The sequence below is a fragment of the Arthrobacter sp. PL16 genome, from assembly GCF_035985055.1.
GTDB classification, from domain to species: domain Bacteria; phylum Actinomycetota; class Actinomycetes; order Actinomycetales; family Micrococcaceae; genus Arthrobacter_D; species Arthrobacter_D cheniae.
On record NZ_JAXCIC010000006.1, the window covers coordinates 56,646 to 114,316 of the forward strand.

General features: G+C 64.8%; 49 protein-coding genes (2 of these 49 cut by a window edge). 19 read left to right on the forward strand and 30 right to left on the reverse strand.

Annotated features, from left to right (window positions below; all coding sequences use genetic code 11):
- The 4 genes in view from RCH21_RS12765 to RCH21_RS12780 are tightly spaced (each overlapping or abutting the next) and all read left to right on the forward strand, a layout consistent with a single transcriptional unit that may run on beyond the window.
- Positions 1-343, forward strand: partial view of an extracellular solute-binding protein gene (locus RCH21_RS12765; protein ID WP_235830757.1) — the 3' end only. The gene continues 662 nt to the left of window position 1, outside the view; the window shows 343 of its 1,005 coding nt (coding positions 663-1,005); the start codon falls outside the window, past its left edge; its stop codon occupies positions 341-343.
- A complete protein-coding gene (locus tag RCH21_RS12770; protein WP_326964696.1) occupies positions 340-2,040 on the forward strand; it encodes an ABC transporter permease in 1,701 nt (566 codons plus the stop codon). Before RCH21_RS12765 ends, RCH21_RS12770 begins: the two co-directional genes overlap by 4 nt.
- Entirely contained in the window at positions 2,037-3,179 is a 1,143-nt protein-coding gene (locus RCH21_RS12775; RefSeq protein ID WP_326964697.1) for an ABC transporter ATP-binding protein, read from the forward strand. Before RCH21_RS12770 ends, RCH21_RS12775 begins: the two co-directional genes overlap by 4 nt.
- Positions 3,176-5,701 carry an AMP-binding protein gene (locus RCH21_RS12780; RefSeq protein WP_326964698.1) on the forward strand — a complete coding sequence of 842 codons (2,526 nt, stop codon included), beginning with the start codon at positions 3,176-3,178 and terminating at the stop codon, positions 5,699-5,701. Before RCH21_RS12775 ends, RCH21_RS12780 begins: the two co-directional genes overlap by 4 nt.
- 103 nt (positions 5,702-5,804) lie before the next feature.
- Here RCH21_RS12780 and RCH21_RS12785 read toward each other — a convergent pair whose 3' ends face one another.
- On the reverse strand, positions 5,805-8,285 hold the full coding sequence (locus RCH21_RS12785; RefSeq protein WP_326964699.1) for a beta-glucosidase family protein: 2,481 nt from the start codon (positions 8,283-8,285) through the stop codon (positions 5,805-5,807).
- Positions 8,286-9,539, reverse strand: coding sequence for an MFS transporter (locus tag RCH21_RS12790; RefSeq protein WP_326964700.1), 1,254 nt, complete (start codon positions 9,537-9,539; stop codon positions 8,286-8,288).
- A gap of 112 nt (positions 9,540-9,651) precedes the next feature.
- Here RCH21_RS12790 and RCH21_RS12795 point away from each other — a divergent pair, with 112 nt between their 5' ends.
- Positions 9,652-10,239: a TetR/AcrR family transcriptional regulator gene (locus RCH21_RS12795; RefSeq protein WP_326964701.1), complete on the forward strand. Its 588-nt coding sequence runs from the start codon at positions 9,652-9,654 to the stop codon at positions 10,237-10,239.
- Between the two features lie 114 nt (positions 10,240-10,353).
- On the opposite strand, the gene gdhA is transcribed toward RCH21_RS12795, so the two are convergent.
- Positions 10,354-11,694, reverse strand: a complete 1,341-nt coding sequence (gene gdhA, locus RCH21_RS12800) for an NADP-specific glutamate dehydrogenase (protein WP_326964702.1) — start codon at positions 11,692-11,694, stop codon at positions 10,354-10,356.
- Positions 11,695-11,964: 270 nt separating this feature from the next.
- Here gdhA and RCH21_RS12805 point away from each other — a divergent pair, with 270 nt between their 5' ends.
- Positions 11,965-12,648 carry a DUF2306 domain-containing protein gene (locus RCH21_RS12805; RefSeq protein WP_326964703.1) on the forward strand — a complete coding sequence of 228 codons (684 nt, stop codon included), beginning with the start codon at positions 11,965-11,967 and terminating at the stop codon, positions 12,646-12,648.
- A 34-nt stretch (positions 12,649-12,682) separates the two neighbouring features.
- On the opposite strand, the gene RCH21_RS12810 is transcribed toward RCH21_RS12805, so the two are convergent.
- The 4 genes from RCH21_RS12810 to RCH21_RS12825 form a co-directional block, all read right to left on the reverse strand.
- Positions 12,683-14,011 (reverse strand): ADP-ribosylglycohydrolase family protein, encoded by a 1,329-nt coding sequence (locus tag RCH21_RS12810; protein WP_326964704.1) that lies wholly within the window; start codon positions 14,009-14,011, stop codon positions 12,683-12,685.
- A gap of 22 nt (positions 14,012-14,033) precedes the next feature.
- The gene (locus tag RCH21_RS12815; RefSeq protein ID WP_326964705.1) at positions 14,034-14,825 is read right to left on the reverse strand and encodes a ZIP family metal transporter; all 792 of its coding nucleotides are present in this window, start codon (positions 14,823-14,825) and stop codon (positions 14,034-14,036) included.
- A gap of 138 nt (positions 14,826-14,963) precedes the next feature.
- The gene (locus RCH21_RS12820) at positions 14,964-15,500 is read right to left on the reverse strand and encodes a cupin domain-containing protein (protein WP_326964706.1); all 537 of its coding nucleotides are present in this window, start codon (positions 15,498-15,500) and stop codon (positions 14,964-14,966) included.
- A 142-nt stretch (positions 15,501-15,642) separates the two neighbouring features.
- Positions 15,643-16,236, reverse strand: coding sequence for a 3'-5' exonuclease (locus RCH21_RS12825; protein WP_326964707.1), 594 nt, complete (start codon positions 16,234-16,236; stop codon positions 15,643-15,645).
- Positions 16,237-16,356: 120 nt separating this feature from the next.
- On the opposite strand from RCH21_RS12825, the gene RCH21_RS12830 reads away from it, so the two are divergent.
- Positions 16,357-17,466 carry a phosphotransferase gene (locus tag RCH21_RS12830; protein WP_326964708.1) on the forward strand — a complete coding sequence of 370 codons (1,110 nt, stop codon included), beginning with the start codon at positions 16,357-16,359 and terminating at the stop codon, positions 17,464-17,466.
- Positions 17,467-17,522: 56 nt separating this feature from the next.
- On the opposite strand, the gene RCH21_RS12835 is transcribed toward RCH21_RS12830, so the two are convergent.
- The 5 genes from RCH21_RS12835 to RCH21_RS12855 are packed head-to-tail and all read right to left on the reverse strand — an operon-like array spanning position 17,523 to position 23,009.
- Positions 17,523-18,932, reverse strand: coding sequence for an amidase (locus RCH21_RS12835; protein ID WP_326964709.1), 1,410 nt, complete (start codon positions 18,930-18,932; stop codon positions 17,523-17,525).
- The gene (locus RCH21_RS12840; RefSeq protein ID WP_326964710.1) at positions 18,929-20,164 is read right to left on the reverse strand and encodes an amidohydrolase; all 1,236 of its coding nucleotides are present in this window, start codon (positions 20,162-20,164) and stop codon (positions 18,929-18,931) included. The genes RCH21_RS12835 and RCH21_RS12840 overlap by 4 nt, the downstream gene beginning before the upstream one ends.
- 31 nt (positions 20,165-20,195) lie before the next feature.
- Positions 20,196-20,924 (reverse strand): hypothetical protein, encoded by a 729-nt coding sequence (locus RCH21_RS12845; protein ID WP_120149626.1) that lies wholly within the window; start codon positions 20,922-20,924, stop codon positions 20,196-20,198.
- 27 nt (positions 20,925-20,951) lie between these two features.
- Positions 20,952-21,707 (reverse strand): DUF5058 family protein, encoded by a 756-nt coding sequence (locus RCH21_RS12850; protein ID WP_326964711.1) that lies wholly within the window; start codon positions 21,705-21,707, stop codon positions 20,952-20,954.
- A 36-nt stretch (positions 21,708-21,743) separates the two neighbouring features.
- Positions 21,744-23,009 carry a M20 family metallo-hydrolase gene (locus tag RCH21_RS12855; protein WP_326964712.1) on the reverse strand — a complete coding sequence of 422 codons (1,266 nt, stop codon included), beginning with the start codon at positions 23,007-23,009 and terminating at the stop codon, positions 21,744-21,746.
- Between the two features lie 208 nt (positions 23,010-23,217).
- Between RCH21_RS12855 and RCH21_RS12860 the strand changes: the two genes are divergently transcribed.
- Both RCH21_RS12860 and RCH21_RS12865 read left to right on the forward strand, forming a co-directional pair.
- Positions 23,218-24,246, forward strand: a complete 1,029-nt coding sequence (locus tag RCH21_RS12860; RefSeq protein WP_326964713.1) for a LacI family DNA-binding transcriptional regulator — start codon at positions 23,218-23,220, stop codon at positions 24,244-24,246.
- A 129-nt stretch (positions 24,247-24,375) separates the two neighbouring features.
- On the forward strand, positions 24,376-25,503 hold the full coding sequence (locus RCH21_RS12865) for a hypothetical protein (protein WP_326964714.1): 1,128 nt from the start codon (positions 24,376-24,378) through the stop codon (positions 25,501-25,503).
- 43 nt (positions 25,504-25,546) lie between these two features.
- Here RCH21_RS12865 and RCH21_RS12870 read toward each other — a convergent pair whose 3' ends face one another.
- From RCH21_RS12870 to RCH21_RS12880, 3 genes are all read right to left on the reverse strand, one after another.
- Positions 25,547-27,049: an amidohydrolase gene (locus RCH21_RS12870; protein ID WP_326964715.1), complete on the reverse strand. Its 1,503-nt coding sequence runs from the start codon at positions 27,047-27,049 to the stop codon at positions 25,547-25,549.
- A complete protein-coding gene (locus RCH21_RS12875) occupies positions 27,046-27,660 on the reverse strand; it encodes an FMN-binding negative transcriptional regulator (protein WP_326964716.1) in 615 nt (204 codons plus the stop codon). Before RCH21_RS12875 ends, RCH21_RS12870 begins: the two co-directional genes overlap by 4 nt.
- Positions 27,661-27,771: 111 nt before the next feature.
- Entirely contained in the window at positions 27,772-29,118 is a 1,347-nt protein-coding gene (locus tag RCH21_RS12880; RefSeq protein WP_326964717.1) for a GmrSD restriction endonuclease domain-containing protein, read from the reverse strand.
- Positions 29,119-29,647: 529 nt separating this feature from the next.
- Here RCH21_RS12880 and RCH21_RS12885 point away from each other — a divergent pair.
- Entirely contained in the window at positions 29,648-30,871 is a 1,224-nt protein-coding gene (locus RCH21_RS12885; protein WP_326964718.1) for a thermonuclease family protein, read from the forward strand.
- Positions 30,872-31,129: 258 nt separating this feature from the next.
- Positions 31,130-31,846, forward strand: coding sequence for a hypothetical protein (locus RCH21_RS12890; RefSeq protein ID WP_326964719.1), 717 nt, complete (start codon positions 31,130-31,132; stop codon positions 31,844-31,846).
- A 187-nt stretch (positions 31,847-32,033) separates the two neighbouring features.
- Here RCH21_RS12890 and RCH21_RS12895 read toward each other — a convergent pair whose 3' ends face one another.
- Both RCH21_RS12895 and RCH21_RS12900 read right to left on the reverse strand, forming a co-directional pair.
- The gene (locus tag RCH21_RS12895; protein ID WP_326964720.1) at positions 32,034-32,615 is read right to left on the reverse strand and encodes a hypothetical protein; all 582 of its coding nucleotides are present in this window, start codon (positions 32,613-32,615) and stop codon (positions 32,034-32,036) included.
- 359 nt (positions 32,616-32,974) lie between these two features.
- Positions 32,975-33,109, reverse strand: a complete 135-nt coding sequence (locus tag RCH21_RS12900; protein WP_326964721.1) for a hypothetical protein — start codon at positions 33,107-33,109, stop codon at positions 32,975-32,977.
- Here RCH21_RS12900 and RCH21_RS12905 point away from each other — a divergent pair.
- Complete coding sequence (locus RCH21_RS12905; RefSeq protein ID WP_326964722.1) at positions 33,108-33,749, forward strand: hemerythrin domain-containing protein; 642 nt, start codon at positions 33,108-33,110, stop codon at positions 33,747-33,749. The genes RCH21_RS12900 and RCH21_RS12905 overlap by 2 nt on opposite strands.
- A gap of 250 nt (positions 33,750-33,999) precedes the next feature.
- Positions 34,000-34,674: a phosphoribosyltransferase gene (locus RCH21_RS12910; protein ID WP_326964723.1), complete on the forward strand. Its 675-nt coding sequence runs from the start codon at positions 34,000-34,002 to the stop codon at positions 34,672-34,674.
- A 72-nt stretch (positions 34,675-34,746) separates the two neighbouring features.
- Here the strand turns inward: RCH21_RS12910 and RCH21_RS12915 are convergent, their stop codons facing one another.
- The 6 genes from RCH21_RS12915 to RCH21_RS12940 all read right to left on the reverse strand — a co-directional run bounded on the left by RCH21_RS12915 (position 34,747) and on the right by RCH21_RS12940 (position 39,633).
- Positions 34,747-35,322 carry a hypothetical protein gene (locus RCH21_RS12915; protein ID WP_326964724.1) on the reverse strand — a complete coding sequence of 192 codons (576 nt, stop codon included), beginning with the start codon at positions 35,320-35,322 and terminating at the stop codon, positions 34,747-34,749.
- A 192-nt stretch (positions 35,323-35,514) separates the two neighbouring features.
- Positions 35,515-36,510 carry a dihydroxyacetone kinase subunit DhaK gene (gene dhaK / locus RCH21_RS12920; protein ID WP_326964725.1) on the reverse strand — a complete coding sequence of 332 codons (996 nt, stop codon included), beginning with the start codon at positions 36,508-36,510 and terminating at the stop codon, positions 35,515-35,517.
- Positions 36,511-36,563: 53 nt separating this feature from the next.
- Complete coding sequence (gene dhaL, locus RCH21_RS12925) at positions 36,564-37,196, reverse strand: dihydroxyacetone kinase subunit DhaL (protein WP_326964726.1); 633 nt, start codon at positions 37,194-37,196, stop codon at positions 36,564-36,566.
- Positions 37,193-37,999: an HAD-IA family hydrolase gene (locus RCH21_RS12930; RefSeq protein WP_326964727.1), complete on the reverse strand. Its 807-nt coding sequence runs from the start codon at positions 37,997-37,999 to the stop codon at positions 37,193-37,195. The genes dhaL and RCH21_RS12930 overlap by 4 nt, the downstream gene beginning before the upstream one ends.
- 2 nt (positions 38,000-38,001) lie before the next feature.
- Positions 38,002-38,865, reverse strand: a complete 864-nt coding sequence (locus RCH21_RS12935; RefSeq protein ID WP_326964728.1) for a class II fructose-bisphosphate aldolase — start codon at positions 38,863-38,865, stop codon at positions 38,002-38,004.
- A gap of 267 nt (positions 38,866-39,132) precedes the next feature.
- Positions 39,133-39,633, reverse strand: coding sequence for an SRPBCC family protein (locus RCH21_RS12940; protein WP_326964729.1), 501 nt, complete (start codon positions 39,631-39,633; stop codon positions 39,133-39,135).
- Positions 39,634-39,736: 103 nt separating this feature from the next.
- On the opposite strand from RCH21_RS12940, the gene RCH21_RS12945 reads away from it, so the two are divergent.
- On the forward strand, positions 39,737-40,528 hold the full coding sequence (locus RCH21_RS12945; protein ID WP_326964730.1) for an alpha/beta fold hydrolase: 792 nt from the start codon (positions 39,737-39,739) through the stop codon (positions 40,526-40,528).
- 95 nt (positions 40,529-40,623) lie between these two features.
- On the opposite strand, the gene RCH21_RS12950 is transcribed toward RCH21_RS12945, so the two are convergent.
- From RCH21_RS12950 to RCH21_RS12965, 4 genes are all read right to left on the reverse strand, one after another.
- Positions 40,624-42,456, reverse strand: coding sequence for a hybrid sensor histidine kinase/response regulator transcription factor (locus RCH21_RS12950; RefSeq protein WP_326964731.1), 1,833 nt, complete (start codon positions 42,454-42,456; stop codon positions 40,624-40,626).
- Positions 42,457-42,982: 526 nt separating this feature from the next.
- Positions 42,983-45,088, reverse strand: coding sequence for a GmrSD restriction endonuclease domain-containing protein (locus tag RCH21_RS12955; RefSeq protein ID WP_326964732.1), 2,106 nt, complete (start codon positions 45,086-45,088; stop codon positions 42,983-42,985).
- A gap of 325 nt (positions 45,089-45,413) precedes the next feature.
- A complete protein-coding gene (locus tag RCH21_RS12960; protein ID WP_326964733.1) occupies positions 45,414-45,953 on the reverse strand; it encodes a Y-family DNA polymerase in 540 nt (179 codons plus the stop codon).
- Positions 45,954-45,984: 31 nt separating this feature from the next.
- Positions 45,985-46,365: a LexA family protein gene (locus RCH21_RS12965; RefSeq protein WP_326964853.1), complete on the reverse strand. Its 381-nt coding sequence runs from the start codon at positions 46,363-46,365 to the stop codon at positions 45,985-45,987.
- A 320-nt stretch (positions 46,366-46,685) separates the two neighbouring features.
- On the opposite strand from RCH21_RS12965, the gene RCH21_RS12970 reads away from it, so the two are divergent.
- Both RCH21_RS12970 and RCH21_RS12975 read left to right on the forward strand, forming a co-directional pair.
- Positions 46,686-47,696 carry a hypothetical protein gene (locus RCH21_RS12970; RefSeq protein WP_326964734.1) on the forward strand — a complete coding sequence of 337 codons (1,011 nt, stop codon included), beginning with the start codon at positions 46,686-46,688 and terminating at the stop codon, positions 47,694-47,696.
- Positions 47,689-49,146 carry a hypothetical protein gene (locus RCH21_RS12975; protein WP_326964735.1) on the forward strand — a complete coding sequence of 486 codons (1,458 nt, stop codon included), beginning with the start codon at positions 47,689-47,691 and terminating at the stop codon, positions 49,144-49,146. Before RCH21_RS12970 ends, RCH21_RS12975 begins: the two co-directional genes overlap by 8 nt.
- A gap of 250 nt (positions 49,147-49,396) precedes the next feature.
- Here RCH21_RS12975 and RCH21_RS12980 read toward each other — a convergent pair whose 3' ends face one another.
- Complete coding sequence (locus RCH21_RS12980; RefSeq protein WP_326964854.1) at positions 49,397-52,510, reverse strand: DUF3427 domain-containing protein; 3,114 nt, start codon at positions 52,508-52,510, stop codon at positions 49,397-49,399.
- 958 nt (positions 52,511-53,468) lie between these two features.
- Between RCH21_RS12980 and RCH21_RS12985 the strand changes: the two genes are divergently transcribed.
- Genes RCH21_RS12985 through RCH21_RS12995 form a run of 3 tightly spaced genes read left to right on the forward strand, consistent with a single transcriptional unit; the run spans position 53,469 to position 55,505 of the window.
- Positions 53,469-54,068, forward strand: coding sequence for a hypothetical protein (locus tag RCH21_RS12985; RefSeq protein WP_326964736.1), 600 nt, complete (start codon positions 53,469-53,471; stop codon positions 54,066-54,068).
- 25 nt (positions 54,069-54,093) lie between these two features.
- Positions 54,094-55,275 (forward strand): helix-turn-helix domain-containing protein, encoded by a 1,182-nt coding sequence (locus RCH21_RS12990; protein WP_326964737.1) that lies wholly within the window; start codon positions 54,094-54,096, stop codon positions 55,273-55,275.
- A gap of 5 nt (positions 55,276-55,280) precedes the next feature.
- Positions 55,281-55,505, forward strand: coding sequence for a DUF2188 domain-containing protein (locus RCH21_RS12995; protein ID WP_326964738.1), 225 nt, complete (start codon positions 55,281-55,283; stop codon positions 55,503-55,505).
- Between the two features lie 468 nt (positions 55,506-55,973).
- Here the strand turns inward: RCH21_RS12995 and RCH21_RS13000 are convergent, their stop codons facing one another.
- On the reverse strand, positions 55,974-56,612 hold the full coding sequence (locus tag RCH21_RS13000; RefSeq protein WP_326964739.1) for a hypothetical protein: 639 nt from the start codon (positions 56,610-56,612) through the stop codon (positions 55,974-55,976).
- 231 nt (positions 56,613-56,843) lie between these two features.
- Positions 56,844-57,671: the 3' portion of a competence protein CoiA gene (locus RCH21_RS13005; protein WP_326964740.1), read on the reverse strand. Its footprint extends 687 nt past the window's final position; the window shows 828 of its 1,515 coding nt (coding positions 688-1,515); its start codon lies beyond the right edge, outside the window; its stop codon occupies positions 56,844-56,846.

Genomic DNA, 57,671 nt, shown 5'->3' on the forward strand with positions numbered 1-57,671 from the left:
CTACTACCTCGCCCGCACCCTCGCGGAGAAGCCCGAGCTCAACGTCGACCTGTTCTGGGCAAGCCAGGAGGGCGCGGGAACGCACGTGAACATCTCGGGCGCCGGCGTCGTGCAGGGGGCGGACAACCCGGAGGACGCACTGGAGCTCATCGAGTGGCTGGCCACCGACGGGCAGAACGCGTTCGTCGACGCCAACCACGAGTACCCGGTCAACCCCGCAGTCGAGCCGGAACCGGTCATCGCCGCCTTCGGCGACTTCAAGCGCATGCCGCTCAACGCCGAGGCCTACGGGACGCTCAACGCCGACGCCGTCGACCTGCTCGCCGAGGCCGGATACAAGTGACGGACACGGCGACACTCGCCGAGCCGCGACCTCCCCGCCGGCGCTACCGGACGTACGGCGTCGGCCGCCCCGCCTGGTCCACGCTGGTCGTCGCCGTCGCCGTCGTCGTCGCCACCCCCGTCCTCGCGGTCATCGTCGACGGGCTGGGCAGCCTCGGCAGCACCACCCCGCCACGGGACCTGGTGCCCATGATCCTCACCACCCTCGCCCTGATGTTGGGAGTCGGCGCCGGGTCACTCCTCGTCGGCGGAGGCCTGGCCTGGCTCGTGACCGCCTACCGGTTCCCGCTGCGGAACCTGCTGGTGTGGCTACTCGTCCTGCCACTGGCAATGCCGGCATACGTCCTCGGGTTCATCTTCCTGTCCGTCTTCGACGTCGCCGGGCCCGTCCAGTCCCTCCTGCGGACCGTCCTCGGCACGGACGTGTGGGTGCCAGAGGTCCGGTCGCTGCCCGCCGCGATCCTCGTGATGACGTTGTCCCTGTACCCGTACGTCTACCTCATGGCGCGCTCGGCGCTGATCGAGCAGTCCTCCGGGACGTACGACGCCGCCCGCACCCTGGGCGCCAACCGCGGACAGGCCCTCCGTCGCGTGGTGCTGCCGCTCGCCCGGCCGTCCCTCGCCGCAGGACTGGCCCTCGTCATGATGGAGACGCTCACCGACTTCGCCACCGTCCAGTACTTCAACGTGCAGACCGTCTCGGTAGGCGTCTACCTCGTCTGGAAGGGCACCTTCGACTTCCACGCCGCGACCCAGCTCGCCGTCCTCGTCCTGCTGTTCGCCGTGGCCGTGCTGGCCGCCGAGCGGGCCCTGCGCGGCCGGGCGCGCTACCACCAACAGGGCGGGAACCGCCAGGGGTTCCAGCCGGAACAGCTGCGGGGGGCACGCGCCTGGTCCGCGACGGCCCTCTGCGTGGCGGCGCTGTCCGCCGGGTTCCTCATCCCCGTCGCGCAACTGCTGATCTGGGCGGTCGGACAGATCGTAACGGATTCCTCCTTCCTCGCAGATCCCCGCTTCGCCGAGTACCTGGCCAACAGCCTGCTGGTGGCGGCGATCACCGCCGTCGCGTGCGTCGCCGTCTCGCTGGGCGTCGGCCACGCCATCCGCATGGGCGGGGGCCGTGTCGTCTCCTTCGCAGCCCAGCTGACGACGTTCGGGTACGCAGTGCCCGGCGCCGTGATCGGCATCGGGGTCCTGCTGTCCTTCGCATCACTCGACACGGCACTGGAGAGCGTCGGGGTCCGTGGGGGTACCGGGCTGATCATTACCGGGTCCGTGGCAGGCATCCTCTACGCCTACGTGATCCGGTTCCTCGCCCCGGCCTACCAGTCGGTCAGCGCGAGCCTCGAGAAGATCGCCCCGACCGTCACGTCCTCCGCGCTCAGCCTCGGAGCCGGACCCCGGCGCATCCTCGGCCGGGTCCATCTCCCGCTCGCGCGCCCCGGCGTCGCCGTCGCCCTCATGCTGGTCGTGATCGACGCCGTGAAGGAACTGCCGATCGTGCTGCTCCTGCGGCCCTTCGGCTTCACCACGGCGTCGGTCTGGGTGTACGAACTCGCGCGGGAGAACTTCTGGGAGAAGGCGTCCCTCCCGGCCCTGGTCATCGTGGCAGTCGCCATCATCCCCGTCTTCGTACTCGTCCGCCAGACCCGGCGGCGCGAAGTACACAGGAGCTCTTCCGGAAAGGCAGGACAGTGACGGCACAGATGGAGGGCGCGCCGCCCACCGGCTCCGCCACGGCCTGCGCCCCGCCCGCGCTCACCCTCGAGGGGGTGACGAAGGGCTACGGCTCCGCCCGCGGCGTCGAGTCGCTCGAGCTCGCCATCCCCGCCGGTGAGCTCGTGACGCTGATCGGCCCCTCCGGGTGCGGCAAGTCGACGACCCTGCGGCTCGTCGCGGGCCTGGAACGGCCCGACGCCGGGCGGATCACCGTCGCCGGGGACGTCGTCGCGGACCGGACACGCTTCGTGAACCCGGAGAACCGCCGCGTGGGGCTCGTGTTCCAGGACCACGCGCTCTTCCCCCACCTGAACGTCGCCCGGAACGTGGAGTTCGGGCTCGACCGGCTGCCACGCAGCGAACGCCGGAAGCGCGTCGGTGACCTCCTGGACCTCGTCCAGCTGGCCCACCTCGCGGAGCGCTACCCGCACGAGCTCTCCGGCGGCGAGCAGCAGCGCGTGGCCCTCGCCCGCGCGCTGGCGCCGCGCCCCGCCGTCGTCCTCCTCGACGAGCCGTTCTCCAGCCTCGACGAGTCCCTGCGCGGCCAGGTGCGCCGCGACACCGTGGCGACCCTGCGCGAGACCGGCACCACCGGCGTTCTCGTCACGCATGACCAGACCGAGGCGCTGTCGGTCGGGACCCGCGTGGTCGTCATGCACGACGGCGTGATCGAACAGGCCGATATCCCCGAAAAGGTCTTCGAGCAGCCCGCCACGCGCTTCGTCGCCTCGTTCATGGGCGACGCCGACTTCCTGCCCGCGCATGTGCACCGCGCACTGCTGACGTGCGAGATCGGCGTCGTCTCCACGGTCCCGGGCTGGGCGGACAGCGATGTGGACGTCGACGTCGTCCTCCGTCCCCACGAGGTGGCGCTGACCCCGGCCACCCACGCCACGGCCCGCGTCTCGGCCCTGGAGTACCACGGCGCGTTCGTCCTGCACCACGTGACGCTCGCCTCGGGGCGGACGCTGCGGTCCTGGCAGCCCCACGACGTGCGCTACCCCGTCGGCACGCCGGTCACGGTGACCGTCGCCGCCGGCACCCACCCCACGCTCCTCGTCGGCGACCGGGCCGTCACCACGCCGCCCCGCAATGCTCCGAGGCCGGTGACCCCGTGAGCCTGGACCCCGATCTCTCCGAGGCGACGTTCACCGACCTTATCCGCTACGGGGACCGGCCCGCGATCCTCACCGCCGGCGGCGTGCTCTCGTACCGCGAGCTCGCGGCGCGGGTCGATGACGTCGTGGTGCGCCTCGGCGCGGAGCGGCGTCTCGTGCTGCTCGCCGCACGCAATGACGTCGAGACCCTCGTGGCCTACCTCGCCGCGATCTCGGCCGGGCATCCGCTGCTGCTGGTGCCGGCGGACAAGCCCGCCGCAGTGGACTCCCTCGTCGCCGCCTACGAGCCCGACGTGGTGATGGAGACCGTCGACGGCTCCCTCCACCTCGACGAGCGGTGGCCCGGCACACGCCACGAGCTCCATCCCGACCTCGCACTGCTGCTGAGCACGTCCGGCTCCACCGGCTCACCGAAACTGGTGCGGCTGTCCCGAAGGAACCTCGAGGAGAACGCCCGGTCCATCGCGCAGTACCTGGGCATCGGCCCCGATGACCGAGCCGCCACCACGCTGCCCTTCAGCTACTGCTACGGCCTCTCGGTCATCAACAGTCACCTGATGCAGGGAGCCGGCCTCGTGCTCACGGACCTGTCCGTCGTCGACCCCTGTTTTTGGGAGGTATTCCGCGAGCGCAGCGCCACCTCCTTCGCCGCCGTCCCCTACAGCTTCGACCTGCTCGACCGCGTGGGGTTCGCGGAGATGGACCTGCCGAACCTGCGCTACGTCACCCAGGCTGGTGGGCGGCTCGCGCCCGAGAAGGTCAGGTCCTGGGCGGAGACGGGGCAGCGCCGCGGTTGGGACCTGTTCGTCATGTACGGGGCCACGGAAGCCACCGCGCGCATGGCCTATCTGCCGCCGGACCTGGCGGCCGAGTATCCGGGCACCATCGGCGTCCCGGTACCCTGCGGCTCGTTCCGGATCGACCCCGTGGACGGCCTTCCCCACGGGGAGCTGGTCTACACCGGACCGAACGTGATGCTGGGCTACGCCGAGAGCCTCGAGGACCTCGCGCTCGGGCGCACGATCGACGAGCTCCGCACCGGCGACCTCGCCCGCCGGAACGCGAACGGCCTCTACGAGGTCGTGGGCCGCAAGAGCCGTTTCGTCAAGATCGCCGGACTGCGGGTAGACCTCGGGCAGGTCGAACAAATCCTCTCCGGCATGGGTGTCGCCGCTGCCGCCACCGGGTCCGACGACGACGGTCTGGTCATCGCGGTCGAGGGCGAGCACGACACCGCTCTCCTGACGAAGGTCCTCGTTTCCGATCTCGGCCTGCCCCGGGCCTCCGTCCGGCTGCACGCTGTCGAGCGCCTGCCCCGGTTGTCCACGGGCAAGATCGACTACCCGGCCGTCCGCGGCCTGGCTGCCCCGAGGCCCGCCGACCCCGCCGATCACGGTCCCGCTCGGGAAGGTCCCGCCGACGTGCCGCGCATCTTCGCCGAGTGCCTGGATCGCCCCGACGTGAAAGCCTCGGACACGTTCGTCACGCTCGACGGCGATTCGCTCTCCTACGTGGCCCTGTCCGTCAGGCTGGAGGCGGCCCTGGGCCGGCTTCCCAGCGGCTGGCATCTCCGAACGGTAGGTGAACTGTCGCGCCGTGGGAAGCCACGGCATCGACGGCTCGTGTCCTTCCTCGAGCCGTCGATCGTGCTGCGGGCGGTAGCGACCATCTGCATCGTGGCGGCCCACGTCGAGCTCTTCACCTTCCACACCGCGCACCTGCTGTTCGTCGTCGCCGGCTTCAACTTCGCGCGGTTCCAACTCACCGGGACCCGGTCCGAGCGGCTGCGGCGGCATGCGAGGAGCCTCACGAAGATCGTTGTTCCGTCGGTCGCTTTCATCGCCGTGGCCTATCTCCTCACCGACGACTACAGCATTGCCAACATCTTCCTGCTCAACGGCATGGTGGGCCCCCAGGAGGTCACGAGTGAGTGGCATTTCTGGTTCGTGGAAATGCTCGTCTACGTTCTCATTGCCGTCACTGCGCTACTGGCCGTTCCCTGGCTGGACCGCCTCGAGCGTCGCGCACCCTTCGCCTTCGCCCTGGGCCTCGTGGCCATCACACTGCTCAGCCGGTACGACATCGTCGATCCCGGTCTGCCGAAACCACTCCCCGTATTCTGGCTCTTCGCCCTGGGATGGGCCGTGGCGAGGGCGGACGGCACCGTTGGGCGCCTGCTGGTATCGGCCCTCGCCGTACTGACCGTGCCGGGCTTCTTCGACCATACGCTCCGCGAGGCGACCATCGTGGTGGGACTCCTGCTGATCACCTGGGTGCCGGCGCTCCCCGTTCCCTCGGTCCTGCGCCGCGTCACGGGGTGGCTGGCGGCAGCGTCCCTGTATATCTACCTCACCCATTGGCTCGTCTACCCCGTCCTGCTTCCCATCAGTCCGGTTCTCGCGGTGGTCGGGTGCCTGCCCGTCGGGGTGGGTTACTGGGCCCTGTGCCGGTGGCTCCCCATCGCGTTCGCGCGCTGGAGGCGGCGTAGGGAAGCGGTCGTACCGGAGCCCGTCGACGCCTGAGATAGCCCGTCAGGGCGAAACTGCGCGAGTTGGAGCGGACTCACCCCGACGCAAGGAAGGCCCCCGACGACGTGTCGGGGGCCTTCCTCGTCCTGCTAGCGGGCTAGCTGACCTCTACCGTGAGCTCCTGGAAGTCGTCCTCCGCGTGGCGTCCGACGAGCACCTGGAACTGCCCGGCCTCGTACTGCCAGCCGTCCTCGTAGTGCGCGAAGGCGCGGGCGGGGACACTGATGTCGACGGTGCCGGTTGCACCCGGCTCGAGTGTCACCGAGCCGAAACCGGCCAGCCACCGCACGGGCCGTTCCACGGCGGAGTCTGTGCGGGCAACGTACACCTGCACCACCTCGCGGCCGGACCGGGAGCCGGCATTCGTCACGGGGACGCGCACGGTGAGGCCCTCCCCCGCGGCAACGGATGCGTCCGCCAAAGCCGTGCCCAGCTCGAAGGTGGTGTACCCGAGGCCGAAGCCGAAGGGGTAGGCCGGGGTCGCGCCCCCGGCTGCCGCCTGCCTCAGCCACGCGCGGTAGCCGATGTGGATGCCCTCCTCGTAGTGCACCTTCCCGTCCACCGGGGTCGTGTTCAGCACGGGGACGTCCTCGAGTGCTGCCGGCCATGAGGTCGGCAGGCGTCCACCCGGCTCCTCTGCTCCCAGCAGTACGTCGGCGATCGCCGCTCCGAATTCCTGGCCGCCGAACCATCCCAGCAGGATGGCGTCGACGTCATCGCGCCACGGCATCAGGACGGGTGAACCGGAGTTCACGACGACGACGGTGCGCGGGTTCACGGCCGCGACCGCGGCGACGAGGCGGTCCTGGTGCCCGGGCAGGTTCAGGTCCTTCCGGTCGAAGCCCTCGGACTCGATTGCGGCACTGGTACCCACGACGACGACAGCGACGTCGGCTTCCCGCGCGGCCTCGACGGCTGCGGCGATCTCGGCGTCCGCGTCCTCCACGACGGCTTCCTCGCCGAGGAGGATGGCGGAGAACGGGATGACCTGGCTCGCGGGGAGCGTGAAGATCGCTTCCACGGGGATGCGCTGACCCGCGGTCGCGGAAACGGGGAACGTCTTCTGCGGCGGGGAGAACAGCGCTGCACCGAGGACGTCGTGCTCGTCGACGAGCTCCCCGTCGAACACGAGATTCCCGTCGAGCACCAGGCTGACCTGTCCCACGGTGCCGACGCCGAGGTGGTGCACGCCGTCGTCGGGAGCGGTCCACTCGGTCTGGATGCGGATGCGCGAGGTGCCCTCCGGGATGCCCACACCGAACCAGATGAGGTGCGAGGCGAGGCGGTCCTCGCCGGAGAGCTCGGCGCCGGTGGCGTCGAAGAAGGAGACGCGGAGTCCGGGTACGCCGGATACCGGGTTGGAGAGCGAGGCGCGGGGGAATTCCTGCAGCCCGTCCGCTACCTTCGCACCGCGCGAGTAGGTGACGTCGACGTCGTCGGGCAGTGCCTCCCGCAGGCCCTCGAGCGGCGAGACGATCCGCAGCGGCATGACTGTGGCGCTGCCGCCGCCCTGCGTGCGGGCTTCGGAGGCGTTGTGCCCGATGACGGCGACGCGCTCGAGGGACGATGCGTCGAGGGGAAGCACGTTACCTTCATTCCGCACGAGCACGGAGCCGCAAATGGCGGCCTCGCGGGCGAAAGCGCGTCCGTCGATGTCGGCGGGCCTGTCCGTGACTGCCGGCTCGAAGCCGTCGAGGACGCCCACTCTCGCGGCGAGGCGGAGGATGCGGGTGACCTTCTCGAGGATGGCTTCACGGGAGACGTCGCCCGCTTCGACGGCGGCGGCGAGCTTCGGTCCCCAGGCGCCTACGGGACCCGGCATCTCGAGGTCCTGGTGGGCCTTCGCCGCCTCGACGGAGCGGACGCCCGTCCAGTCGGAGACGACGACGCCGTCGAAGCCCCACTCGGTGGACAGCGGCGTCTCGAGGAGTTCGTTCTCGCTCGCCGTCGTGCCGTTGATCGAGTTGTAGGAGCTCATGACGAGCCAGGCCTTCGCCTCGGTGACGGCCTGCTCGAACGCCGCGAGGTACAGCTCGCGCAGGGGGCGCTCGGCGACCACGGAGTCGGCCGTGAAGCGGTCCGTCTCGGCGTCGTTGGCGATGAAGTGCTTCGGGGTGGCACCGATGCCCATGGACTGCACGCCGGTGACGTACCCCGCGGCGAGCTGCGCGGTGAGGACCGGATCCTCGCTCATGCATTCGAAGTGGCGGCCGCCGAGCGGTGAGCGGTGCAGGTTGATGGTGGGGCCGAGCACCACGTGGACGCCCTTCCGATGCGCTTCCTGCCCGAGCACCTGGCCGTAGCGGCGCGCGAGGTCGACGGACCAGGCGGCGGACAGGGAGGACGACGACGGCAGGCTGATGGAGTCGTGGCGTTCGTCGAAATCCTCGCCGCGCACACCGGCAGGACCGTCGCTCAGGACGATGCGGCGGAGGCCGATCTCGGGGATCTCGACGGTGCTCCACACATCGGCGCCGGTCAGCAGGCTCACCTGCTGCTCGAGAGTCAGGCTTTCGGCGAGCTCGCGGATGCGGGGGTCGACGGCGACGGCGGAGGGAGAGCTTGCTGTGATGGTCATTTACTGAACTCCTTTGATGCGGGTGACGAGCGCGGCGCCGATGAGGCCGACCACCGCTCCTCCGAGGAACAGGCCGGGGTAGCCCGCGAGGGCGATGACCGGCGCGGCGATGGCGGGCACGAGGGATTGCGGCAAAGCCTGGGCGATGTTGAAGACGCCGAAGGTCTTGGCGTTCTCGGACTGGTCGGCGGGCAGCAGGTCGGTGATGAGCGCGACGTCGACCGCTGTGAAGCAGCCGAGGCCGATGCCGGCGATGGCCTGGCCGAGGAGGACCTGGCTGAAGTCGCTGCTGGTGGCGATGATGATGAGCCCGGCCATGATGACGACGGCGGAGAGGATCACGAGATTTTTGCGGCGCCCGATGCGGTCGCTGATCCAGCCACCGAGGAAGCTGGTTGCCACGGTGCCGGCCGCGCTGACGAGGGTCAGCTGGAAGACCAGGGTGGCGATGTTCTCCTGCGCGACGCCGAGGTGGTCACCGAGGAAGTAGGGCATGTACAACAGCCCACAGCAGTACGCCACGTACACCAGGAACTTGGTGAACCAGGCCCAACCGAGACCGGGGTGCTCGACCGGGTTGAAGTAGAACGATCCGAGGAAGTCCTTGATCGTGTAGCGATCCTTCGGCTTCTCGGCCAGCACGCGGTCCTTGAAGGTGAAGGCGAAGGCCAGGGCGATCGCGACGCCGACGGCGCCGGGGACGACGGCCATCAGGAAGGCGGTGTCGAACAGCTGGGCGAAGAAGGCCGCTGCGACGAGGCCGATGGGTAGCGTCATGCCAACCAGTCCGGAGAGCTTGCCGCGCTGGTCGGGCGCAGCCTGGTCCGGGAGAGCGGCGACGAGGGCAGCGAGAGCGGCGTTGAAGGAGAGCTGGGCGATGATCCAGCCGATCAGGACGCCCGGGACACCGGTCGCCGAACCGAGGATGAACAGGCCTACGAGTCCGAGGAGGGACCCGCCGATGATCCAGGGCTTCCGCATGCCGAACCGTGAGGTGGTGCGGTCGCTGAGGCGGCCGAAGACCGGGTTGGCCAGCAGTGCGATGAGGGCGCCGACGCCGGCCACCAGGCTGTAGGCGGCGGCCCGGGTGTCAGGGGTGGTGAGTTCTGCGATCTTGATGGCCAGGACCACGAGTGCGGGGGCGAGGACCGCCATCCATAGGCCGGCGCTGGCGATCGGGAGTCCGATCATGAATGCCCGGCTCGCGCGTTGCGTGGACTGTTCGTCCTGGACAAAGGTTGGAAGGTTGGCCACGTTGCCTCCTTGTAAGGGCCCATCGTTGGGATTGCATCGAGAGTACACGCTAAAACTGAGTCGTACTAGGTTTTAGCCATGAATGGACCTGGGCTCCTCCTAGACTGGGCATGTGACTACCGGAAAATTACGGGGGCCCTACGCCAAAGGGGAAGAACGACGTCGGACGATCGTTCAGACGGCCACCGATGTGTTCGCGACGGAAGGCTTCGAGGGCGCGGCCCTCAAGCATGTGGCGGAGCTCGTCGGAGTACGGGAGGCGACGCTGTTCCACTACTTCAGCAGCAAGCAGGAACTGCTGCAGGCCGTCCTGGCCGAGCGTGACGAGCGGGCGCGGGAGCTCATGGGTGAGAGCCTGTTCAGCGTGGATGACCTCCCCGCGGTGGCGGAGCGTAACGAGGGGCAGCCGGGGCTGACGTCGCTCTACGCGGTGGCATCAGCGACGGCGCACGACGCGTCGCACGCTTCGCATCAGTACTTCCGTGAGCGTTACGAGATGCTCGTGCGGGAGATGGCGCGGGATGTCGTCGAACGGCAGCGGTCGGGTGAATACCGCGCCGACATCGACCCGGAGTGGGCGGGACGCCTGCTCATCGGTATTTTCGACGGGATCCAGATCCAGTGGCTGTACGACAAGGGCGTGAGCATGCAGGAGGGGCTCCGGCAGATCATCGCGCTGCTGAAGGCGCCGAGGTCCTGAGGCCTTTTCTCACCGACCGGCGAGGCCGTCAATGACTTCGGTCCTGATGTCCTGCGCCTCAGGTCCTGGCATGTCCTGACCGGCCTCGCATCATGTCGGCCCGGGCACCAGGATTCACACGACTCCGAGGGCGAGCATCGCGTCCGCGACCTTCACGAAGCCGCTGATATTCGCGCCGGCGACATAATTGCCCGGCACTCCGTATTCATCCGCCGTCGCCGCACACCGGTCATGGATGCCCACCATGATTTCCGTGAGGCGCTGTTCGGTGTGCTCGAAGGACCAGGAGTCACGACTGGCGTTCTGCTGCATCTCCAGGGCCGAGGTTGCAACTCCACCGGCGTTGGCGGCCTTACCCGGCCCGAAGAGAACACCGGCCTGCTGGAGTACTTCCACCGCTTCCGGGGTGCAGGGCATGTTTGCCCCTTCCGCGACCGCAAGCACACCGGATCGGACGAGGGATCCGGCGGCGGCTTCGTCGAGTTCATTCTGCGTGGCACAGGGCAGTGCAACCGTTGCCCCCACATCCCAGATCGACCCACCGGCTACGAAATGGGCTCCTGCACCCCGTCGATCCGCGTACTCGGAGATCCGTCCGCGCTCATGCTCCTTCACCTCGCGCAGCAGTTCCACATCGATGCCTGCCTCGTCCACGACATAACCGGAGGAGTCAGAACAGGCCACGACTGTCGCTCCGAAATGCTGTGCCTTGGCGATGGCATGAACAGCGACATTGCCCGCACCGGACACGATCACCCGTTGTCCCTCGAACCCGAGCCCTCGTGTTCGGAGCATCTCGCGGGCGAACAGCACCGCACCGTACCCTGTCGCTTCCGGGCGAACCAGGGACCCGCCCCAGCTGATGCCCTTGCCGGTCAGGACGCCGGATTCATACCTGTTCGTGATTCTCTTGTACTGCCCGAACAGGTACCCGATCTCCCTACCTCCGACACCGATATCCCCGGCGGGGACGTCGGTGTATTCACCGATGTGGCGGTACAGCTCCGTCATGAAGGCCTGGCAGAACCGCATGACCTCGGCGTCGGACTTACCCTTGGGATCGAAATCCGAGCCGCCCTTGCCGCCGCCAATGGGCATTCCGGTGAGCGCGTTCTTGAAGACCTGTTCGAAGCCGAGGAACTTCACGATTCCCAGATACACGGACGGATGGAACCGCAGACCGCCCTTGAAGGGCCCCAACGCGGAATTGAACTCCACCCGGAAACCCCGGTTGATCTGCACGGTCCCGGCATCATCGACCCAGGGAACCCGGAAGATAATCTGCCGCTCGGGTTCGCACAGGCGCTCCAACACCGCGGCGTCGACGAACTCGGGATGTTTCAACAGCACCGGACCCAGTGAATCGAACACTTCGACGACGGCCTGGTGAAACTCCGTCTCACCCGGATTGCGCCGAAACACCTCATCGCGTACAGAGAACAAAGCCGAATCCATCAGAATCTCCGATCTTGGAAATAAAGCCTTTTGCCGCACGAGGAACGGCCGGTCCGCAGGTCTGCCTATCGTGGCGGTAACGCAGTTGGAGAATCAACCCTGGACACGCTCCACTCAGGGTGTGCCTTTTCAGCACCAGCAGGGTAATGCTCTGCATCAGGGATCGTTCGTTCATCGGAGACGGACAGCAGCCTTCACGCGGGTGTCCGGGTCACCCTTGCCCGCGCCGTCGGCATTGACCCCTGAGCTATGGCGTGCCAAGCTCCGCTCGTGACGGAGAAAGTGGCAACGGCGAGTCCGAGGCTCGTCCGTCGTGCATCGATGGCGATCGGCGCGCTGGTCACCGTCGTGCTGGTCTTCGTGGCGATCCGCGTGACGCTCGACTGGCCCAACATCCTTGCGGGCACCAGCCCTGACGACGACTTCGCCGTGCGGTACGTCGCCCACCCGTGGCTGGCCTACCTTCATATTGCGCCCGGTGTGATCTACCTCCTCGGGGCGCCATTGCAACTGTCGCGGCGGTTCCGCACCCGTCATTACGACGTGCATAAAAGGCTCGGGCGGATACTCCTGACCTGTGCGCTCGTCGCCGGGCTGTTCGCGCTCCTCTTCGGCGTGCCGCACGCCTGGGGAGGCGCACCGGAGGCCGCCGCTACGGTGGTCTTCGGCTGCTGGTTCCTGACCTCCCTCGTGCTCGCCTTCCGGGCGATCCGGCGTGATGACGTACCGAAGCACCGCCGCTGGATGATCCGCGCGTTCGCCGTCGGCATCGGCATCGGCACCATCAGGATCTGGGTGGGAATCTTCGAGGGAATCGAACAGGCACTCTCCGGTGGAATGACGCCGGCCACGCCGGATACGGCTTTGTTCGGCGTCGCGTTCTGGCTGGCGTTCACGATGCACGTCGCCCTCGGCGAGTGGTGGTTGCGCCGGACTCCGGTCCTGACCGGATGACAACCTCGAAGCTGTGACCGTCGGCAGGCTGCCTTCAGACGGTGGCGATAGAGGTGTCTCTTGTAGCGAGCGTGACGGTGCGGTCGGCCAGGTCGGAGATCCTGAAGTTGTCGTAGCCGAAGACTGCTGACCGGGTCCGGTTCTGCAGGGGCTTGATGAAGTGTTCCGGCAGTGCTGCGGCGCCCAGCACGGTGCCGACGACGGCGCCTGCTGTAGCTCCGTTCGAGTCGGTGTCCCACCCGCCCTGGACGGTGAGGCCCACCGTGGCGGAATAGTCGCCGTCACCCCAGAGGAGTCCGGCGGCGATGATCGCCGCATTGTTCACCGTGTGGACCCAGCTGTAGTGCCCATAGTGTTGCTGGATCGAGCGGAGCCCTTCCTCCCACGTGACCCCGCCGCGATGCAGGTCCTGCACCCGATGCAGGGCTTCGGCGAGTCGTGAACGCACCGGCACGTAGTGCAGTGATCGCTCGAAGGCTTCGGAGACGGTCGTGGCCGTTGCAGCAGAGGACATCAGGGCCGCCGACCACATCTCGCCGTAGAGCCCGTTCGCCCGGTGGGAAAGGGTCGCATCCATGTACGCAGTCAGGATCGCCCGCTGCGGACGCCCGGGCTGCGTCCAGCCGTGGACGTCACCACGGATCAGGGCACCGATCCACTCGCGGTAGGGGTTGCGGGTGTTCCCGACCGCCCCGATGGGCACGTTGGTGAGGAGGTTGACGTACGCGGCGCGCTCGGCCGTGAAGACGCGCAGGTAGGGCACGTGAGCCAGCCACGTCGCGGCGACGTCGGCCGCCGTCAGGTCCATCCCGTGGTGTTCGAGCATGTGCAGGGCGAGGATGGAGTAGTCGATGTCGTCGTCCCGGTCCGATCCTGCGACCCGCCCGCGCGTGGTGTTCACCCAGTTCTCCACCAGGCGGTAGCCGTCAGGCATCGGGTCCATCGCCGGGACGTAGTCCCGCAAGGGGTAGGAACCGGTCAGTTCGAGGTAGGAGCGGATCCTGTCGCTCGTCCAGTAGTCCCCGTTCTCGATGGGCTTGCCCAGGTTGCAGCCGGCGATCCTCCCCAGCCAGCCCCCCAGGATCCGGTCGTGCAGTCCGGAGCCGGGGGTGAGGGTGCTGGGTGTCTGTTGCCCGGCCGGCATGCTGTCCAGGATGTCGGGCAGCGCGTCGGGTTCCTCATAGTCCCATCGGCCGCTCCGGGGAAGGTTCGCAAGCTCCGCCAGGAGGTTCTCCAGTCCCTGCCGGTCATGCGCGTCGGTATCGGTCAGGCGTGCGGACAGCGATGTGACGTCGTAGCCGGTCTCGCTGAGTTGTCGCAATTCGTCCGTGACCAGGTCGTGGACGTTGAGCGGGTCATACATGGGAAGCCTTTCGCCGCATTTCCTACATCAGGGAAAGGACGAAGGAGAGGACGAAGCCGGCGGCGGTGCTCATGGCTACGGCGGGCCCCCCGTGTTCGTAGGCTTCAGGCATGAGGGTGTCTGCCAGGGATGCGATCACAGCGCCCGCGGCGAAGGCCAATGGTAGCGAGATTGCTTCCGGGTCCGCTCCCGACAGGGGACCCGCGCCGATCACGACGGCGAGGACCAGCAACACCGCACAGACTCCCCAGAGACCGAGGATGCTGCCGGTGCTTCTCCCCTGGGCCCGCATCGACGATGCTCCGACCAGCGCTTCGGGCAGGTTGGAGACGAAAATCGCGGCGAGGAGAGCCAATCCTCCGGTCCCGCCGCCGAGCGCGACGCCCAACGCCAGGTTCTCCGGGACGCCATCGAGAGTTACTGCGGCAAGGAGGGCCAAGCCTGCCGCGCCTCGAGTCGATGCCTTGGACGATGAACGCTCCGTGGCGGCGGCATCTGTGTCGAGCTTGGCACTACCTTCATGTTCATCAGCCGGCGTTGGATCTGATCCAGCTTGGGCCCAACGGTCCAGTAACGCACTGAGGACGGTGAAGACAAGGGCGCCGGCGAGTAGGCCCAGAGCTGCGCGCCAGATACCGCCGCGCTCGAAAGCGTCTTCGAAGAGTTCGAACGCCAGAGCAGTGATGAGGGATCCTGCTGCAAACGACAGGAGAATCGCCAGCACCCGTTTGGGCAGATTGAACCGGACGCCGATCATCGCGCCCAGAACCAGAGCGCTGGAAGCCACCACACCAAAGAGCAGCGACATCGTCATGGAGTCAGTATAGGAACAGGAGGTCCGGTCAAAAAGGGTTTGAGAGGGTCGATCCAAGCAGGAGCACCGACGGCTGCGCCTGACCGAGGAACTCTTGCTCGTGCGGTGTCAGTTCTCCCCCCTGCGGTGGGCGACTGATCAGGCGTCCTGCACGGGCGGAGGCGCGCCCATCTCGAGAGGAGGGGTCAGATCGAAGCGTTCGATCAGGTGCGGTAGGGATTCGAAATCCATCTGGAGCCCGTACCTGGCATTGGCCCCGGCCATCGCCTCGAGGTCTGGTGGGGCTCCTTCCGGGAAGAAGGGCTCGATTTCCTCGAAATACTTCTCGAACCCTGCCGGGGAGATGATCTCGAGGACCCGTGCCTGCTCGTCGCCGGCGTTCCAGAAGGTATGCCACTGGTCCCGGGGCTTGAGGACCAGCTCCCCCGGGCCTGCGTAGGACACCTCATCCCCGAGCAGGAAACCGACCCGGCCCCTGGTGATGATCGTGAATTCGTCCTCCCGGCTGTGCATATGAAGGGGCGCTCCAAGTTCGCGTCCAGCCAACAGGTGCTCCACGACGGACAACCGCTCTCCTGTTGCCGCTGCCTCCAGGAGGGTCCGGGCCGTGAAGGCCTCACCGAATCGAACCATGATGCCGACGTCATCGCCGACCGGTCCGGATCTCGTGCTCATGGAGCGACCCTACGCGCGCTTATTTCCGCAATCAATGGTGGTCCCTGCCCGGCCCGCTCAAGCGGACGAGGTGCATCGCGTTACGTGCTGGCCCCCAATTATTGGTTCATGTTTAGGCGGTGATCACTCCGTCGGCGGAAGCTCAGGTCCGAGTCTTCGTGTAGCGGTGGGCACCGGCCGACGACGTCGGCTGCTTCGACGGCCACAGCAGATCGAGCGAGTGGAGGGCGTGCCTGTGCGCCATGGCGACGACGGCGGACGCACAGATCGCGGCGTCACTCCCGGCGTCGTGGTGGCTGAACGTGCCGAGCCCGAGAGCCCTGGCGACCTGTGGAAGCTTGTTCCCATCGAGGTCGAGGAGGCGACGCGACAGGGCGACCGAGCAGTGGAAGGTGCTGTCAGGAGCTGCGAGCCCTGATTCTGCGCAGGCACCCCGCAGGACGGAGCGGTCGAACGAGGCGTTGTGGGCGACGAACGAATCGCCGCCCGCAAAGTCCATGATGCGGTGCAGGCTCTCGGACCATGAGGACGCTCTGTGGACATCGGCCGGGCGGATGCCGTGGACCGCGACATTGATGGGGCTGAAGGCACCGACGGACGGCGGGGGTTTGATCAGCCAGGACGACGTCTCGGTGACGACCCCGTTCCGCACCTTCGCCAGCCCGACGGCACAGACCGAGCCGCGCTTGCTGTTCGCCGTCTCGAAGTCGATGGCGGTGAAGTTGAGACCGTGCACGCATTCCCCCTGGGGCTTCGGCCGCTCGCTCGACCGGCCTCGGACAGCCTAGCGATGATCGCGCCCGTCCCCGTACGTGGCACGCTTGTCCGCTCTCCTGATTGAGCGGACACTATTGGTGTGCAGGACATCGAGCTCTCCGTGTCCACCGTCGAACTGGTAGCAGCGTCAGCGTTGCACGCTGACCGACCGGTCCGGGTGCTGCAGTATGTGCTCGAACCTTTCGGGGTCCCCTTGTCCAGCATGACCACGGGAGGATTGTGGCGCCTGGCGGGCACAGCCATCGATGACATCGGAACACGACAATTCCACGCTGTGCTGAAAGTGATCCACACCCCGCTGCGATGGGCGGGTATCGACGCTGTTCCGGTGGAGATGAGGGGCTTCGTCGTAGCGCACGTCCCGTGGCGCACGGAGGCCGATGTATATCGGAGTGATCTGGCGAAGTACCTGCCGGCAGGATTGCGCCTCCCTGACATCTACCTGATCGAGGACCTCGATCAGGACAGCGCAGCCATCTGGATGGAGGATGTCCAGCCGGAATCGGCCGGGGGCTGGGACAACGACTGCTACACACGGGTGGCGTACCTGCTGGGTTGCCTGGCAGGAGCCCCGGAAGCTCCGATGGGAGCGGAACGGGATATCGCGGATTTCGTCGTCGGCCCCGGTGAACACGTCTTCATCCCCATGCTCCGCTCAGGAATCCTGCATTCCCATCCCGCGTTCGATCACGCGATCGACCATCATCTCGAGCAGGACATGCTCCTCTTCCTCGATCACATCCCTCTCCTGTTGACCGAGGCGGCGGCACTTCCCAGGACAAGGGCCCATGGCGACGCCTGCCCACAGAACATGCTGCGGGCCGGAGGCGGAACAGTCGCGATCGACTGGGGCAGCTTCGGTACGACCACCGTGGGCTTCGACCTGGGTCAATTACTGGCAGGACGAGCCAATGATGGGCTTCTGGACGGTCCCACCCTGGACATGCTCGCTCCCGCCTGCCTGAGTGCATACCTCGACGGACTGCAGGATGTAGGGAGGCCCATCTCCCCCGCCCTGGTCCGACGGGGGTTCGCGATCTCCATGGCTTTCCAGAGCGGCCTGTCCGCCCTGTTTCCCCGCGAGCTGGACGAACCCGTCACCAGCAACCTGCGTGCCTTGATCCGCGCGCGGGCGTGCATGGCGCGCTTCATCGTCGATGAACTCGCCGCGACCTCACTCCACGCCTAGGGAAAGCGTGAACGGCAGCCGCGTGCCGCCGCGAAGAGGGCGACCAAGCCGACGCCCTACAGCTCCGGAGCCCGCTTCGCCCAGCCCGTCGCCTGCTCGAACGCGAACGCCACCTGCAGTAGCTCGACGTCCTTGCCGTGCGGCATCGCCAGCTGCAACCCGACCGGCAGGCCGTCGTCGCTGAAGCCCGCCGGCACCGACACCGCAGGCAGGCCGGTGGCCGAGATCAGGCAGGCCGAGCGCATCCAGTCCAGGTACGTCTCGAACTCGACGCCGTTGACCGAGGTCGGATACCGCTCCGTGGCGTCGAACGGCAGCACCTGCGCCGTCGGGCTCACAAAGACGTCGTACCTGCCGAAGTAGCGCCGCATGCCCGCATCGAGCCGCGTCCGGGCGAGAGCGGCGTCGACCATGTCCTGCGCCGTGAGCTGAACCCCCTGCTCCACGTTCCACCGGATCTCGGGCTTGATCGCGTCGCCGTGCTTCTCGACGAGTTCACCAAGCCCGAGCACGAAGTCGAAGGCGCGCGTCGTCCCGAAGACCTGGTCCGCGTCGCGGAGATCGGGCGCGGCCTCCTCGACGATCGCGCCGAGGTCCGTGAAGACCTGCAGTTGCCCCTCGAGGACCCGCAGGACCTCGAGGTCCACGGGCACGCCGAGCCCGAAGTCCGGGGACCAGCCGATCCGCAGACCGGCCAGGTCCCGCTGCAGCGAGGCGCCGAACGAGCCCGCTATCGGATAGGCGTACGGCATGGCGGAGTCCGGTCCGGCAATGGCCGTCATACCCAGGGCGATGTCCTCGACGTCGCGCGCCATCAACCCGTTGCGCGCCAGCCACGCCCAGGCGTTGCGCGTGGGGAGGGACGGGACGACGCCGATGGACGGCCGGTAGCCGACCACGTTGCAGAACGACGCGGGGACGCGGAGTGATCCGCCCATGTCGCTGCCGTCACCGAGCGGCTGGATACGAGCGGCGATCGACGCTGCCACTCCCCCGCTGCTGCCGCCGGCACTCCGGCTGGTGTCGTACGGGTTCACCGTCGTCCCGAAGACCTCGTTGAACGTGTGGGATCCGGCAGCGAACTCGGGCACGTTCGTCTTGCCCGTCGTCACGACGCCGGCACTCTTGAGCCGGCTGATGATCAGGTCGTCGAACGTCGGCACGAAGTCCCTGAAGATCGGTGAGCCCTGCGTGGTGCGGAGCCCCTTGGTGTTGTGCGTGTCCTTGTGCGTCATGGGCAGGCCGTGCAGCGGCGGGACGTCCGCGCCGGACATGATCAATTCGTCGGCGGCCTCCGCGAGCGCGGTGGCGCCCTGCCGGTCCTCCGTGATGACGGCATTGATCGGACCGTTGACGGCGTCGATGCGGTCGAAATGCGCTTCGAGTGCTTCGCGCGCGGACACCTCCCGACGGCGGATGGCCCCGGTCAGCTCGACGGCGGAGAGCTCGTGGAGGGCACCGCTCACGCCGTCGTTCCTACCTTCGACAGCAGCGCCGTCATCGCGGCCCTGACGCCGGTGGTGAGGGTGGGCTCGATGGCCGGTGCGAAGTACGGCGAGTGGTTTCCGGCGACGGGACCGTCGCCGTCGAGCAGTTCCTGCGGGTGCCCGCCGAAGAACCAGTAGACGCTCGGAACGCCGATCGCCTCGGCCAGGAGGCCGAAGTCCTCGCTGCCCATGACGGGCGGCGACTCGATGACGGCGTCCTCACCCAGCACGTCGCCGAGCACGGTCATCAGATCCTCTGTGGAGGAGGGGTCGTTGTAGCACTGCGGGAAGCTGGTGATCTCCTCGATGGTCGGCTCCGGGGCACCCGATGCCGCGGCCTCGGCGCTGATGATCCTGCGCAGCGAGCCGAGGACCAGGTCACGGACCTCGGGGTCGAAGGTGCGGACGTTCACCGTGAACTCCGCCGACGCCGGGATGATGTTCTCCTTCAGGCCACCGTGGAAGGTGCCGATGGTGACGACCGCCGACTTCATCGGGTGCACCTGGCGGGACACGATCGTCTGGATGCGGACCACCATGTGGGCACCGAGGACGATGGGGTCGATCGACAGCTCCGGCTGCGATCCGTGTGCCTGCTTGCCGAGCACGGTGACCTTCCAGGAGTCCGCCATCGCCATGGCCGTGCCCTTGCTGATGTTCACGGTGCCGGCAAGGCCGGGCCAGACGTGCTGCCCGTAGATGATCGACGGCTTCGGTGCCTTGTCCCACAGGCCGTCCTCCACCATGGCTTCGGCACCCTCTCCGGTCTCCTCCCCTGGCTGGAAGATGAACACCACGGTCCCGGACCACGCGTCGCGGTTCTCGGTCAGCAGCTGCGCGGCGGTCAGTCCCACGGTCATATGGGTGTCGTGTCCGCAGCCGTGCATCACCGGTACGGCCGTCCCGTCGGCGAGCGCGCCCGTCGTCGTGCTCGCGTAGTCCACCCCCGTGTCCTCGGCGATCGGCAGGCCATCCGTGTCGGCGCGGTAGCCGACCACCGGACCGTCGCCGTTGCGGAGGATGCCGACGACGCCGGTCCCGCCGCACATGAACGTCTCGAGCCCGAGGTGGTTCAGCTTGTCGAGGATGAACGCAGCCGTGTGGGTCTCCTGCATGGAGAGCTCGGGGTGGGCGTGGAGGTGCCGGTACAGCTCGTGCATCGCGGTGGTGTGCGCGTCGGAGAGGTCGAGGACGGCGGTGTCGATGGTCATGGTGTCCTTTCGAACGGTTCGGTATCGGAGCTTAGTTCACGAGGGTGGTGGCGGTCGCGGACGTCTTGCGCGAGCGCAGGAACCAGGCGAGCACCGCGGTGATCAGGACGACGACGCCGGTGGCCGGCTTCGCGAGGGCGGGAACGGCCGGCACCAGCACGAAGAGCACGAGGGCGGCGACGACGACGGCGATCACGGTGACGCGCGGCTGCTTCATGGTGACGACGAGCTGCACCAGGACGGCTCCGATGATCGCGGGGAAGATGTAGAGCCGGGCCACGTCCACGATGTCGGTGGGGATGATGCTGACGAGCCATGTGCCGAGGATCCCGACGAACAGGAGCATCGAGATGACGTGCACCATGGCCGCACCGCAGATGGCCATGAGGGCCGCGAACTCGCCGCGCTTGGTGCCGGCCTTCGCGCCGATGGCGGCCTGTGCCACGAGGGCCGAGGGCAGGAGCTTGTTGGCGATGTTGCCGATCATGAACGCCTGGTACATCGCTGCGGGACCGAGGACCGGGTAGTAGGTGATGGGCTCGACGAACCAAAGGACGAAGAAGGCGGCCGCGACGGCGAGGTAGGCGGTCCAGATCATGCCTGCCGTGATGCCCAGGTCCGTGAAGAAAACCAGGTACAGGGGTGCGGCGAGGGAGAGGATGAGCGCAACTCCCATGGTGAGCTGGCCCCAGCGGGAGGTGGTGCGGTCGAACTCGGCGAGTGATGCGTTGGGTGTGACGGCAGTATCTGCAGCAGACATGGTGGATCCTTTCGGGTGAGGTACTGCCTAGGCGACGGGGGCCATGCCGGAGGTGTGGGCGATGTAGGCGGCGAACAGTCCCACGATGATCGAGATGCCGAGGCCCCACTCCCTCAGCCAGGTGGCCCTGGTCCTGCCCGCGAGGAAGATGCAGACGGCCATGGTCACGGCTGAGACGATGACGGACAGGATGTGGATGGGCGTCTTCCCGAGCTCTGCGATGCCGAGGCTCGCGAAGGCACCGATCAGGGCGGCGGCGGGCACGATCGCCATGAGGGCGGGATTGACCCGTCGCAGCTTGGTGTCTCCCCTTCGCAGGATCGGCGTGAGGATCAGGGTTGCGAGCATCCATCCGGCGCCGGACATGCTCATGGCCATGAAGGCCACGACGAAGACGGCCTGGGTGTAGTCGGCCCCACCGAGGGTGGCGCCCATGGTGCCGGCGGCGAGGCTGGCCGACGCCGATTCCGTGGCGGCGGATCCGACGAGGCCGATGCGCACGAGCACGGCCGGTGTCCCGAAGAGGGTGAGGAGGGCGATGCTCACCAGCACCACCGCCAGCGAGGGGCCGATGGCGGCGATCGCACCGGCCCTGAAGGAGGTCTTGAGTTCCGCCTCGGAGATGTCAGCCGCCGGGCCGGCCTTCCTCGCGGCCTTCATGTAGACGAGGGACTGCACGATGATGGCGGCGAAGACGCCGAGGGCGAGGACCCAGAGGACGGGCATGTTGGCGATCACAAGGATGTCCGCGGACAGTCCTTCGGGAGTCAGTGCTGTTTCCATGGGAACTCCGGTCGGCGGGGTGGGATGGTGCTCGGGTCAGGAGGACGGCCGGGTATCGGTGGCGTCGAGGTTGCGGAGGGTCCCCACGAGCGCGTTCACGCCGGTGGCGATGTCCTCCGTGCTGCTCCATTCCTCGGGGCAGTGGCTCTTGCCGCCCTGGGAGGGGATGAAGATCATGCCCATCGGCGCGAGTGCGGCCATGTGCACGGCGTCATGCGTGGCGCCGCTCGGGATCGGCATCCATGGCAGGCCGAGGGCATCCGCCGCGGCCCCGGCGATGTCCTGGACACCGGAATCCGCACGCACCACCGAGTTGTCGGTGGACCACTCGAATCCGACGTCGACACCGAGCCCACCGGCCTTCGCCGCGATCTCCGCGGTCAGGCGGCCTTTCACGCCCGACAGCCATGCCGGGTCGACACTGCGGACCTCGCTGTACATCCGGACCAGCGACGGCACAACGTTCGGTGACCGCGACTCGGACTCGACCCGTGTGGAGGTGGCCACCCCGTGCGTCGGCGCGCCGCAGCCCTCCGCGCGCACTGCGAGGACCGCCTCCGCCGCGGCGACCATGGCGTCGCGCCGGTCGTCCATCGACGTCGTGCCCGCATGGTCGGCGGCACCCGTGAAGGTGGCGATGAAGCGCTCGATACCGGTGATGGCGGTGACGATGCCGAGGGGCAGTCCCTGCTTCTCCAGCGTCGGACCCTGCTCGATGTGCAGCTCGACGAATGCGTGCAGCGGCTCCTTCGCCCAGGGGACGTCGAGCAGCCTGGCGGGATCCAGCCCGTAGTCGGTGTAGGCCTGGCCGAGGCTGAGGCCGCGGTAGTCGCGCCGGTCGAGGTCTTCCTTCAGCAGCTCCTGTGCGGCGCATCGGCTGCCCAGGCAACTGAGTCCGAAGACGTTCGATTCCTCACCGAGGAAGTCGACGACGAGCAGGTCCCGGCGGAGAGACGTCCCGGACTCCTGAAGCAGCCGGGCAGCTTCGATCGAGCCGAGGACGCCGACGATCCCGTCGAAGCGTCCTCCGCCGTCGACGGTGTCCGTGTGCGATCCCGTGACGAGGGCGGGCGCCGAGGGCTCGCTCCCTTCGAGGCGCCCGATGATGTTTCCGGCGGCGTCGACGTGGACGTCCAGCCCTGCTTCGCGCATCCGGGCAGCCGTCCAGTCCCGCGACGCGCGGTACGGCTCGCTGAACACCTCGCGGGTCCAGCCGAGGCGGTCGCCGTCGTGGAAGGCGGACAGTTGGTCCACTCCCGTGCCGAGCCGGTCGAGGGTCTCCTGCGAGGTGCTTGGTGGCATGGCGTGAGCGTCCTTGTGCAATCGATTGCGCAATCCAGCAGGAGCGGATCCTGCTCCGAAGTATGGTGTACATCACACTACGGTCACCCGGTTTCGTCAATGTTTCAGGACGGTGAACCTTCTGTGAGGCGGAGTCCCAGTGCAAACCTTTGCGCCACCGCCACCGAGAAGCCACAGAATCCCCTTCGGCGGCCCTAGACTCGGGGCCATGAAGGACGAGTCCATCGCGCAGCGGGCACGGGTACGCCCCGTCACCCTGGCCACCGTCGCGCGTCACGCACAGGTGCACGTCTCCACGGCGTCCCGTGCACTGAGTGACAACCCTGCCGGAATCGGTGCCGATACCGTGCGGCGCGTCCGCGAGCTCGCAGCCGTCCTCGGCTACAGGCGCGACGTCGGCGCGGCAGGTCTCCGGACCGGGAGCTCGCGCCTCATCGGGGTCCTGGTCCCCCGTCTCACCGACCTCGTGCTTGCAAACATCTACGAGAGTATCGACGCGGCGGCCGGCGCTGCCGGGTATGGCACCGTGGTGGCCAACACCCTCGATGACCCGGACCACCGACGCGTACGCCTCGATGCGATGCTCTCGCGCAGGATCGACGGCGTCGTCATCGGTGACTCGCACATCGGTGACACGGCCGCCCATGAACTCCGGGCCCGTGGTGTCCCCTACGTGCTCGTGATGCGGAAGCTCGAGGGACACCTCTCTGTCACCACGGACGACTACCGGGGCGGCCAGCTGGCAGCCGAGCACCTGCTGGAACTGGGTCACCACCGCGTCGGCGTCATCGCCGGCGATCAGCTCGCCAGTACGGGCCGCGAGCGCACCCTCGGTTTCCGCAGGGCCTTCGAGTCTGCGGGCTATCCGCTCCCGGACTCCTACGTGGTGGAGTCCGCCTTCAGCACGCCGTCGGGATTGCTTGCCGGCAGCGAGCTGATGCGGCTGCCGGACCCGCCCACGGCCATCTTCGCTGTCCATGACCTCCTCGCCCTGGGCGCCATGGGAGCCATCCGGGACGCCGGGAAGCGGGTCGGGGAGGACGTCGGCCTCATCGGCTACAACGACCTCGACCTCGCGGCCACCCTTCCGGTTCCCCTGACCTCGGTCCGGAGCGACCTCGGGGCCATGGGAAGCCTGAGCGTCGAGGCCCTGCTGGGCCAGTTCAGGGGCGAGACGCCGTCGAGCGTGCTGCTGCCGCCGGAACTCGTCGTGCGCGCGACGACGCAGCACCGGTAGGCGCCATCGGTGCGGCGCACCACAGCCTTCGCGGGCTGTTCACCGTCCGGTCCCGCGGACGCCACCCCCTCGTGACTCCGGCTCGACAGCGTGGAACCGACACCACCGCTGCCCGACCAGGAGCTCCCCGTGAAGACACTCGTCCGCGCCATGTCCGTCGTCCTGTCCGCCGTCCTCATCACCGGGGCTGCGAAACCCGCCGTCGAGGACTTCCCTGCCACGATCGACGGCGGCGCCTGGCCGGCCGGACACGTGCAGGGCATCGCCGTCGACACCGAGAACGAAGTCATCTACTACTCCTTCACCTCGATGCTCGTGAAGACCGACCTCGACGGGACCGTCCTCGGTACCGTCACCGGCTTCACCGGGCACCTCGGTGACCTCGACTTCAACGAGAAGGACGGCCGCGTCTACGGCTCGCTGGAGTACAAGGTTGCCGAGTCCTTCTACATCGCCATCTTCGACGTGGAGCGCATCACCGAAATGGACATGGACGCCGAGACGGACGGCATCGTCACGGCGGTGTACCTCGACGAGGTGGTGCAGGACTTCACCGCGGACATGGACGGCAACGGAGTGTTCGACGGCAACATCGCCGACACCCCGGACCACCGGTACGGCAGCAGCGGGATCGACGGCGTCACCTTCGGCCCCGCATTCGGCCGGAAAAACGGCAAGCAGCTGCTGACGGTCGCCTACGGCGTCTACTCGAACACCGGTCGTGATGACAACGACCATCAGGTCCTCCTGCAGTACGACGTAACGCGCTGGAAGAAGTACGAGCAGCCACTCACCCAGGCCGCAGCGCACACGAGCGGACCCGCCACCACCGACGGCAAGTACTTCGTCTACACCGGCAACACCACCTACGGCGTGCAGAACCTCAACTACGACGCCTTCACCCACACGTGGCTCCTCGGCGTCTACCGGGGTATGAAACAGCAGTTCCCCAACTATTCGCTCTTCGCCATCGACGGCTCGTCCCGTCCCACGCGCGGCCTCCTCGAGGGCCAGCCGAACGGCGAGGAAGGCTTGCTCCTCCCCCTCCTGCAGCAGGGTCTCCACCACGAAACGACCGGCATCCGCGGCTGGAACTTCACCGCCGACGTCGGCCTCGAATCCCTTGGCGGCGGCTATTTCTACATCGCTACGCAGGGGCGGGTCGTCGAGGACGGCGTCACGAAGCAGACCTCTGTGCTGGACCTGTACCGCTGGACCGGTGCGCCGTCGTCGCCCTTCGAGCTTGTCGGCAGATAGGACGGCGGCGGCAGGTAGGACGGCGGGAACGACGACGGCGGGTTCAGTCGAGGGTGAAGTGCGTCCAGCGACCACCGAGCATCGTTGCCGACACGTCGAGGCACCGCAGTTGCTGGTCGCTGGCAACGAGGGGATCCAGCTCGGTGATCACGAGGTCGGCAACGGATCCCGCGCCAAGGGTCGACCGACCGTCGGTAGATGCTGCGAGGGCGATCGACGACAGAACGCGTTGCTCGGCGTGCCATGGTTCCCGCCCGTCGCGAGCCCGGGACACGGCGGCGGCCATCGAGACCCATGGGTCGAGTGGCGCGACCGGCGCATCCGAGCCGAGCGTGATGGTGGCACCTGCGGTCGCCAGACTCGCGAAGGCGAAAGCCCTGTGTGTACGGCCTGGCCAGTAACGGTCCGCGACGTCGCGGTCGTCCATCGCATGCTCCGGTTGAACGCTAGCCGTGATGCCGAGCTGCTTGAAGCGGTCGAAATCGTCTTCATGGACAAGCTGGGCGTGCTCGATGCTGCCGCCGCAACCGACTTCCTCGAACGCGTCGAGCGCGAGCGAGTTCGCCGCATCCCCGATCGCGTGCACCGCGGGCACCAGGCCTGCCGACGACGCGCGGCGGAGGTAGTCGACGAGCTCGTTCCGATCAACAGTCAGAATTCCCTGCCCCTCGTGTTTTCCATCGAGTCCGGGGTACGGGTCATGGCAGAACGCGGTCCGGGTGTTCAGTGAGCCATCGGTGATGATCTTGAAGGGGCCCATCGTGACCAGGCCATCGGTGCCGTCGATGACGTCCCCCGTGCGCAGGCCGCGCGCGATGACGGCGTCGAGATCCTGTGGGTACACGCCGGCCCGCACCCTCAGGCCGCGCGTGCCGCTGGCGACACGGTGCGCCCATCGGTCGATGGAGAGCGTCATCTCGAGGTCGACGATGCCGACGACTCCCCTGGCAGCTGCGGCCTCGACTGCATCTGCCACCCAGCCGTCGAGGGTCCCGTTCGGGACCGCGCTGATCCGGGTGTTGACGTCGAATGCCGCCTGTTCTCGCAGCAGCCCAGTGGGATGGTCTCCGTGACCGTGGTGGGCAAGAGCCCTGGAATTGAGCCACAGCGTGTGGAGGTCCTTGCCGACGAGGACGACGGACACGTCGGCGTCGGCGTCGGCGTCGGCCGCATCGAGCAGTTCCCGCGTCGGCAGGTCGGGCCACAATGCGTCCTGGAAGCCGTAGCCGATCAAGGGCTGCCCGACGGGAGGCGGTGCCAACCGCAGACGCTCACCCACGAGGAATGCCGCACCGGCCGCGGACGTCACCAACGACAGGTCGAGGCGCTGTCGCATGAGAGCCCACTGGCCCATGTGCACATGCGAGTCCCACAGACCTGGTGATACCCACCGTCCACCGACATCCACTACCTCGACCGCGCCCGAACCGCTGGTCTCGCCGAGAGCCGAGATCATTCCGCGCTCGATGAGGATGTCGACCGGATCCCCCGCCGTACCGACCAGTCGGGCGGAGTGGAGCAGGACGTCACTCGTTCCACTCCTCATTTGGGGATACGCCGCATCTCACGGGCGAGGGCAGGATTCGAGTAGTGCTCGCCCTGCTCGAGCTCATCGACGATGCGCTCGATCACTGCGGGAGCCTTGTCCTGGCTGAGCTTCAGCCTCGCGTCGAAGCGCGTCACCGTCAGGCGGATCCCCACGGTTCCCCGGGCGACGCGGCGCGATGACTCGGGGTCCAGGGTCAGTGAACTGGGCTCCGGCATAACGCGTTCGAAGTGGTCGACCAGCTGCCCCAGCACCAGGAAGTTCTCCTCGTCGGACAGGATCTCCGGCGTCGCATACAGGTGGGCCGTGACGTGGTTCCATGTCGGGATGATCTGGTCACTGGGATACCAGCCGGGCGAAATGTAGCCGTGCGGCCCCTGCACGATCAGCAGCACCTCGTGCTCGCCGAGTTCATGCAACTGCTCATCGGGGCGACCGACATGACTGACGATGCTGATGGTGTCATCAGCGGTCTCTTCGAGTATCACCGGGTAGTGGGACGCCACGAGACCGCCGGTGGGTGAGGACACGATGGTTGCCCACGGATTCTCGCGGATGAGTCGCTTGACCTCACCGACGTCGGACAGGACGAAAGAGGGCGTGTGGCGCATGCTCGTCACTCTGCCATGAATGCCAGATCAGCGGCGGCATCTGTCCGAGAACGACGGCGGGGCAGTCACCTATCGTGACTGCCCCGCCGTCGTTCGTTGTGGTGCGTGCGGCTAGCTATCGCAACCGATGCCGTCGCCGTCCCGGTCGAACTTCGGTTGGAAGCCCGGGGACCCTGCGGCGATCGGAGCAGCGCCGGCCGCGCGGACCGCGTCGCAGTTCGCGTAGTAGGGAGCCGGTGCCGGGGCTGGCGCGACGGGTGCCGGTGCCACCGGTGCTGGCGCTACGGGCTCGGGCACGGCCACGGGAGGTGCCACTGGTTCCGGCACAACCGGAGGGGCGACGGGCACGACGACGGGCGCCTCGGTCTCCACGGGTGCCGGCGGCTGGGTGACGGACGGTCCCGTCTGGTTGGTTGGGGCAAGGATGCCGTTGCAGTCCGACAGGATGAGCGCAATGGCATCGTGCTCGGCCTGCGTGACCCACAGGGCGTAGGTCGCCTTGACGGACACCTGCCGCGCCACGTACTCGCAGCGGTAGCCCTTGTTCGGTGGCAGCCAGGTAGCGGCGTCGCCGTCGCCCTTCTGCTGGTTGGTAGGTCCATCGGTGGACTGAAGGTTCAGCGGATCATTCGCGAACGCGACGCGCTGGTCCGGGGTGAGCTGCTGGGCGCCCTTCTGCCAGGCATCGGAGAGGGCGACGACGTGGTCGATCTGCACCGCGGTGCTCGTCGTCTGCCCGCGCAGGAACGCGATGGTCGACGCCGTGTAGGGATCATTCAGCACACCGGACTGGACCTTGCAGGGCACCGAGTTCGTGTACACGATGTCCGTCAGGTCCCGGTTGAGCATGTCATTGCGGGTGTCGCAGCCATTGCGGTCGACGTCGGCCCAGGCCTGGCCGAACAGGTCGCGGTCATAACCGGTCTTCGGCGCCCGGCCCTTGATGGGCAGGGTCTCCAGCAGGGCGAGCGCGGTCGTGTTGGCGGCCGGCTGGTCAGAGGGGGCCCGGGGCGTGCCGGTCACGTCGGCAACAGCGTCGGAATCGAGCGGTGCAACGTCCGACGGCGCTGCGCTGGCGGTGGCGCTGGCAGTGGGTGACGGCGTCGGCTTGGCGGACGGCGTCGCACTGGCGGTGGGCGACGGCGCACTCGTGGTCGGCTCGCTGGTCGGTTCGGCTTGCTCGGTCGCCTCGGCGACGGCTGTGGGGACGGAGTCGTCCACCGGCGCGATCGCACCTCCGACCAAGAGGGCGACGACGGCCGCTCCTGCCGTGATGGCGCCGGCCTTGCGGCCGGCCAGCCGCGCCCAGGAAGGGCGGTTGGTCAGGACCGTGTATAGGCCCGTGAAGAGGGCGAAGAGCGCCGCCATGGCGAGGGCCCCGCTGAGGCCGTTGGTGATGAGACCGATGACGACGAGGAACAGGGCGAGACCGGCGACGATGGCGGTGGTTGTGCGCACCTTCGACTTGGCCGCAGATGAGTTTCGGGCAGGCGGACGGAGTGACGAATTGATTGAGAGCCCCCAGTATTGATGCAATGTCTCGGCGAAGCGTACCCGCGCAGATCACCCATTGCCGAACCGGCGGCGATCACCGTCAATCACCTGCTTTATGACTCCGGGCAACCTCAGCTTTCGCTCAGGATTGGCAGCATCTCTCACCCCTCCCGATACTCCTCATCGGGCCTGGCTAACGAAGTGACTCCATTACCGATGCGACTTGGCGGCATTCTCCAACCTCTGGGCGGGCGATACGCGTCTTGAGGATGACATGTGACCAGCTGTCACCCTTCACTATTGGGCAGGCCTATGTATCGAATCGTGCTAAACCTTTGATGTCATTCGCTTTTGCGTTGACCCTGCTTTAGGCATCGAACATCGGCGTGGTTGATGGCTCGCATCGAGTGTCACTCCGGCTCCGCGGTATCCGTGAAGCTCCGCCATCCGCCATCGCCAGAGCACTCGTATTCGTACCCGTAGAAGAAGACCAATGAATCCTGCTCGTTTCCGCCGCCTTGCACCGGCGACCCTCCTGACCACGGCGATACTCGCCTCGACCCTGACGGCCTGCACAAGTCCGAGCCCGGCGGGCGACCCCGCGCTTGATTACCAGCCGGGCACCGTGGTGCGCGTGATCGACGGCGACACCCTCGTCATCAACTTCGACGGCGAGGACCAAACCGTCCGGCTACTGAATGTGGACACACCTGAAATGAAGCACCCCGACAAACCTGTCGAGTGCCTCGGCCTGGAGGCTACTCAGAAGCTCGAATCATTGACTCCACCCGGGACGAAGGTTGCCCTCGACTTCGACATCGAGCGCACGGACAAGTTCGACCGCGTGTTGGCCGCCGTCTTCATCGAAGACCGGACCCTGGTCAATGCAGAACTCGCACGAGTGGGCCTGGGCGTTCCAATGCTCATCGAGCCGAACAGGAAGTACTACGACGACGTGCAAGCGGCGTACAACGAGGCCACCGCACAGGGAGTGGGACTGCTGGACCCTGCAGCGGGCTGCACCCTCCCTGCGGAGGTGACCGAGGCTGTGGAGACCCTCGCCGCGGCAACCGAGGCTCCCGTCGGTGAGACAGGAGCAGCAGTCGCTGGGACCGCGGCGGGCATCCTCGCAGCCCTGACGACGGCGAAGGCCGCGCGCGAGGCGCTCGAAGCAGGCAAGGACACCGTCCGCGTTCTCGCCGTCGGAATTGATCGAACCGCGGCCATGGTCCGTGACCTCGACGCTCACATCGCGAAAGGTGAGCGGGCACTGGCAGCCGCCAACGCCAAAGCCGCATCTTTGAAGGAAGCCGAAGCCACGGCCCAACGTGAACGGTTGGAAGCAGAAAAGGCAGCCCAGGCTGCAGCGGCTGAAGCAGAAGCAGCCAGGGCGGCAGAAGCCGCACGGGTTGAGGCCGAACGGGTCCGGGCAGAATCCGCGGAGGCAGCTCGTATCGAGACTGAGCGACTGCAGGCAGAAGCCAACGCCCGCGTCGAGGCCGACCGACTGGCCGCCGAGGCTGCGGCAGCCGCAGAGCAGGAACGGATCCGGAACCTCCCACCCGTCCCGGCGCCCTACATACCGCCTGCGGCGCCCTACATACCGCCTGCGGCGCCCTATGTACCGCCCGCTCCCCCGGCGGCGCAGGACCCGTACCCGGGCTACACCGGTCCCCGTTGTTACGCCCCCGGCGGGAAGACCTACCGACCCTGCTGACTTCCAACACTCACACCGTGGGAACTACAGACGCCCGCCGTCGATTAACTTCCTGAACGGCATCGCGCAATCCCTAGGAGGGATGTGCTGCGCCACCACGGGAGGATCAGTCATTGTGAGCGGGATCGCGGTAGTTGCAGGCAGATGTGCGTCCACCCATCGCACTCCGCACCTCGTACCCTTGAGCTCCTGCGACGAGGACTTTTCATGACCGGCCGCATTGCAGTGGACCGTCGCCGCCGTTCGGCTCGTGTGCTTGTGAGCGTAGTTGTCCTCGGCGTGCTCGGTCTGGTGCTGGTGTTCCTGGGTCCGGGTTTCCTCGGAGGTCTGCGCGCCGAGGGCAGCTCACTCCTCGCAGGTCCGGAATGCATTGTTCAGACGTCGGACGGAGAAATTCGCCTGACGCGCGACGAGGCGAAGCTGGCCACGACGGCGGTGGCGCTTCGAGCCCGCGGGGCGGAGGCAAACACCTCCGATATCGATGAAGGCGCACTTCGGGCCCTGGCCGAGGGGCCGCTCGGGGATGCAGGCCCCGTGCTGAGTTGCAGGGGTACAGCGGCAGACGACCTGCAGGAGGAGCAGCTTACGGCGACCGGACTGACACCCCGCGCCGAACAGGTGCGAACGGCGATGACTGCGGTGTTCGGCGACCAGAGCCTCGGTGGCTTCGAGCCCGGCGGAGTCGGCTCAGGACACGGCGGTGACTCGACGCACTACGACGGCCGGGCCATCGACATCTTCTTCCGCCCCGTCACCGAGGAGAACCGGCGCGAGGGCTGGATACTGGCACACTGGCTGGTTGCACATGCCGAGGATCTGGACGTCCAGTACGTTATCTTCGACGATCAGTTTTGGAGCGCGCATATCGCGCGGGGCGGGTGGCACGACTACGAGGCGCCGCCGCCCGCGAACGAGATCCTCCGTCACCTCGATCATGTGCACGTGGACGTGCTTGGAGGAAAAACCGCTAGGTGATGTGACTGAAGTGCAGCAGTAGTAAAACATCTAACTACCGATGTGCCCCTGCACGCAGGCGGCATTCGTCACCGGAAGGCCATCAATGGATGGGTCTACAGACTCCGCGTGACCCGCGATGCAATCAGTCACCGATTGGCTGGGCGGGGTTGGGGGCACATACCCCTCCCCTCACCCACCCTGCGCGTCACCTGCGCGTCACTTCGGGCAGCGTATCCGTACCGGCATCCCCTATAGGGAGCGCCGTAGCACCGATACTCCCTGATGAGATCTGCCGCTTGATCTGCTCCAGCTCCTCCTTGAGCGAATCGACAGTCGCGCGGTACTTTCTGAAGTCCGCCTTCCGGCGCTGCGCGGTATGAAAGCTAAGACCAGCGGCAAGAATGACCAGCGGGAATGACACCAGCAATGCCCATCCAGAAGTAGCAAGGAAGTCCAGCGCGATGGGAAGCGCCTGTTGGAATGAGCGGAAATCATTCACCCCTCCTACTACTCCTTCCAGAGCGGAGTCGAGTGGCACCAGGAACTCCCCCACTAGGGGTGTTTCGGAAAGCGACGGAGCGCTCAGCGGTGCCTCTCCATCCGGGGACCACCGCGAATCGCTGAAGTTACTCAAAACGTAGATCCCGGCCGCTGCGTTGAACGCGGCGAAGAGCAGAACCGCGCCAAGCACGATCCAGTGCAGACTGCGCGGACGCCACAACCCGAGCACCAACGCGATGAGGGCGGCTGCAATCCATGGGAAGGCGCGAAGCACGTCGGGGCTCATGCTGCCTAATAGATCCAAGGAGTACCCCCATAGAGATGGATTGAATGCATGCCAGCAGCCCGAGCTTCGACACACCGCCGTAAGGCTATATCTCCTCATCGGTCGGGCTGGTCAGCGACACCGTGGCCCAGTGGTTCGTCATGGCATGCACGGGCTCGACACCCGCTCAGATACCCGCCACAAGGGATCGACGTGATTCGTCAGAGGAGCCGTGCAGCAGAAGTGGGCCGACCACCCGAAGGCCACCGGCCCCCCGTCGTGCACTGTGCTTCTAAAACGTACGGATCGAAATTTTCGCGGGATCCATGAGCAGCGAGTGCTGCCCAACCATTGTAAGGAGTGGGGGCGAAGCCTAGGCTTCAGCCGGGGAGGAGCTTGGTCTCGACCAATTCCATGAGGGGCAATCCCATGACTGACTTCTTCACCATGAGACCCGGCGAGACTGCAGCTCCAGTGCCATCAGGGCCGATACTCTGCAGCGGGTCGGCAAGCATGCGGCGCGTCCATCGCTTCTTCCTGTGGGCGTACGACGAGGCGCCCGGTCTGGTGATATCCGTCGAGCCAGGCGACGCCGCCCGCGCCGCCTACGTCGGCGAGGTACTGGGGAACTTCGACAAGGTGCTCCATGCGCATCATGAGGGCGAGGATCTCCTCATGTACCCGCTGCTGGCGAAAAGAGCGCCCGCGTGCGCACTGCATGTGGAGCAGATGCTCGAGCACCACAGGCAGGTCACACAACGGCTCGAGAGCATCGGGCCGGTTCGCCTGCGCTGGATGGAGACAGCCGATGCAAGCGTGAGAGCGGACCTTGCTGATCGGTACGAGGACCTCTCGACCGTCCTTGAGGTACATCTGCGCCGTGAGGTCACCGAGGTGATGCCCGTTGTCGACAGGGTCCTCAACCAGAAGGAAGGGAAGGCAATTGGAGAGCACGGCGTGAAGACATTCGACAAGAAGTTCCTGGTCGGATACCTCGGGATGGTGCTGGCCACGAATCCGCCCGGCGAGCGCGAGGAGTTCTTCAAAGAAGTTCCACCGCCGGTTCGCCTCGCCTACCGTCTCGTAGGGCGCAGGCTCTATCGAAAGCAATACGCCACGCTCTTCCCAGGACGCGTCATTCCCGACACGCTGTGAACCACTTTGACGGGGACTCCCGTACTGCGGGAAGCGGAGCAGCGACTTTCCGGCTGCCTGGACCAAGCTCCACCATAGACAGCCGGCCCTTCGGACACACGGGGGACGAAAGCCTCTGAACAGCAGCGTCGGGCCCGGCTGGCAATCGAACCCTTCGCAGGAGCGATCGAGCCGTCATCACCCAGGACAAGGCAGCCGCTCTCCATGTGCAGACGCCGGATAAAAGCACCAACCACCCGAGGAGAACAGCGTGCCGAGCAAAGAGTCCAGAACCTTCGTGGACAGGACCGACGCCGGACGGCAGTTGGGGCAAAGGCTGGCAGGGCTACGGGGTCAGGACGTCGTAGTGCTCGGTCTGCCCCGTGGCGGTGTTCCGGTTGCCTTCGAGGTGGCGAATGCCCTTGATGCGCCACTGGATGTGATCGTGGTGCGGAAGCTGGGGGTTCCGTTCCGGCCAGAGGTTGCCATGGGCGCCATTGGGGAGGGCGGCACTCGGGTCCTCGATGCGCACGTCCTCTCGCAGGCTCATGTCACGGAGGAGGACCTGCAAACTCTCGAGACGAAAGAACGCCAACTCCTGGAGGAGCGCCGGATCCGGTACCGGCAGGGAAGGATCCGGACAGATATCCACGGGCAAATCGTCGTCGTCGTCGACGACGGCATGGCCACGGGCTCCACTGCGCGGGTGGCGTGCCAGGTGGCCAAGCAACTCGGCGCGGCACGGGTGATCGTGGCGGTACCAGTCGCGCCGGCATCGACTGTGGCCTCGTTCACGGAGGCGGACGAAATCGTGAGCCTGATTTCACCGCGGAGATTCGAGGCCGTGGGCTGCTACTACAACGACTTCTCAGCCACCGACGACGACGAAGTGGTCACGCTGCTCGACGCCGCGGCCCGCTCACGGAGTGGTCCCGACGGTGGTTGACTTGGTCCGCGCCAAGGGCCGTAGCAGGCCGAAGCCACCGGCATCCGGGCCGGCCTAAACACACAATCAGGCTTAGGGCTCCGGGCCCGTCAGACGGTAAGCCTCTGCATCTGCGGAATGTGCAGAATGGGCGGGGTACCCGGCCGCGACCTGACGCTTGACCTGCTCCAGCTCATCCTTGAGCGCATCGACAGTGGCACGATACTTCGTGAATTCAGCCTTCCGGCGTCGAGCATTAGCGAAGCTGACACACGCGGCGAGAATGACCAGCGGGAATGACACCAGCAGCGCCCAGCCGGACGTGGCAAGGAAGTCCAGCGCGATGGGGAGTGCCTGTTGGAATGAGCGGAAGTCGTTCACCCCGCCGACTACTCCTTCCAGTGCGGAGTCCAGTGGCACCAGGAACTCCCCCACCATCGGTGTCTCGGAGAGCGACGGAGCACTTAGGGGCGCACTTCCTTCCGGGGACCACCGCGGCTCACTGAAGTGGTTCAACGCGTAGATCCCAGCAGCCGCGTTGAGTGCGGCGAAGAGCAGAACGGCACCGAGCGCGATCCAGTGGAACCTGCGCCGAAGCAGGAAACCCGCCACCAGCGCGACGACGGCAGGTGTTATCCAGGTCAGGATGTGAAGTGCGTCGAGGCTCATGCCGCCGAATGGATCCAAGGAGTGCCCCCATAGAGATGATTCGATGTCCGCTCCAATCGTCAGGCCCTGAGAGCTCGCCGTCAGGGTACATCTCCTCATCGGTCGTGATGGTCAGCGACACCTTGGATGCCTGCTGAAGAACGGCGGACCGCCCACCGAGAGGTGAGCGGCCCGCCGTCGTACGCCGTGAATCTAGAAAACCCGAATAGGGATCTCCGCCGGATCCATGAGCAGCGACTCGATCTCGTCGTCGAGCTTCACCAGCGTGATGGATGCGCCCGCCATGTCCAGGGACGTGCAGTACTCCCCCACGTAGCTGCGGCCCACGCTGATGCCCTGCTCCGCGAGGCGCTTGTGCGCCTGCCCGTACAGCAGGTACAGCTCGCTGATCGGGGTGCCGCCGAGGCCGTTGACCATGAGGGCCACGCGGTCACCGTCGCCGAACGGCAAATCCTTCACCACCGGGGCCAGAAGCTCCTCGACGATCTCGTTGGCCGGCATCATCTTCGCCCGACGACGCCCCGGCTCGCCATGAATACCGACGCCCATCTCGATCTCGTCCGCGCCGAGCTCGAACAGCGGGCTGCCCTTCGCCGGCGGAGTACAGGCCGTCAACGCGACGCCCATCGTGCGCGTCACCGAGTTCACCTTCTCGCCGACGCGGATGACCTCGTCGAGGTCCGCCCCGCGCTCGGCGGCAGCGGCTACGGCCTTGATGACGAAGAAGTTGCCGGCCACACCGCGGCGGCCGATCGTGTAGGTCGAGTCCTCCACGGAGACGTCGTCGTTGATGAAGAGCGTCTTGACTTCGATGCCCTCGGCGGAGGACATCTCCTGCGCCATCTCGAACACCATCTTGTCGCCCGTGTAGTTGTTCACCAGCAGCAGCACGCCCTTCGGCGAGGCCATCAGCTTGGTGGTCTCGTACACGTAGTCGAACGGCGGTGCTGCGAACACGTCACCCGGGCAGGCGGCATCGAGCATGCCCTTGCCCACGATCATCACGTGCGCCGGCTCATGCCCTGACCCGGAGCCCTGCACGATCGAGACCTTGTTCTGGTCCGGGCCGTCGGCGCGCATGATCAGGTTGTACTCGGGCACGTACTTCAGGGTGTCCGGGTTCGCGAGCGCCAGGCCCTCGAGCATCTCCGGGACGAACTGCTGCGGATCGTTGACGAACTTCTTCATGGGGTCTCCACGTCATTGTGAGTAGGGGTGGATGGGGATGGGTGGGTAAGTGCTCAGGGCCAGTCGGCCACGATGCCTTCGACGATGAAGGCCACGGCCACCGCCCCGGCGTCAGGTGAACCGATGCTGCGTTCCCCGCTGTAGCTGGCGCGGCCGCGCTTGGCCTCGAGGGACGACGTCGCGTCCGCGCACTCCCGGGTCTTCGCGGCGAACGCTGCTCGGCATTCCTCCGGCGACGCACCCGCCTGCAACTGCCGTTCCAGTTCGTCGGTCGCCGGGATCAGGGCGTCGAGCAGGGTCTTGTCGCCGAGGTCCGCGTTGCCGCGGGCCTTGATCCCGTCGGTGGCTCCGCGCAGCATGGCGACGACGGCGGCCCCGTCAATCGTGTCCACGGTCTTTGCGGCTGCGGAGGCCCGGAGGAACGCCGTTCCCCACAGCGGACCCGAGGTTCCGCCGATCCTGCTGGAGATGGCGAGCGCGATCTGCTGCAGGAAGGTGGCGACGTCGTCGCGCTTGAACGAGTCCCAGTCCGCGAGGACCTTCTCGAAGCCGCGGGCGAGGGAGTAGCCGAGGTCGCCGTCGCCCACCACGGCGTCGAGGTCGCCGAACTCCTTCTCTCTGTCAACGGCGGTCTGGGCCAGGGAGTGGACGACGTATTCGACGTCGGCGAGGTCGGTTGCGCTCATGGGGTCTCCGTTTCGTGGGTCGCGGCGTTGGGGGCAGGTGCGGACAGCAGCTTCTGCAGGGTCACGAGGGTGACGATGCCGGATGGGTCGGCTCCGTACGGGTCGTCAAGAACCTCCGCCTGCTCGCCGTCGGGATCCCCGAGGGAGCTGACCACCAGGGACGCGCCCGTAAAGTCTTCCTCGCGGGTGAAGCCGCTGACCGTGACCACGGTGCGAAGCCCGGCTCCGACGGCGGCGCGCAGCCCGTTGCCGCTGTCCTCGACGACTATCGCGTCATTCGCCGACACTCCGAGCTCCTGCAGCGCCAGCAGGTAGATGTCCGGTGCAGGCTTCTTGGCGGGCACCACGTCCCCGGCGAACACCGAGAAGTGAGCCGCGAGCGACTCCCCGACAGCGTGCGTCAGGACGGCTCGGACCGCAGGTTCCGCGGAGGTGGAGGCGACGGCGAGCGTCCATCCGGCGTCGTGCGCTTCCTGCACGATGCGCGCGATGCCCGGCCGTGCCGGCATGACGCCACTCTCGACGAGCCCCTTGTAGACCTCGGTCTTCCGCTTGTGCCAGGAGAGGATCGCGGCGTCGACGGCGTCGTCGTCGTGCAGGTCGAGTGAGGCGGTCAGCGAGGGGTTCAGGATGCTGCGCATGCGCTCCTTGCCGCCGCCGATCTTCACTTTCTCGGCGTACTCCTCGACGCTCCACTGCACGGGCACGCCGAAGTCGGTGAAGGTCTGGTTGAAGGCGGGGAGGTGGCCGAATTGTTCGGTGTCGGCGAGCACGCCGTCGCAGTCGAAGATCAGGGCCGGCATGGTCAGCGGCCGCCCTTGCCCGCACTGCCGAACTGGGTGCAGAGGTCGGTGACCATCGCGACGACGTCGGCCCGCGTGTGTTTGAACAGCGACGGCGGGTCCCACTTGTTGTTTTGCTCGGCCTGCTTGAGGAACGCCAGGCTGGACTGCATGTACATCTCCTTGAGCGCCGTGGAGATGTTGACCTTCGCGCAGCCCCGGGCGATGAGGTCCGCGAACTGGTCATTACTCAGGCCGCTGCCGCCATGCAGGGCGATGGGGACGTTCCGTGCCTCGACAATCTGGGTGACACGTTCGACGTCGAGCACGGGTGCGGCCTTGTAGCTGCCGTGGGCGTTGCCGATCGAGGGGGCGAAGACGTCGATCCCGGTGGCGTCGATGAACGCGAGGGCTACCTCGAGGCTCTGCTGCTTGGAGACGTCGTCGGACCCGTGGTCGTCCTCGACGCCGGTGATGGCCTCGATCTCGCCCTCCACCTGGGCGCCGTAGCTGCGGGCTTCGGCGACGACCTCGACGGTCTGGCGCTGGTTCTCCTCGACCGGGAGGTTGGACGCGTCGAAGAGAACGGAGTTCCAGCCGGCCTTCAGGCATTCGGTGACGACGGCGCGGTCCGGGCAGTGGTCAAGGTGCAGGGTGACGGGCACCTCGATTCCGCGCGTCATCGACTGCCACATGTCAAAGAGCACGCGGGAGCCGATGCTGCGCACGGTCTTGACCGAGGTCTGCAGGATCACCGGGGAGTTCGCCTCCACGGCGCCGGCGAGCACGCCCTCCATGGTCAGGTCATTGAAGACGTTGATCGCGGGCACCCCGTAGCGCGCCTGGAATGCCGGATCAACGATGTCCTTCAGGGGTACAACACCCACAACAATTCCTCCTGGCTAGGCTCCTCCCCACGCTAGGCGGGCGGCGTGCAGGCCGGTATGGGTGGTACCCCTCCCTCCCCTCTGGGGGTAAACCCCACCTCGCTAGGCGGGCGCTCGTGGTTGCGTGGGGCGCGGCTGCATCCCGCTGGTGCGCGACGGCAGCATCATGGGTTTATCGGTGTCTCCACCGGCTCCATCAAGCAGGACCAAGAAGTCCCCTCAGCGGGCGCGGCAGCCTACTGAGGCCGGCGCGGCAGGGTCAGCGCGCTATAACCGGTCATCCTCGCCTGACGTGCCGGACTCGGCGATCCGCTTGATGGCAGCGAGCGTCTTCGGGATGCCGTCGAGCGCCTGCTGGGTCCGATCGATGATCTGCGCGGGGGCGTCATCCCCGAACTTCTCCTCGAACATGGCGATGCCGCCCGGCAGGAAGTCCCAGGATTCGGTCAGAGTGGTCCCGGTGCCGGCCGGCGCCAGTGTGTAACCCCAGCGCACCCTATCGCCGCCGACCACCCAAGCGAACTCACGGCTGCGCTCTGCGGCCACGACCTGCGACCGGGTCTCCCAGGTGCGGTGCGGAAGCTCATTGCGCCCTGTGAACCACGCACCGACCTGGCCTGCACTGACGTCGTCCTCCCACCAGCACTTCGTACACACCGGACTCCATTCGCCGGTGCGGGTGATGTCGGAGACCAGGTCGTAGATGCTGTCCGCCGAAGCCTGGATCGTGACGGACTCCTGGTGGTGGCGGATCTCTGTCTGGCTCATGCGCCCATTCTCACAGAGGAATCCCCTCGTCCTGCAGGGATCGGCTGCAGCGATCTGCGCCCGCATAGACTGAGGCCTCGCGCTGGCTACGGAAGGCCCTCACATGTTGAACACCGAACGAACCGGCACCGGAATGCCACTCGTCCTCGTGCATGGGCTCGGCTCGAGCGTCCGCACCTGGGACCCCGTCCTCCCCCTGCTGCAGGAAGAGCGCGAGGTCATCGCCGTGGACCTCCCCGGGTTCGGCAGCAGCGAGCCGCTCGCGGGCGAAGTGACCGTTGCGACCCTGACGGACGCCGTGGAGCAGTTCCTCGAGCAGCAGAACCTGCGCGACGCGGACATCGTCGGAAGCTCGATGGGTGCGCGGATCGTGGTCGAGTTGGCGCGGCGGGGTCACGCCGGCAACGTCGTCGCCCTCGATCCCGGAGGATTCTGGAACGACACCCAGGTGCGCATTTTCAACGGCAGCATCACCGCGTCCATTGCGCTGGTACGGCGCCTCCAGCCCGTCCTGCCGTCACTTGTCCAGCAGGCTGCGGGCCGGACGGCGCTGCTCGCCCAGTTCTCCGTAGCCCCGTGGAAGCTCGACCCAGAGCTCGTCCTGACGGAGCTCCGCGGATTCGCCACCTCGCCCAGTCTCGACGAAGCGCGTAGGTCGCTCGCGCACGGTCCGCGCCAGGCAGGCGCGCCCAAGGGGACGATCAAGGGCACGCTGGCGTTCGGCTGGGGCCGGTCGGACAGGGTTACCCCGCTCAGTGAGGCCGCTGTCGCCATGTCTCTCTATCCGGACGCCACCCTGCATGTCTTCGAGGATTGCGGGCACTTCCCGCACTGGGACCAGCCGCAAGAGACAGCCCGGTTCATCCTCGACGCCACCGCCGCTGGCTCGTCGTAGCTAAGCTCGGAGCCGCACACCTGGCAGCGTGCGTGTGGCGCCTCAGGACTTAGGCTGAGGCCGGGCGCCGGGGCCTACGTGGAGTTCGCAGTCGCCTAATGCTGGTGCCGCAGCCCCACTAGCATGGTGCGGTTCCGGGCTCCGGTCTTCCGGAGCATCGCGCCCACGTGCTTCTCCACCGTCTTGACGGAGATCCCGAGACGCGTGGCGATCTGCTTGTCCGCCAGCCCCTCGGCCAGCAGATCGCGCACCTCGAGTTCGCGGACCGTCAGGTGGGCGGCTGTCGACGTCGGCTCGGCGGTCTGCCTCGTCTCGGCGAGTCGGGTGAAGATCGCCCCGTCCAGCAGGGCGTCACCCCGGGCGGCGGCGACGACGACGCGCGCCACCTCCGCGGGCGTCGAGGACAGCGAGAGGAAACCACGCACTCCCGACGACGCCGCGGCCGCCAGTTGCTCGTCGGTCGGATGGTCGACGACGGCGACCACGGGCCGCTCGATGCTATCCCCATTGGTCGCGCGGGCCTCGGCGTACTGGTCGAGCAGATGCTCGTCGAGGACGATCATGTCCGGCTGCAGCAGGGACACCGCGTCGGTGAGGTCCTCGACGGTGGCGAGTTCACCGAGCACCTGGACAGATGGCTCGGAAGTTTCCAGCAGCCGGACGAGCCCGGCCCGGACGAGCGGCTGGGCGCAGGCGACGAGGACCTTCCAGCGGTCTCGGGAGGCATCGCCGTTGGAGTAGGGCGCCTGCGCGCGGATGCTGGTCCCCCAGCCCGGGGTCGAATCGATATAAAGCTCGCCCCGTAGGTAGTGTGCCCGGGCCACCATGCCGTGGAGGCCGAGTCGGCTGCCCTGCACGCTTCCTATGTCGCTCTCGATGTCCGGTCGCTCGAAGCCGCGCCCGTTGTCCTCGACTACGACGGTCAAACCTGCTTCCTCGTAGAAGATGCCTACTCGGCACGAGGTGGCTCGGGCATGGGCGACGACGTTGGCTACAGCTTCCTGGATGACCATGAAGAGCTGGTGCGCGACGACGGGTGCCAGTTCGTGTGGTTCGCCGGTCACGAGGAGCGTCAGATCGATGGGGTAGCTACTGTCGACGCGGTCCAGTTCCTGGCGCACGGCTTCTTTGAGGGTGCTGCCGGCGAGGCTCGACGGCGCGAGGCCCAGCACGGAGCGTCGGGTCTCGAAAAGGGCTTCATGGGCGAGGACACGGGCCGAGTCGATGTGCTGGATGGAGGGCGATCCGCCCGGCGTGGCCCTATCGGCCCGGTCGAGATGCAGCAGGAGCGAGCCAAGGGACCGGCTGATAGTCTCGTGGACGCCCTGAACGGCCCGTTCGCGTTCACCCGCGACGGCCGCCTCACGCGCCTTCGCCGCAGCGGCCTGGTGGAGCCTGGAGTTCATGATGGCAATCGCGGCATGATTGGCGAAGAGCTCCACGAGGGAGGCGTCTGCTGCCGTGAAGATGCGGCCCGGGCCATCACTGAAGATGGCGAAGGTGCCGATGATGGCGCCGTCCCACGCAATGGGCACCCCGATGACGGCGCTCCCCCACCGAGGATCCGTTGGGTCTATGTGGCCCCTGGGCACGGAGGCGTAGCGGTCGAGGATGACCGTTCCGTGGGTGGCGACGATCTGGCCGGTCAAACCCTCGGTCAGTGGAAAGGTCTGACCCTGGTGGCAACCGACGCCCTGATCCACTTCCTTGCGGTAGTACCCCTCAGCTTCGTGGACTATCGAGATGGAGCCACTCTCGCAGTCGAGGAGTGCGACGGCGTGTCCGAGCACGCGCTCGAGGAGCGGTACCAGTTCGAACTGACCGGCGAGGTCGCCGGCGAGTTCGGTGATGCGGTCGAGCTCGGAGAGTGGGGTCTCACTTGGGCGGGTCTGAATCTGGATCTGGTTCGGCGTGGGAACCTGCGGCATGTACGGCACCTGTCTCCTGCAACCCGGCGCGACGCTGCACACGGGCCTTCAGGATAGCGGGCCGTGCACTAGCTTCGACTGCCTTCGGCTGCGTCCTCTACCGATCGGGACCGTTCATGGGCCCGTAATGCGTTATCGAGCTCCGTCGGGTTTCTGAGGCTGCTGCATTTGCGGCACCTGTCTCCTTTGGCCGGCGCGACGCTGGGCTCGGGGTGGAGGATACCGGGCCGCCAACGGAAAACCAGTAGAGAACCCAAGTTGTCCTTACAGCCAGGGCGCTCCAGCCCCGCTTTGGTTGAAGCCATCCAAAATTGAAGAATGTCCTGAGACATTGAAACGGAGCTCCACTACGTTCCGTAACCGAATAACCCTTGCGCACTAGTGGAGTAACAGCTTCGCTCCGATGCAATCTCATGCCCGCGCCGCCGGCCGTAGATCCCACTTTCCGGGCCAAGTAGTTTGGACAGGTCCCAGCGCGACAACGTGTCATTGATGCGGCATCGACGGCTATCGCGGACGAAAGCAATCAGTCGGAATGACGATTCATGTTCTGGAACTGGGCGCGGACGTCACGGAGGCGTCGCCCGTCTTCCACAGCCCAGAAGTACCAGCCGTTCGTCGCCTTCTTCCGTAAGGCGTGCCCGGCCGCAGACGGCGACGTGTATCGCTTTCCATCAAGCTCAATCGCCCCATCGGCCGTCAGCACCGCTTCTCTACCCTTGAAGTCCCTGTGGGTCGCCAATAACGTGTCGCCTCTTCCCAGAAGCCCGGCCGCGATCAGGTGTTTGAGCTCGACCCAATCCCCAGCTTTCGTCTGAGGATCTATGACTTTGCCGAGATGACCCTCAGGCACGGGCCAGATATCGAGAATGGCGTTAATCAGTTCTGCGGCGCGATTGTCGATGAGCGACTCGTCCCAGTCGTGGTGCTCCGTCTTGCTTACGATCCGGCCGGTGAGCGTAATAGTGTTGTGCTGCAGGAGGGCTGCGCGCTTGGCTGACCAGGGCCCGTTAGATATCTTAGAGTTTAATGACTTCGTCAGAAGGGTAAGGTTCCCCAGCTGGTGCACCCTTGCCTGGCGTGCCTCGTCAGCCTCCGGGGTCTCTACCGGCCAGGTGTCCTTCCAGTTACGCGGCAGGATGTGCTCGATTGGGTACCCCTTACGCTCAACCCGCGGCTGACCGGTTTCGGCTCGAAAGTGGTCCTCGATGGCCTCGAGAAACATACGCAGCCTGCCTCGCGGGAAACGTAAGTACACCGCCTCTGTGCCTAGGGTTAGCCGGACTTCTTCGTCCCCGGGCCAATAGGTGCTGGTGACATTAAGGCGAGCTAAATGACCGATCACTCGCTCCGGGACCTCGCTAGCGGAGGCGCCTATGCTGGCCGCAATAACGTCGGCGACGATACGTCCCAAATCGCTGCCCGACAAGCGGAGCATCTGGCGACGGTATACCCAACTTTCGGCAGCCCGAACAATTCTGTCAATGGCCTCCTGTGGAAGGTTCCGCCCCGGTTCGTACAGCCAAATCAACAACGGCTTCAAGACCTCGACGCCGCTAGCTCGCATCCGATAAAAGGCCATAACCACCGAATCGAAAGACCCGCCAGGTTGCGTTGCGTTCTCCGTCCATGCCTGATACTGCTGGGCTTGATGCTTGATCGTCGGCAGCAAGGCGGCCATCTTCTGACCCGATTCCAGTTCTACCCATGACTTGAACCGGTTGAAGGTAGCCTGCGGACTGACTTCTTCCCCAGTCCTCGCCACCAACCACTGGTTGAGAAAGAGAGAACTGCGGCTGACTAGATTTCGACCAACGCTCACCTCTCGCATCCAAAACTTCGTATCGAAGGGCCAGTCCTCGCGGTACGCCTTTTTCGTGTCTCCGCCCTCACCGTCGAGGCGCTGAAACACAAAGTTGCGCACCAAATCGGCAGCGGTCAAGGGCGTCCCTCGCGCGTTGAGGGTCTCGAAGATTTCCTGTGAGTTCTCTGCTGCCTCCAGCTCGATCGACACAAGCTGCAGACCGTCCAGGAGTACGTTGGTCAGCTCTTTGGCTCTGGCCGTGAAACCATCAACGTCCTGCGTCCCGAGCCATTGCTCAACAACAGTAGAGAAGTACTGGTGCGCGGCCACGATCTGTGAATCCGAGTGTGAGAGATCCTCGTAGTCGATAGGCGAGTCTGCCGCCATAAGTTCGTCGAAAGGCTCCCGGTCCTTGTTCAGGTGGCGGAGCTTGAGAGGACTGTCACCGTCTTCTACATACTTGTCGGAGTTGTGGGTCAGGTCTTCGAGCTGACCGGCGAGCTTCGATAGGTCAGCCTGCGCGAGAAAGGAGCGGGTTGCATCGGCGAGCACTTGCAGGGTAGTTAGCCGCTGCTGGCCGTCGATCACGTTCCAAGTTGTCAGGCGCCTGCTCTGAGCCTCGTGGGACTGGATCACGACGGCCCCGAGAAAGTGTGTGGCGTTAAGATGCGGCTCAGCCATCCGGAGTTCCGCGACGCGCCGTATGTCCTTCCACAGTGGTTCCCACTGCTCAGCCTCTTTCCAAACGTAGGGACGCTGGAATAGGGGGATTACAAAATTCTGCGGCAGATTGAACAGCTGCAGCGGTGTCCGCTTGAAAGTCTCCACGAATATAAACCTACCGGAAACGTCCAGCAAGCTTTCTGCGCACGAAGAGGGTCGGTTCTCACAAGACCTTCACCAAAGGCCTAGATCCGGATCCTGGAGAGCCGCTCATGATCATGCGCGATGAGTGCCGCCCGCGGCACTAAAACTTACTGAGTGAAGGAAACTAGCACCGACGGAATACTAAATAAGCGCGCGGCTAAACGACACCGAGAACCGTTTGCGGATCAGTACCGGATCGGCTGTACTCAGGTCCCACCCCGAGTCGATGCCCAGGATGTTCAGGCGCGCAGAGTTTTAGCACCGACCCCTCAGATGTCGGTGACTTTCAGTTTGCGCAGGAGCGCTTCACGCTGCTCGGCCGGTATGAGCTCCAGTGGCAGACGCCATCGAACCGGGTGTTGCCCTTGGCCCACCGGTTGGCGAGCTTTGCGAGGGTTTTGGTGGGCGATGCCACGCAGACGGGAAGCCCGGTGTTGCGTTGCACGGTCATCTTGATGGTCCTGCCGGTGGTGTGTTGCTCCGGGTGATCGCCGCCGAGGGTCAGGAACGCTTCGTCGATGCTGTAGATCTCGAGGTTGGTGGTGTGCCGGCCGAGGACTTCCATCACGCGCGCACTCATATCCCCGTACAGCTCGTAGTTACTGGAGCGGACCTGCAATCCCCATGCCTTCGCCTGTTCGGCGATCTGGAACCACGGCGCACCCATCGGGATGCCCAAAGCCTTCGCTTCAGCGCTGCGGGTGATCACGCACCCGTCGTTGTTGGACAACACGACCAGGGGCTTGCCCTCCAGAGACGGGTCGAAGGCCCGCTCGGAGGAGACATAGAAATTGTTGACGTCGACCAGGGCGACACTCGAGCTCATGGAAGCAGGAGATCGGATCGATGAATCCGGCTCAGACATGATGCAGGCACCTGGTCGCCACACCCCAGATGACCAAGCTCTCCGGATCCGGAACAGGAATGACCGGGTAGGCGTCGCTGGCTGCGATGAGCGTGATTGTGCTCGAGGCACGTGAGCTGGCATCAGGGTTCGTGACTCGTAACCGCCGGATGATGAGTTCGCCATCGAAAACAGCGATGACCACGGATCCGTCCTTGGGCTGCAGGGCACGGTCGACAATCAGCTCGTCGCCATCGGAGATGCCTGCACCGTCCATCGCGTGACCTGCGACCCGCACGATGTAGGTGCTGGTGACGTCTGGGATGAGATGCCTGTTGAGGTCGATCCGGTCCTCGAACCAGTCCTGGGCGGGAGACGCGAAGCCTGACGGCATCAGCTCCGTACGAGCAGCAGCCGGAGTCGGGCGGCCTAGTGCCGTGCCCGAGGCGCCGAACTCGTCCATGTAGCCGCGCACCTCCCCCTTGCTATGTCTGCCTGCTCTGTAGAGCTGCCCCAGCCCAAGCACCTGATCCTAGACGTCCCCGCTGACACCTGATGCCCGCTCATATACGAAGTGTTTATGCTGAGGCGGCTTGATGTTCGACACTTTCAGCCCCAGTCCCGTGCTTTCCTGAATTTGCCTCGGGTAATCCCGCGGCTGAATGTGAACGGTGTCACTCACAGTCGATACTCTCTTCCTAGGAACGACGGGCAATGGAGTTGGGAAAACAGATGGCTGCACATTTCGACGTCAGCAACGCCAAAGAGGGCATCGGTAGGGCCCTGCGAGGCGCTTCCACTCACATCGTCGAGCAGGCTGGAAGCGTCAAGCAGACTGCCAAAGACGCTACAGAAGCCGCCAAAGACAAAGTCGAGAAACTGGCCGCGAAGGCAGCAGACCCCTACGAAGAGGTCATAGCGCAGTACAACGCAGCCTTCACCGAGATGAGCGACAAGGGAGATACACTCCTGCGCCAGCGCGAACGGTCGGCGGACCTGATCGAGCTCGTCGAATTGCTGGTAAACAGCATCGCGAACACGCCGAAGTCGTTCGAGGCCTCACTAGGTGAGATCGACGGCCAAAGAGCCCAGTTCCTGGATGCGGAGGAGTTCGCCCGGAAGGATCTCGAAGCTGCGAAGCGTTCTGCTGCCGGCGCCGGCGCCGGCTTCGCAACGGGAGCTGCAGTCGTGAGCGTGGCCCCTACGGCTGCCATGTGGGTTGCCACTACTTTCGGTGCCGCGTCCACTGGTACCGCGATTTCCACTCTCTCCGGGGCGGCCGCGAGCAACGCCGCTCTCGCATGGCTGGGCGGCGGCGCCCTGGCCGCTGGAGGTGGAGGCACTGCTGCAGGCGGCGCCCTGCTGGCACTAGCAGGCCCTGTTGGATGGACCGTCGCAGGAGCTTCCCTCCTTGCGTCAATCGCATTGCTCTCGAAGAAGAAGTTAGAAACTCGAGAGGCAAAGCAGGAAGCGCTGGCTGCGCTGAAGCGGAACATCGCGTCGGTCAAGGGCGGCGACGCTCAGATTGATGATCTCCTTCAAAAGACAACGGTGCTTCGCGTCGAGCTGATGGGCTCTTACGTCGGAGCGCTAGCGTGCTTTGGCGCTGACTTCAGGTCGCTTTCGACGTCCCAGCAGGACAGCCTGGCGGTCCTGGTGAACAACACGAAGTCGTGCGCGGCCCTGCTGTCGAAGCGTGTCGAGTGGGTCGTCGTTGATGAATGACTTTACGAAATTCATCAAGAGCAACCAGGAGCAGGCAGTTGCCTCCTGGGTCAACTATCTCAACCAGGTACGCATTGACCAGCTACTGAACTCGTTCAGACAGCAGGACGAGAACCTCCTGAACGCACTGAGCAGCGTCGATGAAGCTACCAAGAGGATCAGTCTCGAGGTGGTCACCTCCAATCGCGGAGGCCAGCACGGCATGCACGGCTTCATCGCGGAGCTTGCGGAAGTGGGCATCGGCAATGCCCGCAAGCAGATCCTCGGCCAAGATTCTGTCTACCAGTGGGTCAACGACAACGGACCCGTAGACCTCGTTCGCAGCGGTGTGGACATCCAGCAGAAATTCGTCGCATCCGGAGGTCGCTTCTCACTGGGAGCAATCGCCGAGCACCTTGAGAAGTACCCCGACTACGTGAAAAACGGCGGGAAGTACCAGATTCCCCGTGATCACTTCGAGGTGGTCGAACGGCTGCGCGCCATGTCACCGGAGGAAGCAGGAAAGCTGTCGCGCAGCGGCGACGGGCCGTCCTTCACGGACTGGCGACGGATCGACGCGTTCTTCCGGCAGGGCTCGATCGACCTGGAATCGCTCGAGCCCTCGACGCTTGAGTACCGTCAAGTTCAAAAGGGCGTCTACGAGTCCACCATGGAGGCCGAGGAAAACTCGCTCCGTTCCACCGATCAGTCCCAGCGCGACAACGCATATCAGAAGAGCCTGCCGACTTTGCGACAAGGAGCGTCAGCGACCCTTACAGCCGCCGCAGTCGAGGGCGGGACGGCTTTCGTGCTGGCCGTGGTCGCCAAGAAGCGGGAAGGGAAGCAGCTTCGAGAGTTCAGTCAGCAGGACTGGCTCGACATCGCAGGCGAAACCGGTCTGAGCTTTGGTAGAGGTGGGATCCGGGGCTCCAGCATCTATGCGTTGACGAACTTCACGGCCACGTCAGCCGCGGCCGCCAGCTCAGTCGTCACCGCGTCCTTTAGCATTGCGGATCAGGCGAACAAGCTCCGCCGCGGTGAGATCGACGAGCTCGAGTTCATCGAAAACGCTGAGCTCCTGTCCTTGGAGGCCGCTGTGAGTGCGCTGTCCTCCTTCGTCGGTCAGGCGGTCATCCCTGTTCCCGTACTAGGTGCCGTCATCGGCAACACAGTGGGAACCATCATGAACAGGACGGTCGCCTCGTCCCTCACCAAGCGAGAGTCTGAGCTTATTGAGCGCTACCTGGACGAGCAACGTGTCCTCGACGAGCAACTCACCACCGAGCACCAGGAACTCGTACAGAAGCTGGACGAGAGCATGTCCAACTATCTCGGACTGCTCGAACGGGCCTTCTCACCTGACATGCAGATAGCACTTCTCGGATCAGCCGAGCTCGCACGACAACTCGGCGTCCCAACAGACGAAATCCTGAACTCCGAGGCAAAAGTCTCTGCCTACTTCCTCGACTAGTGTCGCTAAGTTCCTCTCAAGCGGTTAGTACCGTACACAACCAGGCCCAAACACGCCGCATGCTTCGCGCCCGCTGTTAGGAGACTTGGTGCCCGTGCACGACTCCCTATCGGGCAAACATGCGGTGGGCCCGCATAACGATGGCTTATGAGGTTCGTCAGGTTCGCATGGAAGATTCGTCCTTCACCAGTCTGCGGCCAGATTGAGGCGGGTGATCTTCACTGACGGCTGCCCTCGTCGTGCTAAGCGGCTACTGCGCCACCGCGGCCGCCTCCACATAGACGTCGGCCGGCATGGGCCGGTGCAGCTTCCAAGTGATGGCAATCGGCTTCTCCCCCGAATGCTGCACATAATCCACCGCACCCAAGCAGGTGTACGGCACAGCAAGCCCGGTCTCGTCCTCTGCAGTGGGCCGCGTGAAGATCAGAACGTGAGAACCATGTCCCTTCCGGTCGAGGTACCGCTGCCCGGTCGGGCTTGAGTGCGACGTTGCGTTCTGAGATTCCCAGTGGAACAACTCCGGACTGATTGCATAGTCCTTGTACATCGTCGACGCTGAATGATTTTTGTCGTCCTTGTTGAGCGTTACGAAGAAGGCGTCCGTCGAGGTTTGGGGACACCAGGCAACGCCCTCGCGGTGCTGCACGTTCTTGCCTGATTCCAGCGAGCCATAACCGAGAGCTGCAAGTACCTCCGCTCGGCGGTAGGTCGCATGTGACAGCAGTGGAACGTGCTGCAACCCGAAGCCGAGGCCCTTGCCCGCGTGCCGCGATGTCGCCACCCCAAGCTCAATCAACTGCCGAATCTCGCTGCACACGAAACGGTATTGGCGAAGGTGATTGAGGCCGGCGTCGTACGTGCTGAATCCGCCGCCATCGTTCCACAGCGTGTAGAACAGCATCCGCGCGAAGGTCTGCTCGCGCAGACCGAGCTCAGCGTAGGGCGGGCACTCCGGATCAACGAGCTCCGCATACGCCTTTCCGCGCTCGGGATCATCGACGTGCAGGAAGCGCACCATCCGATCGAGGAGCTTTCGCTCGTTCTGATTAGTGAGTTCGAGGATTTGCTGACCCGTACCAGCTTCCGCGAGAGAGCCGATCAAGCCTGCCTGGCGTAGGTGGCCGGTCCAGGAGTCCTTTGTGTTCCGATACAGCTGCTTCAGGTCATTGCCGGACTTCTCGAGATAGGAAGCCAAGTTCGTCCCGCCGTAGGAGGCGATGTCCTGAACGAGTTGCGACCGATTGAACCGCAGCTGAGACCTGATGTTGTCGAGGACGACCTTCTGAGCAACACGATCGAGGATGATCTGCGATCCAGACGGAAGGTATGGGAACTCGTCCTCCACAGCTTTCTCAAGTTGCTTCCGCCCGTAACCGGTGAGGGCTCTGTACCGGAGGTCGAACCGGAACTCACGGCGTTGTTGGCCAATGAAGTCCAACACAGTGAGTACGGACTTCCCTTCGGCTCTCCTAAGTCCACGGCCGAGTTGCTGGAGGAAAACTGTCGAGCTCTGGGTGGGACGCAGGAGGAGCACCGTGTCCACCTGCGGTAGGTCGAGGCCCTCGTTGAAAAGATCAACGGTGAAGAGACAGTTGATCGTGGAGTCTCGCAACAGCGCGAGGGCGAGCGCTCGCGCTGCCTCGTCGGTACCACCATCGACAGCAAGCGAGCGAATCCCCGCCCGGTTGAAGACCTCCGCCATGTAGTGCGCGTGCTGAACTGATACGCAGAACCCAAGCGCGCGCATGTCATCGGTATTGGTGACCTTGTCGCGCAATTCTCGAATCACCTTCGCCGCGCGGGCGTCGTTACCGGTGTAGAGGCGGTTGAGTTGCCCAACGTCGTAGTTGCCGCGCTTCCATTCCAGCTGACTGAGGTCGACGTCGTCTGACACTCCGAAGTAGTGAAACGGCACCAGGAGGTCAGCGTCCAAAGCATCCCAGAGGCGAAGCTCGCTTGCAGTCCGACCATTGAAGAACTGTTGAGCCACGTCCACGCCGTCGCCCCGTTCAGGAGTGGCCGTCAAACCGAGCAACTGCTGCGGGCGGAGATGGTTGATGAGACGGCGATAGCTTGGCGCCATGGCATGGTGGAATTCGTCAATAACGACGACGTCGAAGGAATCTGATTCCAGCGTTTCGATTCCGCGTGAGGCGAGCGATTGCACCGACGCGAAGACGTGGTTCCATTGCGTTGGCTTGTTGTCTCCCACGTAGAGCTCGCCAAACGCGCCGTCCTGCATCACGGTGCGATAGGTACTTAGCGCTTGCTTTAGAATCTCCCGTCGGTGCGCCACGAAGAGCAGCTTGAGGCGCCGGCCCGCTGCTTCGCAGAGGCGCTGATAATCAAGAGCGGCGATCACGGTCTTGCCGGTGCCGGTTGCCGCAACCATGAGGTTTCGCGCGTGACCTTTAAGTCGTTCAGACTCGAGATCCTCGAGCATCTCGATCTGGTGCAGGTACGGCTCTAGCTCAAGTCCAGTTTCGGTCTTTGATGCACCGGTGCGTCGACCACCGTTGCGTTCGAGCGCCGCATCAAGTTTGTCGCCGTCCCGCACAGGGTCGTAGGGCTGGAAGGCGCGCTGTGCCCAGTAGCTATCGAAGGTCACCTCGAACTTCTTGAGTAGGTCGGGCGTGGCGACGGAGCTGAGGCGCACGTTCCATTCCAGCCCGTCGACCAAAGCTGCCTTGCTCAAATTCGAGCTGCCCACGTAAGCCGTGTCAAAACCGGTGTTGCGACGGAACAACCACGCTTTTGCATGCAACCGCGTCGCTTGCGATTCGTAGCTGATCTTGACCTCGGCGCCGTATCGATTCACCAACTCGTCAATCGCTCGGCGTTCAGTAGCGCCCATATAGGTGGTCGTTATGACGCGAAGCTTTACCCCACGCTCGGTCAATCGCTCGAGAGCCGGGTGGAGAAGCCTGAGCCCGGTCCATCGAACGAAGGCACAGAGAAGGTCGACGGTGTTGGCGGACTCCATCTCAGCCCGCAGCTCCGCCGCCAAGTTCGGTTCATCTCTGCCATTCGTCAGGAGCGCTGAGTCGGAGAGCGCCGTCGCGGGCCGACGGAGGTCGCGCTGCTTCACTGACTCGGGCTTGTGTAACGATAGGAGTTGCGACGGGCCCTGATCAATTACATCGCTGGATGAAAGTACCTCTAAAAGTTGATTGGCTAGCGCAAGTCGGGTTTCGGGCTCTGCTCTCGACATCGCAACACTCAACGCCCTGGCCACGTACTGGGATACGGCTACAAGCGCATCGCTTTCGCTAAGCGGCTCAACTGTTGCTTCGAGTTCAGGCACACCAACTAAGCGCTCTGATAGCGAGCGAGTAACGAGCGTCTCGTAGAGCCCTTCGGCCAATTCCTGCTGCGATACTCTCCCATCGATTTTCTCCACCGTTACAGAGTAAGTCGGTGCTGCGACAAATACCGGCAGCTAGGTATGGCGAAGCACACGCGGCGCTCGCATCAGGGCAATACACGCGCTTCACAATTCAACGTTGTCACAGCCAATCCATCGACGTAGGTTGCGCCCAGGTGACTGACACCCGGCATTCGCGCTGGCTGACCTGACACTTATTGCTACCCGGCACGCTGCACTCGAAATCGGTCACTTACCCCTGCCAACTCAGCCTCAACCTGCGCAATGGCTTGAGCTGGCACCGCAGCGGAGCGGAAAGACACCGGCGATCCACCCCCCCCTAGGACCATAAGAGCCTTAACTGCCGCGCCACGCCGTGTCCCGTCGAAGTGCGAACTCTCGCCTACTTGACACTCTTCGCCTCAATGTCCCATCGATCTCATCAAAGGCTGTATCTTGCTCTGTTGAAAGGAACCGAGGTGAGACACATTGCTGAGACCACGGTCCGAGGCCGTAGCCCCCGCAGATGCTGACCCAGCGTGGTCCTCACCGAGGCATCCGGCCCATCCTAGGAAGGGATCCTTCGGCTGGACTGAACTGACTGCTCGGCGACCGAACTGGGGAGTCCCCCAGTCACAACGGTTCCCGGTCTCGCAGTCTGTACTATGTCAGCGTTCCCCTGCACGTCGTCTCGAAACCAACCGACCTGTCGGGAAGTTTCGCCCATGACGCGAAGACACGGTAGCAAGACAGCGAAGAAACAATGACGGCGGGCGACGGGCAGTGTCTCATCCCCTCGTGCCGCAACTTATGGGATACAAGACACTTGTATGTCGTTTCTCGTGCAGGTGCTCATTGCAGCACTACGAGCGAGTTACTTGAGCTTTATGCTCGCTGCTACCCTCTCCTGTCGGGGCGGAGATTGACACTGTGACATGAGACGTAATATTCTCAGTCCATGATTACTGATGCCGTCGCTGAGATGCTCGAGCGGGTCGCGGTCGAGATTCGAGAAGTTTACGAGGAGCGCGGCCACAACGTTGACTCGGCACTTGCTCAAGATCCGGCGTTTGACGCGTCTGGTCGCAGCCGTTCCTCGCTAAGCCGTGACCTTATTGCAGAAGCATTTATGGCTGGTGCATCGCGGGTGGGCTTCGATCTCGACTCAGGAGCGGGCGGCGCAAAGCAGTTCCGCGTCGACTTGGGTCGAACCTTTGGTCTCGTCCGCCTAAGGAAGGCGGAAGTAACAGCAGACGGTTCTTACAAAGTTGTCGCGAACAGCTCTTCTACATGGGGAGATGTCGATGAGGACACGTTGTTCGCAGAAGAACCTTATGTCCTCGGGTACACCCTCGTTTCTGGCCAGGTAGGGGACATTTTCCTCGCAAAAGTCAACGGGGTAATAGAGGGCAACCCTGGCGAACTCGTTCTTGGACCTGCCGTGCTCCTCGGAGGACGTAGCCCCATTACGGACGGTTCCTTCGAGCCCGAGATCGACGACAAGCTTCCCGGATTCGACGAGGGCGAATCTGACGAGACTGCTTCTGGCGCCGCATGATCGGGTGCTCGAACGGACGTAGCACATGGATAAGGTGATGGATATTCAAAGCGTTGGACATCGAGTTCGGCGATTGCGCCTAGCGTCTGGACTCGGTCAGGTCGAACTGGCTGATCGCATCGGGATCGCTTCCGGTACCGTGTCGATGATTGAGACTGGGGCGCTTCCGCTTCCCCAAGCTCACATCGGACCACTCGCGCAAACTCTCGGCGTCACGGAGGCCTACCTTCTTAGGAGTCGAGCTGAACCCGTCACGACCCGACCGTTGCTACGCGCCTATGCAGACGCGCCGAAGAAGCTTGTGGACACGCTGTCCTCAGACATCGTTACCGCTATTGAGGCGATAGAGGACTTGTCGCTTAAACGCGTGCCAGACTCACTCCTCTATTACGACGAAGATCTGAACGACGACGATGCCATCGAACGGTTCGCTGCCGAGGTCAGAACCCGCGCACGGCTATCTGGGCATGAGATCATCGACAGCGCAATCCGAACTGCAGAGCGACTTGGTTGCCTCGTACTTCCCATGGACAGTGAACTTGGCCGCCACCTTGGCATGTCAATGCGGGTGGATGACGTACCCGTCCTTCGCGTGAGTAGGTCGTCTTTAAACCAAGAACACGCTGTTCCAGGTGACCGCCAACGATTCACTGTCGCTCATGAGCTCGGTCATCTTGTTCTGCACCATGCTTCTCCTCAGCCAGCTAACCCAGCGGCAGCGACAAAAATGGAACGTGAAGCCCACCGATTTGCGTCGGCTTTTCTTGCCCCAGGCGACGCTGTAGTTGATGATCTCGCTGCCTTAGGGGGGAGGGTCACTCTCTCCAACCTCGCAAGCCTCAAGCAGAAATGGGGTCTTTCGATCAAGGCGTTCGTGGTCCGATTCCAACAGCTCGGAGTAATTGATGACGACCAAGCGCGAAGCCTCTACAAACAGATCTCGGCGCGCAAATGGAACAAACAAGAGCCCATCGCCGTGGCGAACGAATCCGCAGTCTGGGTACAGCGCGCTATCGCCAAACAGTTCCCTGGTTCAGCCGACCTAGTCGGTGATGCCGCTCAGCGTAGCGGTTTGGATAGAAGGTACTTTCACACCTGGATGGACTGGAGCCCCGAGGCCTCTAGTTCCGCAGACCTCGTTAGCTTGGCCGCCGTTCGCGAACGCAAGCGCGCCGGGTCGGCTAAATCAAGAACGGTGGGGAGGTGAAAAGTATGGCAAAAGGTGACATCAGCACGTACAACGAAGACGGCGCCTGGAAGTCGAAGGTAGAGGGCAGCTCTCGTGCCGCCCACTCAGGTGGTTCGAAGGCAGAACAGCAGTCCGTCGGGCGTGACATGGCCCGTGATCGTGGGGTCGAGCACACAATCCGGAATATCAACGGACAGATTGGCGCAAAGAACTCCTATGGAAGCGATCCCAACCCGCCGAAGGGGTAGTTGCAAACCGACAGACAAGCGACCCGAGCCGAGTTAAAGTGGATGAGGCACGACGTTCCTCTCCGCTGCACAGGTAGTGCCCGCGTGTTCGTTGGCCGATCCTTCTGCAGGACGACTGTCGTGTAAGAGGACGAGGTAGCCGCCAACCCACAGGTGGGACGGCTTTGAGCTCCACCCGCCCACAGGTGGATGTCACCAACATCGCGGCCACTTTCTCCCGCTCCGCTCAATAGTCCCGTCGCATCGTAAGTAGGGGCAAAGCAGGGAGGAGAGGAGGCGGCCGGCCCCGTTCCGAAGGGGGTCAAAGACAAGCCGGCTGCCTCTCCGCGATGCTACCGGCATCCCCAGCTATGTATATGAGTCGGCGCAAGCTCAGTCGAGGTGGTGCACCTGTTTTCGATCGAGACGGAGCAATGACGCCTCAACGAGGCCTGTGGCTTCTCCCCCTGAGGTCATGGCTACGGTGGTTCATCGGGAGTAGCTCTGGCGCCGTCGTGTGTGCTGATGCGAGGCGCGACGCATAGCTGTGTCGCGGGCTCTAAGGCCGTTGCCCATGCGCAAGCTAGTGCTGCGGTGAAATGAGCTCAATCTATGCGTAATGCCGAGGGATACGACCCAGTCGTCGTCGTCCGGAGTGAAGAGAGTGTAGGCGATATGGAGCGGCTCACTGCTGACAAGGTTGACGTTGTCGTCGAAATAGATTGCGATCGCGCCTTCTGGAACGTTAATATGACTTGAAAAAGATTCAACTTTCTCTGCGTCGACCTCAACACGAATATCAGCTGGAGCCGATAATTCTCGCACAATGGTGAAGTTCTTCAGCTCCGCAACTAAAACCTCTGGCTTCGTTGATTTGATATCAATAAACTCAGTTAGGTGGGAAAACCGCTCAGTAAAAATGGCTAGCACTTCCGTCAAAGACGCATCTTTAATGAAGCTGAAGTTGTTCGCAGTCTTCTCGCTGTACCCAGCATTCAAGAAGTCCTGCAGTTTTTTGGAAGCCACTTCGCTGGGTTTCATGAAAAGAGAACAGGAGGTTGTGCCCAGCATGAAGCATCCGACTATCGCCGATGAGACAAAACCCTTCAAGACGGAGCGACGATCCATGGTGTTTTCCTACCTCTACGATCAGCCACCCACCCTCGCTGCATGATGTCGAACGCGAGACCAGACCCCAGAACTCACTGGTGCCGCAAGCCTCAACCTAATAAGGCATCTTTAGCCTCCTTCTCATACTTGGCGGAACCTTCCCTAATCCTTCGACTCAGCGGGCCCTTGCGCAGGATAACTCGGGCAAGAGGCTAGAGGAATGATCGGCTGGCTAGGTCTGCGACAGCATCACCTGGTTCTTCGAGAGGGCAGTATCGGTTTGCCCCGTTCAGTGAATCTCTTCATCATGGCCGTGCCCGCTTCTTCAGCAATGATTCCACTCGCGATACGGTGATGGACGCCGTCTGACCAATGCCGAGAAGTGGGGTCTACGTTCGACTTAGCTCTGAGCCGACGCCAGAGGCACTCGTGCTCGGGGTGCATTTCCTTCTCGCACCAATCGCAGGAAGCGGTCACGGCTTCCTTTGGCGTCGCTTTCTTCCGGGTCGAGGACCACATACCAGATGTTGATTCCTCATGTTCCGTGTACTGGTGGCCGACCATAATTGCCACGGCGTCTCGCGCTGAGATGTCCGTTCCTACTAACGAGACCTCTGCTGCAGTCTCATATGTTGGCTGAGTTCGTCGGTGTTGGCCCGTGATGTACCCCTCGAACAGTGGCTGGCGAAGATCAGGCCGGTCCTGACTACACGTTCCGAAGCCCTTGTCCGCGCACAGGTGTACCTGAGTGAGAAGTTCATCCCCGAGCGGAATGGAAGCTGTCACCGGTACTGTCACTGACTGCCAGCGGTCCTCCAGCTCGAGAAAGCCGTCGCCAAAGAACCCTGCCCGGCAATGAACACAGCCGTAGGCCAGGTAGGTCTTTCCAGCTTGCTTCGACTTGTGCATCCGTAGTGGCGCCAGCTGTGGAAGGCCTCCCTTGCCTAGAACCGCTGCAATGTCCCCAGCAATCAGGGTCTCGATACGCTCAGCCGCCCACAATGGGGCGCCAGTGCGGATGGCTCCACCCGTCTCCTGGCACCGGGATAAAAGCGACGCCGCGGTGATCCTCCAAAT

Bases quoted from the DNA above. Each gene is read 5' to 3' on its own strand.
- RCH21_RS12785 (WP_326964699.1), bottom strand. From the start codon at position 8,285: ATGACCATCACAGCAAGCTCTCCCTCCGCCGTCGCCGTCGACCCCCGC.
- gdhA (WP_326964702.1), bottom strand. From the start codon at position 11,694: ATGGATTCGGCTTTGTTCTCTGTACGCGATGAGGTGTTTCGGCGCAAT.
- RCH21_RS12810 (WP_326964704.1), bottom strand. From the start codon at position 14,011: ATGTATGACCCGCTCAACGTCCACGACCTGGTCACGGACGAATTGCGA.
- RCH21_RS12815 (WP_326964705.1), bottom strand. From the start codon at position 14,825: ATGACGATGTCGCTGCTCTTTGGTGTGGTGGCTTCCAGCGCTCTGGTT.
- RCH21_RS12820 (WP_326964706.1), bottom strand. From the start codon at position 15,500: ATGAGCACGAGATCCGGACCGGTCGGCGATGACGTCGGCATCATGGTT.
- RCH21_RS12840 (WP_326964710.1), bottom strand. From the start codon at position 20,164: ATGACCATCGACACCGCCGTCCTCGACCTCTCCGACGCGCACACCACC.
- RCH21_RS12845 (WP_120149626.1), bottom strand. From the start codon at position 20,924: ATGTCTGCTGCAGATACTGCCGTCACACCCAACGCATCACTCGCCGAG.
- RCH21_RS12850 (WP_326964711.1), bottom strand. From the start codon at position 21,707: ATGGAAACAGCACTGACTCCCGAAGGACTGTCCGCGGACATCCTTGTG.
- RCH21_RS12855 (WP_326964712.1), bottom strand. From the start codon at position 23,009: ATGCCACCAAGCACCTCGCAGGAGACCCTCGACCGGCTCGGCACGGGA.
- RCH21_RS12860 (WP_326964713.1), top strand. From the start codon at position 23,218: ATGAAGGACGAGTCCATCGCGCAGCGGGCACGGGTACGCCCCGTCACC.
- RCH21_RS12870 (WP_326964715.1), bottom strand. From the start codon at position 27,049: ATGAGGAGTGGAACGAGTGACGTCCTGCTCCACTCCGCCCGACTGGTC.
- RCH21_RS12875 (WP_326964716.1), bottom strand. From the start codon at position 27,660: ATGCGCCACACGCCCTCTTTCGTCCTGTCCGACGTCGGTGAGGTCAAG.
- RCH21_RS12885 (WP_326964718.1), top strand. From the start codon at position 29,648: ATGAATCCTGCTCGTTTCCGCCGCCTTGCACCGGCGACCCTCCTGACC.
- RCH21_RS12895 (WP_326964720.1), bottom strand. From the start codon at position 32,615: ATGAGCCCCGACGTGCTTCGCGCCTTCCCATGGATTGCAGCCGCCCTC.
- RCH21_RS12905 (WP_326964722.1), top strand. From the start codon at position 33,108: ATGCGGCGCGTCCATCGCTTCTTCCTGTGGGCGTACGACGAGGCGCCC.
- RCH21_RS12900 (WP_326964721.1), bottom strand. From the start codon at position 33,109: ATGCTTGCCGACCCGCTGCAGAGTATCGGCCCTGATGGCACTGGAGCT.
- RCH21_RS12915 (WP_326964724.1), bottom strand. From the start codon at position 35,322: ATGAGCCTCGACGCACTTCACATCCTGACCTGGATAACACCTGCCGTC.
- dhaK (WP_326964725.1), bottom strand. From the start codon at position 36,510: ATGAAGAAGTTCGTCAACGATCCGCAGCAGTTCGTCCCGGAGATGCTC.
- dhaL (WP_326964726.1), bottom strand. From the start codon at position 37,196: ATGAGCGCAACCGACCTCGCCGACGTCGAATACGTCGTCCACTCCCTG.
- RCH21_RS12930 (WP_326964727.1), bottom strand. From the start codon at position 37,999: ATGCCGGCCCTGATCTTCGACTGCGACGGCGTGCTCGCCGACACCGAA.
- RCH21_RS12940 (WP_326964729.1), bottom strand. From the start codon at position 39,633: ATGAGCCAGACAGAGATCCGCCACCACCAGGAGTCCGTCACGATCCAG.
- RCH21_RS12945 (WP_326964730.1), top strand. From the start codon at position 39,737: ATGTTGAACACCGAACGAACCGGCACCGGAATGCCACTCGTCCTCGTG.
- RCH21_RS12950 (WP_326964731.1), bottom strand. From the start codon at position 42,456: ATGCCGCAGGTTCCCACGCCGAACCAGATCCAGATTCAGACCCGCCCA.
- RCH21_RS12960 (WP_326964733.1), bottom strand. From the start codon at position 45,953: ATGAGCTCGAGTGTCGCCCTGGTCGACGTCAACAATTTCTATGTCTCC.
- RCH21_RS12965 (WP_326964853.1), bottom strand. From the start codon at position 46,365: ATGCCGTCAGGCTTCGCGTCTCCCGCCCAGGACTGGTTCGAGGACCGG.
- RCH21_RS12970 (WP_326964734.1), top strand. From the start codon at position 46,686: ATGGAGTTGGGAAAACAGATGGCTGCACATTTCGACGTCAGCAACGCC.
- RCH21_RS12975 (WP_326964735.1), top strand. From the start codon at position 47,689: ATGAATGACTTTACGAAATTCATCAAGAGCAACCAGGAGCAGGCAGTT.
- RCH21_RS12985 (WP_326964736.1), top strand. From the start codon at position 53,469: ATGATTACTGATGCCGTCGCTGAGATGCTCGAGCGGGTCGCGGTCGAG.
- RCH21_RS12990 (WP_326964737.1), top strand. From the start codon at position 54,094: ATGGATAAGGTGATGGATATTCAAAGCGTTGGACATCGAGTTCGGCGA.
- RCH21_RS12995 (WP_326964738.1), top strand. From the start codon at position 55,281: ATGGCAAAAGGTGACATCAGCACGTACAACGAAGACGGCGCCTGGAAG.
- RCH21_RS13000 (WP_326964739.1), bottom strand. From the start codon at position 56,612: ATGGATCGTCGCTCCGTCTTGAAGGGTTTTGTCTCATCGGCGATAGTC.